Annotated in this window: 57 protein-coding genes; 25 read left to right on the top strand and 32 right to left on the bottom strand. The window is 66.6% G+C overall.

Annotation, left to right across the window (positions count from 1 at the left end; all coding sequences use genetic code 11):
- Window positions 1–630: alanine racemase (locus PO768_RS09665; RefSeq protein ID WP_272645884.1), on the bottom strand; the 630-nt coding region annotated here is incomplete at its 3' end.
- A gap of 107 nt (window positions 631–737) precedes the next feature.
- On the opposite strand from PO768_RS09665, the gene PO768_RS09660 reads away from it, so the two are divergent.
- Window positions 738–1,070 carry a DUF1428 domain-containing protein gene (locus PO768_RS09660; RefSeq protein WP_272645887.1) on the top strand — a complete coding sequence of 111 codons (333 nt, stop codon included), beginning with the start codon at window positions 738–740 and terminating at the stop codon, window positions 1,068–1,070.
- An 8-nt stretch (window positions 1,071–1,078) separates the two neighbouring features.
- Here the strand turns inward: PO768_RS09660 and PO768_RS09655 are convergent, their stop codons facing one another.
- Window positions 1,079–1,936 carry an oxidoreductase gene (locus PO768_RS09655; RefSeq protein ID WP_272645883.1) on the bottom strand — a complete coding sequence of 286 codons (858 nt, stop codon included), beginning with the start codon at window positions 1,934–1,936 and terminating at the stop codon, window positions 1,079–1,081.
- A 119-nt stretch (window positions 1,937–2,055) separates the two neighbouring features.
- Between PO768_RS09655 and PO768_RS09650 the strand changes: the two genes are divergently transcribed.
- Complete coding sequence (locus PO768_RS09650) at window positions 2,056–3,036, top strand: LysR family transcriptional regulator (protein ID WP_272645882.1); 981 nt, start codon at window positions 2,056–2,058, stop codon at window positions 3,034–3,036.
- A gap of 11 nt (window positions 3,037–3,047) precedes the next feature.
- Here the strand turns inward: PO768_RS09650 and PO768_RS09645 are convergent, their stop codons facing one another.
- From PO768_RS09645 to PO768_RS09635, 3 genes are read right to left on the bottom strand one after another with little or no spacing between them, the layout of a single operon-like run.
- Window positions 3,048–3,446, bottom strand: a complete 399-nt coding sequence (locus PO768_RS09645) for a VOC family protein (RefSeq protein WP_272645881.1) — start codon at window positions 3,444–3,446, stop codon at window positions 3,048–3,050.
- A 44-nt stretch (window positions 3,447–3,490) separates the two neighbouring features.
- Window positions 3,491–3,943, bottom strand: coding sequence for an SRPBCC family protein (locus tag PO768_RS09640; protein WP_272645880.1), 453 nt, complete (start codon window positions 3,941–3,943; stop codon window positions 3,491–3,493).
- Window positions 3,944–3,989: 46 nt separating this feature from the next.
- Window positions 3,990–4,613 (bottom strand): Crp/Fnr family transcriptional regulator, encoded by a 624-nt coding sequence (locus tag PO768_RS09635; RefSeq protein ID WP_272645879.1) that lies wholly within the window; start codon window positions 4,611–4,613, stop codon window positions 3,990–3,992.
- Window positions 4,614–4,715: 102 nt separating this feature from the next.
- On the opposite strand from PO768_RS09635, the gene PO768_RS09630 reads away from it, so the two are divergent.
- The gene (locus tag PO768_RS09630) at window positions 4,716–5,156 is read left to right on the top strand and encodes a methyltransferase family protein (protein ID WP_272645878.1); all 441 of its coding nucleotides are present in this window, start codon (window positions 4,716–4,718) and stop codon (window positions 5,154–5,156) included.
- A gap of 36 nt (window positions 5,157–5,192) precedes the next feature.
- Here the strand turns inward: PO768_RS09630 and PO768_RS09625 are convergent, their stop codons facing one another.
- Both PO768_RS09625 and PO768_RS09620 read right to left on the bottom strand, forming a co-directional pair.
- On the bottom strand, window positions 5,193–5,663 hold the full coding sequence (locus tag PO768_RS09625) for a type II toxin-antitoxin system VapC family toxin (protein WP_272645886.1): 471 nt from the start codon (window positions 5,661–5,663) through the stop codon (window positions 5,193–5,195).
- Complete coding sequence (locus PO768_RS09620) at window positions 5,660–5,932, bottom strand: type II toxin-antitoxin system Phd/YefM family antitoxin (protein WP_272645877.1); 273 nt, start codon at window positions 5,930–5,932, stop codon at window positions 5,660–5,662. The genes PO768_RS09625 and PO768_RS09620 overlap by 4 nt, the downstream gene beginning before the upstream one ends.
- A gap of 164 nt (window positions 5,933–6,096) precedes the next feature.
- On the opposite strand from PO768_RS09620, the gene PO768_RS09615 reads away from it, so the two are divergent.
- Window positions 6,097–8,298 carry a helicase-related protein gene (locus tag PO768_RS09615; protein WP_272645876.1) on the top strand — a complete coding sequence of 734 codons (2,202 nt, stop codon included), beginning with the start codon at window positions 6,097–6,099 and terminating at the stop codon, window positions 8,296–8,298.
- A 16-nt stretch (window positions 8,299–8,314) separates the two neighbouring features.
- On the top strand, window positions 8,315–8,986 hold the full coding sequence (locus PO768_RS09610) for a glutathione S-transferase (RefSeq protein ID WP_272645875.1): 672 nt from the start codon (window positions 8,315–8,317) through the stop codon (window positions 8,984–8,986).
- Window positions 8,987–9,017: 31 nt separating this feature from the next.
- Here PO768_RS09610 and PO768_RS09605 read toward each other — a convergent pair whose 3' ends face one another.
- Window positions 9,018–9,938, bottom strand: coding sequence for an amino acid ABC transporter substrate-binding protein (locus tag PO768_RS09605; protein ID WP_272645874.1), 921 nt, complete (start codon window positions 9,936–9,938; stop codon window positions 9,018–9,020).
- Between the two features lie 95 nt (window positions 9,939–10,033).
- Between PO768_RS09605 and PO768_RS09600 the strand changes: the two genes are divergently transcribed.
- The 12 genes from PO768_RS09600 to PO768_RS09545 all read left to right on the top strand — a co-directional run bounded on the left by PO768_RS09600 (window position 10,034) and on the right by PO768_RS09545 (window position 19,692).
- Window positions 10,034–10,729, top strand: a complete 696-nt coding sequence (locus PO768_RS09600) for a class I SAM-dependent methyltransferase (protein WP_272645873.1) — start codon at window positions 10,034–10,036, stop codon at window positions 10,727–10,729.
- Window positions 10,730–10,830: 101 nt separating this feature from the next.
- Entirely contained in the window at window positions 10,831–11,739 is a 909-nt protein-coding gene (locus PO768_RS09595) for a c-type cytochrome (RefSeq protein WP_272645872.1), read from the top strand.
- A 114-nt stretch (window positions 11,740–11,853) separates the two neighbouring features.
- Window positions 11,854–13,560 carry a hypothetical protein gene (locus tag PO768_RS09590; protein WP_272645871.1) on the top strand — a complete coding sequence of 569 codons (1,707 nt, stop codon included), beginning with the start codon at window positions 11,854–11,856 and terminating at the stop codon, window positions 13,558–13,560.
- Between the two features lie 95 nt (window positions 13,561–13,655).
- Window positions 13,656–14,468, top strand: a complete 813-nt coding sequence (locus tag PO768_RS09585; RefSeq protein ID WP_272645870.1) for an alpha/beta fold hydrolase — start codon at window positions 13,656–13,658, stop codon at window positions 14,466–14,468.
- Between the two features lie 349 nt (window positions 14,469–14,817).
- A complete protein-coding gene (locus tag PO768_RS09580) occupies window positions 14,818–15,951 on the top strand; it encodes a 6-carboxytetrahydropterin synthase (RefSeq protein ID WP_272645869.1) in 1,134 nt (377 codons plus the stop codon).
- A complete protein-coding gene (gene queE / locus PO768_RS09575) occupies window positions 15,948–16,583 on the top strand; it encodes a 7-carboxy-7-deazaguanine synthase (RefSeq protein WP_272645868.1) in 636 nt (211 codons plus the stop codon). Before PO768_RS09580 ends, queE begins: the two co-directional genes overlap by 4 nt.
- 232 nt (window positions 16,584–16,815) lie before the next feature.
- Window positions 16,816–17,130, top strand: a complete 315-nt coding sequence (locus tag PO768_RS09570; protein ID WP_262972223.1) for a nucleotide pyrophosphohydrolase — start codon at window positions 16,816–16,818, stop codon at window positions 17,128–17,130.
- 22 nt (window positions 17,131–17,152) lie between these two features.
- Complete coding sequence (locus PO768_RS09565; RefSeq protein ID WP_272645867.1) at window positions 17,153–17,818, top strand: 3'-5' exonuclease; 666 nt, start codon at window positions 17,153–17,155, stop codon at window positions 17,816–17,818.
- 103 nt (window positions 17,819–17,921) lie between these two features.
- Entirely contained in the window at window positions 17,922–18,440 is a 519-nt protein-coding gene (locus PO768_RS09560) for a GNAT family N-acetyltransferase (protein WP_137945355.1), read from the top strand.
- 157 nt (window positions 18,441–18,597) lie between these two features.
- On the top strand, window positions 18,598–18,972 hold the full coding sequence (locus PO768_RS09555) for an AbrB/MazE/SpoVT family DNA-binding domain-containing protein (protein WP_272645866.1): 375 nt from the start codon (window positions 18,598–18,600) through the stop codon (window positions 18,970–18,972).
- The gene (locus tag PO768_RS09550) at window positions 18,969–19,430 is read left to right on the top strand and encodes a PIN domain nuclease (RefSeq protein WP_272645865.1); all 462 of its coding nucleotides are present in this window, start codon (window positions 18,969–18,971) and stop codon (window positions 19,428–19,430) included. Before PO768_RS09555 ends, PO768_RS09550 begins: the two co-directional genes overlap by 4 nt.
- Window positions 19,431–19,473: 43 nt before the next feature.
- The gene (locus PO768_RS09545; RefSeq protein WP_137945357.1) at window positions 19,474–19,692 is read left to right on the top strand and encodes a hypothetical protein; all 219 of its coding nucleotides are present in this window, start codon (window positions 19,474–19,476) and stop codon (window positions 19,690–19,692) included.
- A gap of 7 nt (window positions 19,693–19,699) precedes the next feature.
- Here PO768_RS09545 and PO768_RS09540 read toward each other — a convergent pair whose 3' ends face one another.
- Complete coding sequence (locus tag PO768_RS09540) at window positions 19,700–20,737, bottom strand: hypothetical protein (protein ID WP_272645864.1); 1,038 nt, start codon at window positions 20,735–20,737, stop codon at window positions 19,700–19,702.
- A 116-nt stretch (window positions 20,738–20,853) separates the two neighbouring features.
- Here PO768_RS09540 and PO768_RS09535 point away from each other — a divergent pair, with 116 nt between their 5' ends.
- Window positions 20,854–21,831 carry a helix-turn-helix transcriptional regulator gene (locus PO768_RS09535; protein WP_272645863.1) on the top strand — a complete coding sequence of 326 codons (978 nt, stop codon included), beginning with the start codon at window positions 20,854–20,856 and terminating at the stop codon, window positions 21,829–21,831.
- Here the strand turns inward: PO768_RS09535 and PO768_RS09530 are convergent.
- The 3 genes from PO768_RS09530 to PO768_RS09520 form a co-directional block, all read right to left on the bottom strand.
- On the bottom strand, window positions 21,819–22,406 hold the full coding sequence (locus PO768_RS09530) for a cob(I)yrinic acid a,c-diamide adenosyltransferase (RefSeq protein WP_137945360.1): 588 nt from the start codon (window positions 22,404–22,406) through the stop codon (window positions 21,819–21,821). The genes PO768_RS09535 and PO768_RS09530 overlap by 13 nt on opposite strands.
- Before the next feature lie 60 nt (window positions 22,407–22,466).
- Window positions 22,467–22,709, bottom strand: coding sequence for a hypothetical protein (locus PO768_RS09525; RefSeq protein WP_137945361.1), 243 nt, complete (start codon window positions 22,707–22,709; stop codon window positions 22,467–22,469).
- 78 nt (window positions 22,710–22,787) lie between these two features.
- The gene (locus PO768_RS09520; protein WP_272645862.1) at window positions 22,788–24,290 is read right to left on the bottom strand and encodes an OmpP1/FadL family transporter; all 1,503 of its coding nucleotides are present in this window, start codon (window positions 24,288–24,290) and stop codon (window positions 22,788–22,790) included.
- 141 nt (window positions 24,291–24,431) lie between these two features.
- Here PO768_RS09520 and PO768_RS09515 point away from each other — a divergent pair, with 141 nt between their 5' ends.
- On the top strand, window positions 24,432–26,936 hold the full coding sequence (locus PO768_RS09515; RefSeq protein ID WP_272645861.1) for a penicillin acylase family protein: 2,505 nt from the start codon (window positions 24,432–24,434) through the stop codon (window positions 26,934–26,936).
- 82 nt (window positions 26,937–27,018) lie between these two features.
- Window positions 27,019–28,440: an FAD-binding oxidoreductase gene (locus PO768_RS09510; protein WP_272645860.1), complete on the top strand. Its 1,422-nt coding sequence runs from the start codon at window positions 27,019–27,021 to the stop codon at window positions 28,438–28,440.
- A 12-nt stretch (window positions 28,441–28,452) separates the two neighbouring features.
- Here PO768_RS09510 and PO768_RS09505 read toward each other — a convergent pair whose 3' ends face one another.
- The 6 genes from PO768_RS09505 to PO768_RS09480 form a co-directional block, all read right to left on the bottom strand.
- Window positions 28,453–29,223 (bottom strand): PEP-CTERM/exosortase system-associated acyltransferase, encoded by a 771-nt coding sequence (locus PO768_RS09505; RefSeq protein ID WP_272645859.1) that lies wholly within the window; start codon window positions 29,221–29,223, stop codon window positions 28,453–28,455.
- 104 nt (window positions 29,224–29,327) lie between these two features.
- Window positions 29,328–30,836, bottom strand: coding sequence for a SpoVR family protein (locus tag PO768_RS09500; RefSeq protein WP_272645885.1), 1,509 nt, complete (start codon window positions 30,834–30,836; stop codon window positions 29,328–29,330).
- Between the two features lie 86 nt (window positions 30,837–30,922).
- Complete coding sequence (locus tag PO768_RS09495; RefSeq protein ID WP_137945366.1) at window positions 30,923–32,203, bottom strand: YeaH/YhbH family protein; 1,281 nt, start codon at window positions 32,201–32,203, stop codon at window positions 30,923–30,925.
- Window positions 32,204–32,217: 14 nt separating this feature from the next.
- Window positions 32,218–34,140, bottom strand: coding sequence for a PrkA family serine protein kinase (locus PO768_RS09490; protein ID WP_137945367.1), 1,923 nt, complete (start codon window positions 34,138–34,140; stop codon window positions 32,218–32,220).
- A 398-nt stretch (window positions 34,141–34,538) separates the two neighbouring features.
- Window positions 34,539–35,456 (bottom strand): ParB/RepB/Spo0J family partition protein, encoded by a 918-nt coding sequence (locus tag PO768_RS09485; protein ID WP_262972213.1) that lies wholly within the window; start codon window positions 35,454–35,456, stop codon window positions 34,539–34,541.
- Window positions 35,457–35,472: 16 nt separating this feature from the next.
- Window positions 35,473–36,015, bottom strand: coding sequence for an RBBP9/YdeN family alpha/beta hydrolase (locus PO768_RS09480; protein ID WP_442953206.1), 543 nt, complete (start codon window positions 36,013–36,015; stop codon window positions 35,473–35,475).
- A gap of 45 nt (window positions 36,016–36,060) precedes the next feature.
- Here PO768_RS09480 and argC point away from each other — a divergent pair, with 45 nt between their 5' ends.
- Both argC and PO768_RS09470 read left to right on the top strand, forming a co-directional pair.
- Complete coding sequence (gene argC / locus PO768_RS09475) at window positions 36,061–37,002, top strand: N-acetyl-gamma-glutamyl-phosphate reductase (RefSeq protein ID WP_269839601.1); 942 nt, start codon at window positions 36,061–36,063, stop codon at window positions 37,000–37,002.
- A complete protein-coding gene (locus tag PO768_RS09470) occupies window positions 37,002–37,436 on the top strand; it encodes a GNAT family N-acetyltransferase (protein ID WP_272645857.1) in 435 nt (144 codons plus the stop codon). Before argC ends, PO768_RS09470 begins: the two co-directional genes overlap by 1 nt.
- Before the next feature lie 13 nt (window positions 37,437–37,449).
- Here PO768_RS09470 and PO768_RS09465 read toward each other — a convergent pair whose 3' ends face one another.
- From PO768_RS09465 to mnmG, 4 genes are read right to left on the bottom strand one after another with little or no spacing between them, the layout of a single operon-like run.
- On the bottom strand, window positions 37,450–38,211 hold the full coding sequence (locus PO768_RS09465; protein WP_272645856.1) for a GNAT family N-acetyltransferase: 762 nt from the start codon (window positions 38,209–38,211) through the stop codon (window positions 37,450–37,452).
- Window positions 38,211–38,981, bottom strand: a complete 771-nt coding sequence (locus PO768_RS09460) for a ParA family protein (RefSeq protein WP_137945373.1) — start codon at window positions 38,979–38,981, stop codon at window positions 38,211–38,213. The genes PO768_RS09465 and PO768_RS09460 overlap by 1 nt, the downstream gene beginning before the upstream one ends.
- A gap of 60 nt (window positions 38,982–39,041) precedes the next feature.
- Window positions 39,042–39,719: a 16S rRNA (guanine(527)-N(7))-methyltransferase RsmG gene (gene rsmG, locus PO768_RS09455; protein ID WP_272645855.1), complete on the bottom strand. Its 678-nt coding sequence runs from the start codon at window positions 39,717–39,719 to the stop codon at window positions 39,042–39,044.
- Entirely contained in the window at window positions 39,709–41,652 is a 1,944-nt protein-coding gene (gene mnmG, locus PO768_RS09450) for a tRNA uridine-5-carboxymethylaminomethyl(34) synthesis enzyme MnmG (RefSeq protein WP_272645854.1), read from the bottom strand. Before mnmG ends, rsmG begins: the two co-directional genes overlap by 11 nt.
- 113 nt (window positions 41,653–41,765) lie before the next feature.
- On the opposite strand from mnmG, the gene PO768_RS09445 reads away from it, so the two are divergent.
- Both PO768_RS09445 and PO768_RS09440 read left to right on the top strand, forming a co-directional pair.
- A complete protein-coding gene (locus PO768_RS09445) occupies window positions 41,766–42,020 on the top strand; it encodes a YkgJ family cysteine cluster protein (protein ID WP_137945375.1) in 255 nt (84 codons plus the stop codon).
- Between the two features lie 48 nt (window positions 42,021–42,068).
- A complete protein-coding gene (locus PO768_RS09440) occupies window positions 42,069–43,052 on the top strand; it encodes a Bug family tripartite tricarboxylate transporter substrate binding protein (protein ID WP_137945376.1) in 984 nt (327 codons plus the stop codon).
- Here the strand turns inward: PO768_RS09440 and PO768_RS09435 are convergent.
- The 5 genes from PO768_RS09435 to PO768_RS09415 form a co-directional block, all read right to left on the bottom strand.
- Entirely contained in the window at window positions 43,039–43,251 is a 213-nt protein-coding gene (locus tag PO768_RS09435; RefSeq protein ID WP_137945377.1) for a DUF2061 domain-containing protein, read from the bottom strand. The genes PO768_RS09440 and PO768_RS09435 overlap by 14 nt on opposite strands.
- A 141-nt stretch (window positions 43,252–43,392) precedes the next feature.
- Window positions 43,393–45,525: a peptidase domain-containing ABC transporter gene (locus PO768_RS09430; protein WP_272645853.1), complete on the bottom strand. Its 2,133-nt coding sequence runs from the start codon at window positions 45,523–45,525 to the stop codon at window positions 43,393–43,395.
- Between the two features lie 7 nt (window positions 45,526–45,532).
- Complete coding sequence (locus PO768_RS09425; protein WP_272645852.1) at window positions 45,533–46,771, bottom strand: HlyD family secretion protein; 1,239 nt, start codon at window positions 46,769–46,771, stop codon at window positions 45,533–45,535.
- A 58-nt stretch (window positions 46,772–46,829) separates the two neighbouring features.
- Window positions 46,830–46,997, bottom strand: coding sequence for a hypothetical protein (locus PO768_RS09420; RefSeq protein ID WP_262972203.1), 168 nt, complete (start codon window positions 46,995–46,997; stop codon window positions 46,830–46,832).
- Window positions 46,998–47,108: 111 nt separating this feature from the next.
- Window positions 47,109–47,822 (bottom strand): helix-turn-helix transcriptional regulator, encoded by a 714-nt coding sequence (locus tag PO768_RS09415; protein WP_137945380.1) that lies wholly within the window; start codon window positions 47,820–47,822, stop codon window positions 47,109–47,111.
- Between the two features lie 248 nt (window positions 47,823–48,070).
- On the opposite strand from PO768_RS09415, the gene PO768_RS09410 reads away from it, so the two are divergent.
- Window positions 48,071–48,346, top strand: a complete 276-nt coding sequence (locus PO768_RS09410) for a hypothetical protein (RefSeq protein ID WP_272645851.1) — start codon at window positions 48,071–48,073, stop codon at window positions 48,344–48,346.
- Window positions 48,347–48,363: 17 nt separating this feature from the next.
- Here PO768_RS09410 and PO768_RS09405 read toward each other — a convergent pair whose 3' ends face one another.
- The 5 genes from PO768_RS09405 to PO768_RS09385 all read right to left on the bottom strand — a co-directional run bounded on the left by PO768_RS09405 (window position 48,364) and on the right by PO768_RS09385 (window position 52,476).
- A complete protein-coding gene (locus PO768_RS09405) occupies window positions 48,364–49,542 on the bottom strand; it encodes an ABC transporter permease (RefSeq protein WP_272645850.1) in 1,179 nt (392 codons plus the stop codon).
- Window positions 49,539–50,327 (bottom strand): ABC transporter ATP-binding protein, encoded by a 789-nt coding sequence (locus PO768_RS09400; RefSeq protein WP_272645849.1) that lies wholly within the window; start codon window positions 50,325–50,327, stop codon window positions 49,539–49,541. Before PO768_RS09400 ends, PO768_RS09405 begins: the two co-directional genes overlap by 4 nt.
- A complete protein-coding gene (locus PO768_RS09395; RefSeq protein WP_272645848.1) occupies window positions 50,324–50,971 on the bottom strand; it encodes an alpha/beta hydrolase in 648 nt (215 codons plus the stop codon). The genes PO768_RS09400 and PO768_RS09395 overlap by 4 nt, the downstream gene beginning before the upstream one ends.
- Window positions 50,932–51,684 (bottom strand): alpha/beta fold hydrolase, encoded by a 753-nt coding sequence (locus tag PO768_RS09390; protein ID WP_442953207.1) that lies wholly within the window; start codon window positions 51,682–51,684, stop codon window positions 50,932–50,934. The genes PO768_RS09395 and PO768_RS09390 overlap by 40 nt, the downstream gene beginning before the upstream one ends.
- 318 nt (window positions 51,685–52,002) lie before the next feature.
- Window positions 52,003–52,476: a MaoC family dehydratase gene (locus tag PO768_RS09385; RefSeq protein ID WP_272645846.1), complete on the bottom strand. Its 474-nt coding sequence runs from the start codon at window positions 52,474–52,476 to the stop codon at window positions 52,003–52,005.
- Window positions 52,477–52,678 lie beyond the last annotated feature (202 nt).

The raw sequence follows: 52,678 nt of genomic DNA, 5'->3' as shown, positions 1-52,678 counted from the left end.
GACGACCGCGGCCGTGCGCGCCGCCGCGACGGCCACCGCCTCGCGCCGCTCGGCATGGCCGCGCAGATGCTGGAGCGCACCGTGATAAGCCTGCAGGCCCTTGAAGCGCAGCTGCGGATGGGCGGTGATCGCCTCGACCAGGCCCAGAACGACCGACGCCTCGGCAGCGACGCCGCAGCGGTTCTGGCCGATATTGATCTCGACGAAGACATCGAGCCGGCTGCCGGCCTTGGCCGTGGCTGCGGCCAGCGCCGCGACCTGCTCGGCGTGGTCGACACAGACGCTGAGTCGGCCCTGCAGCGCCAGCCGGGCCAGCAACGCGGTCTTGGCGGCGCCGACCACCTCGTTGCTGATGTGGATGTCGCTGATGCCGGCCTGCAGAAAAGGGATCGCCTCGCTGACCTTCTGGCAGCAGATGCCTACCGCGCCACGCGCGAGCTGGGCCTGGGCGATGGCCGGGCATTTGTGCGCCTTGGCATGGGGGCGCAAGGCCAGGCCGGCGGCCGCGGCAGCGGCCTGCATGCGATCGAGATTGCGCTCGAAGACGTCCAGGTCGAGGATCAGGGCCGGCGTGTCGACGGCCGACAGCAGGTCGCCGGGTCGTGCAGCGGGAGGCAGGGCAAGAGTCATGGCAGGTCTTTTTGTGGCGACCGGTCGATTTTTGTTGGCTCCCGCCGTCGTGCAGTTGCCCAGCCCTCTTTTCTAGGAGAACCGAGATGAGTTAGGTCGAGGGATTCCTGCTCGCCGTGCCCACCGCCAAGCGCGAGGCCTACCGTCAACTTGCCACCACAGCGGCCCAGGTCTTCAAGGACCATGGCGCCTTGTCGGTGGTCGAATGCTGGGGCGACGATGTGCCCGAGGGCAAGCTCACCTCCTTCACGATGGCCGTGCAGCGCAAGGAGGACGAGAGCGTGGTGTTCTCGTGGATAGTCTGGCCCTCGCGCGGCATGCGCGACGAGGGCATGAAGAACGCGATGGCCGATCCGCGCATGGATATGGATCCGGCAGCGATGCCTTTCGATGGCCAGCGCATGATTTTTGGCGGCTTCGAGGTGCTCGTCGAAGCCTGATCGGGCGCTCAGGCGCCGGCCGGGAAGTCGGTCGAGGCGGCCAGCGCTTGCCACTCGGCCGTCTCCTGCTCGACAAAGGCATTCTTGGCGCGGATCGTCTGCAGCGTATCGCTGCCCAGGGGCAAGCGCAGTGGTGGGCGCGAAGTCTCGACCAGCAGGATCAGGGCCTGGGCCAGGCGCTGCGGATCACCGGGCTGGTTCAGGCTGATGCGCTTGGCCGCCTCGCGCACCGGGCCGGCGCTGGCCGCATAGTCCTCCAGCGCCTTGGGCGACACGGCCAGCGACTGGCTCTCCAGAAAGTCGGTGCGGAAATAGCCCGGCTCGACCACCGTGGCATGGATGCCCAGCGGCGCCAGTTCGGCGTGCAGCGCCTCGGTCAGGCCTTCGACCGCAAACTTGGTCGAGCAGTAGACACCGAAGCCGGCCGCCGACTGGTAGCCGCCCAGCGAGGAGATATTGATCAGATGGCCGCTGCGGCGCGAACGCATGCTTGGCAGCACCGCCCGCGTGACGTTCAACAGACCGAACACATTGGTCTCGTAGAGACGCCGCACCTCGTCGCCGCTCGCCTCCTCCACCGCGCCGAGCAGGCCATAGCCGGCGTTGTTGACCAGCACATCGAGGCGGCCGAAATGGGCCAGCGCTGTTTCGACCGCATGGGCGGCATCGGCCTCGCGGGTCACATCCAGCGGCAGGGCCAGCAGCCCGGCCTGGGCACCGAAGCGCTGGTGCAGCGCGGCGCTGTCGCGCGCGGTCGCGACGACCGCGTCACCATGGGCCAGCACGGCCTCGACGAGGCGGGCACCGATGCCGCGCGAGGCGCCGGTGATCATCCAGACACGCTTGAAAGAAGGGGAGGAGCTCATGGTCGTTTCCTTGCAGAAAAGTGATGGGGTGAGCTCAATGTAGGTTTTCAATTGCGCGCCAACTAGCCCACAATCTCGTCATTGATCCGCAAGTTAATCATGACAATTGGAGGGCTTGCATGGCATTCAACGAACTGCGCGCCGTCGCCACCTTCATCAAGGCCGTCGAGCTGGGCAGCCTGCGACAGGCCGCCACATCGCAGGGCATCACGCCGCAAGCGGCCAGCTTGTCGCTGAGCCAGTTGGAGGCGCATCTGGGGGTGCGGCTGATCCACCGGACGACGCGCAGCCTGAGCCTGACCGAGGAGGGCCGCGCCTTTCTGGAAGCCGCTCAACCGGGTCTGGCGACGCTGCAACGCGCACTGCACGGTGCACGGCGCGGCCGCGACGAGATCGCTGGACCGCTGCGCATCGCGGCGCCGCGCTCCATCATGCTGCCGATGCTGTGGCCGGTGCTGGAGGAGTTCTGCCGGCGCTACCCCGAGGTCGAGCCCGATGTGCAACTGGATGATCGCATCGGCAACTGGGTCGAGGACCGCATCGATGTCGGTTTTCGAGCCGGCAGCCCGCCGGCCGAGGGCGTCGTGGCGCGACGGCTGCTGCCGATCCAGCTGATCGTCTGCGCCGCACCCCGATATCTGCAGCGCCATGGCGCGCCGTCCAGCATCGACGAGTTGCTGTCCTCACAGCATCGCTGCAGCGGCTTTCGCCACCCGGCCACCGGCAAGCTGATGAGCTGGGACTTCAAGGTCGGTGATGAGATTGTTTCGCGCACGATTCCGGCGCGGCTGTGCACCAACGATGTCGAGCTGGAAGAGAAAGCCGTGCTGGCCGGCGAATTCATCGGCCAGCTGGTCGGCGTCAGCGCCGCGCCGCTGATACGCGCCGGCCTGCTGGTGCCGCTGCTGATCGACCATGTAGCCGAGCATCTGGGCTTGTATGCCTATTACGGCAGCCGGCTCGCGCAGCCGGCCCGGGTGCGCGCCTTCATCGATCTCGCGGTGGAGCGGGTGGCCGGCAACCGCGAGTTCTTCCTGACGGCGCAGGAACTGCGCCAGCACGGGGCGGGGCAGAGGCGGCGGTCGAAGAAGCCCGGCTGATGCCGACCCAGCTACTGGGCCGTGTGGCAGGCCACGCCGAGCTTGTTGCCCTCGGTGTCGCGGAAATAGGCGCCGTAGTAGTGCGGGTGGTAGTCGGGCCGCAGGCCCGGCGGGCCCTCGCAGCGGCCGCCCAGGCGGAGTGCCAGCGCGTGGGCGGCATCCACAAGGGCTCGATCGGCGGCCAGAAAGGCCGGCATCTGACCATTGCCCGGCAGATGGGCCTGGCCGTCATGGGGACGGCCGATCAGGAATAGCGGGCGGCCGTTGGCGCTTCCCGGCGTCTGCCAGCCGGCCCAGGGGCGACCATGATCGCAAAAGCGCGGCGGCAGACCCAGGCAGGCCATTAGCGGCGTGTAGAAGGCCAGAGCGCGTTCGAAGTCGCTGACGCCGACAAAGACGTGGGAAAACATCGACGGGCTCCCGGTGGCCAGATGGATGGACGGACCGGTGGATGCTACTGGCGGATCTCGGGCTCGACCAGCTGGGCCAGCAGGGTCAGCGACTCCTGCCAACCCAGATAGCAGGCCTCGGCCGGAATCTGGGCCGGTATGCCCTGCTGCTCGATATGGACCTCGGTGCCGCAGAACACGGCCTTCAGCGCCACGGTGGTGCGCATCTCGCCGGGCAGGTTCAGCGCCGCATCAAAGATGGCCGTATAGCTCAGCCGCTCATGCGGAACCAACTCAAGATAGCGGCCCCCGAAGCCATGGCTTTGCTGGGTCGTCAGATTGGTGAAGGACATGCGGTAGCTGCCGCCGACCCGCGGATCCATCTCGTGGACCGTGCCGGTGAAGCCATGCGGGGGCAGCCATTTGCTGAAGGCCGCCGCATCGAGAAAAGCGCGGTAGATGCGCTCGGCCGGCGCGCGCAGCACGCGGTGCAGACGGATGATGGTGGTCGTGCTCATGGGGATGTTTCTCCTTTGCTTGAGGCGGTTTGGAGGATGTCTCCGTTCAGACGACGTCCGACCGGCCCCCGGATCGACCAGCGAGCCGCGCCCGGATGCGACTCAGCGCCACCGGGGTCACACGCACATAGCTGGCGATATCACGCTGACGCAGCTGCGCAGCCAGCTCGGGGCGCTCGCGCAGAAAACCCAGATAGCGCTGCTCGGGCGACAGGGTCAGCAGCTCCATCTCACGCCTCTCCTTGCGCTGGCCGTAAATCTTGAAGGCCTGGCTGAGCGCACGCTGCCAGCCGAGATGGCGCTCGGCCAGCCGCTGGATCTGGCGATAGTCGATCTGCTCGACCAGACAGGCCGACTCGGCATAGGCCGAGTAGCTGGTGCGCGCCTGCTCGCCCTCTTCAAGCGCGGTGAGGCTGGCAAAACAGGTGCCGGCCTCGGCAAAGCCCTTGATCCAGCCCTCACCGCCCGATGTCTCGTAAACCATCTTGATCACGCCCGACAACACGGCAAAGACCTGGGGCCGTTGCTCGCCGGCCAGAAACAGCGGCTCGCCGGGGGCCAGTCGCAAGCGCCGGGTCGCGCCCTCCAGCAGCTCCCGCTCGGGCAGCGGCGAAGCCGCCAGGCGGCAGAACAGGTCGAAGCCGGACAAGGCCGCAGCGGGGTCGTTCATGTCTCTCGATCACTTGTTGAGCAGTTAACCCAGGTTATCGCAAGCGGGGCCATGGGTCGGCAGACTGGCCGCCTCATTTCCTTACAGATCGATGCGATGCGAGTGCTGCTGCTTCCCCCTTTTGTCTTTCTGATGCTGGCCGGCCTGATGGGGGCCGCGCATGCCTGCGCCCCGTTGGGCCTGTGGTTGCCACGGCCGCTGAACTGGGCCGGACTCGGCCTGATCGCCCTGGGTCTGGGTCTGGCCCAGTGGCATGCCCGGCTGTTCCGCCGGATCGGCACCAATATCAACACCTTCGGCGAACCGGACCGGCTGACCACCGAAGGCCTGTTCCGCCGCAGCCGCAACCCCATGTATCTGGGCCTGCTGATCGCGCTGCTGGGCCTGGCCGCGACCCTGGGCTCGCTGTCGCCGCTGTTCGGGCCGCTGAGCTTTTTCGCGCTGGCGCAGTGCTGGTACATCCCGCTGGAAGAGCGCGCGATGGCAGCGAAGTTCGGGGCGGAGTACGCGCGCTATCGGCAGGCGGTGCGGCGTTGGTGCTGAGCCGTAGGGCCGGCATTGCTGTGCCGAGACTACCTTCTACTTCTTCGGCCGCCGCGCCGTGGCCAATGGTTTCACCGCAGCGACTGCCTCCCAGGGATTGAGCAGCGCCACACCCTGCAGCAACTCGAAGTCCGCGATATTGCGTGTCACGACACTCATGCCATGGACAAGGGCGGTGGCGGCAATCAAGGCGTCGCGCTCGGATCGGCGGTCGGGTACATGCAGACGGGCGCAACGCTGTGCCACCGCCAGATCCACCGCCAGCACCCGCCCGGCAAACGCGGGCAAGACCTGTCCCTCCAGCCAGGCTCGCAGCAACACCCCTTGCGCGGCATCGCGCCGCTCGATCTGCAGCACGCCTATTTCCAGCTCAAGCACCGTGATCGCCGAGATGAACAGACTGCCGGCCGGCACGCCGGCGGCCCAGCTCAGCACATGCTTGTCGGCCTTGCCTGACTTGGCCTTGCGCAGCTCGGAGACGACGTTGGTGTCGAGAACAAACATCAGGTGGACAGCTCGGCCGGGCGAAACAGCTCGCCGGCACGTGGCGGATCGAAGCTCAGATCCCCGGCACCCGCCGTCTCGGGCATCGCCAGCATGTCGACGATGCTGCTAGCGTCCGGTCCGCCGACCAGCTGCTGGTAATGCTCGATGCTCAGCAGCACATGGGCGGGTCGGCCCCGGTCGGTAATGAAAACCGGGCCCTGCTTCGCCGCCTTCTTGGCGGCGCTGGAGTCCTGGTTGAACTCGCGGCTGGAGAGGGTGGTGGCGGTCATGACATCTCCTCGGGCGACATCGCCGTATTGTAGTTACGTTTCTACATGCATGCAGCCCCTTGCGGACAGGCCGGCGGGCTGGCCTCTTGTGTTCCACTCCCGACGTGCCCGATACAAAAATTCTCCCCACCCCCGCGCCGGCCGCCCAACTCCCGCCGGCCACGATGCAACTCCCGAACCCGCGCCACGCGGCCCGCCTGCCAGCCGACATCGCTCCCGAACAATGGCAGCGCATCCGCCAGGCGGCCTATCAGCTGCCGCAGGTGCTGACTCCGGGCGATTTCGACGGCGAGACCGGCCATGAGGATCAGCTCGACAAGCTGGGCCTGATCCAGATCCAGAAGGCCACCAAGGCCAGCAGCGGCGCGCGGCCCAGCCGCTGGATCGCGCCGCGCCTGATCGCGTCGGCGCTGGCCCATCTCGATGTGGTCGGCACCGCGCCGACGGTGCGCGCGCTGATGCAGCAGCGCACCGCCCAGATGGAGACCGCGCTGGGCCTGAGCCGAGAAGGCCAGCGCTGGAGCCGGCTGTGCAAACTGGTGCTCAAGCTCTCCGAGCCGGGCTGGCAGATCCCCGTCAGCTACCGCGCCGAAGTCGCCGATGACGCGCCGATCTGGGACTTCTACCGCAGCGGCGATCTGCATGCGCTGAAGACCGCGATCGGCCAGATGCCGGCCTACGCCCACGCAGCCGAGCTGCAAGCGCATCTGGAGAATCTCTATCTGCGCAGCGAGTCGGGTCACCCTGAACACCTGGACACGCTGCTGCCGCGCCTGCAGTCGGAGTGCGCGACGCCGCAGTCCTTCGAGACACTGAAAGCCGGCTGCACGCGGGCGCAGGACCGCTGGGAGCACCGCGTCGCCGAGCTCAATGCGCTGGCCGGGCTGAACCAGGACCTGGCCTTCCAGGGCTATCCCGACACCTTCGACATCGCGCGGCGCATGCAGCGCACCGTGACGCTCTATGTCGGTGCGCCCAATAGCGGCAAGACCTATGCGGCCTTCGAGCGCCTGGCCCAGGCCCAGCAGGGTGCCTATCTGGCGCCGCTGCGCCTGCTGGCGCTGGAAGGGCGCGACCGGCTGGTGGGTCGTGGCGTGCCCTGCTCGCTGCTGACCGGCGAGGAGAACGTGCCGGCCGAGAACTCGCGCGTGGTGTCCAGCACCATCGAGATGGTCAACACCAACAAGCCCATCGACGTCGCGGTGATCGACGAGGCGCAGATGCTGTTCGATCTGTACCGCGGCTGGGCCTGGACCCAGGCCATTGTCGCGGTGCCGGCCAATGAGCTGATCATCATCTGCAGCGCCTATGCGGTGCCGGCCATCGAAAGCCTCTTGGGCCTGTGCGGCGAGCGCTGCACGGTGCGCCATTTCGAGCGCAAGCAAGAGGTGCAGCTGTTGCCGGCGCCGGTGCCGATCACGGCGCTCAAGCATGGCGACGCGGTCGTGGCCTTCAGCCGCCGCGAGGTGCTGATGCTGCGCGACCAGATCGGCGCGGCCGGCCATCCGGTCTCGGTGATCTACGGCGCGCTGCCGCCCGAGGTGCGACGCCGCGAAGCCGAGCGCTTTGCCAATGGCGCGACCCATATCCTGGTGGCCACCGATGCGATCGGCATGGGGCTGAACCTGCCGATCCGCCGCGTGCTGTTCAGCACGATGACGAAGTTCGATGGCCAGGGCGACCGCACGCTGGAGGTCACCGAGGTGCACCAGATCGCCGGCCGGGCCGGGCGTTACGGCATGCATGACGAGGGCTTTGTCGGCGTGCTGCGCGAGGCCGAGCCGACGGCGGCGCGCACGCTGAAGGAGCTGCTGCCCAAGAGCCCGCGCGCGCCGCGCGACTTCAAGGCCGCAGTGGCGCCGAACTGGTGGCATATCGACACCATCGCGCAGCGCCTGGGACTGAAGAAGCTGCATGCGGTGCTGATGGTCTTCATGGACCAGCTGCTGCTGGACAACGCCCATTTCGAGGTGGCCGAGCTGGAGCAGATGCTGGCGCTTGCCGAGCAGCTGGACCGCGCGGCCGGTGGCCTGCCGCTGAAGGCCCGCTTCATCTATGCGCAGGCTCCGGTGGACAGTCGCACCGACAGCCAGGTGCAAGAGTATCTGGACTGGGCCAGCCGCCACGCGCTGACCGGCACGGTCGGCGCGCCCTGGTTCCTCGACGATGTCGACGAGCACAGCCGGCTCGACCGCATGGAACAGGCGCTGCGCTCCTGCACGCTGTGGCTGTGGCTGGACCTGCGCTTCCCGGGCGTCTACGGCCATGTGGTGGCCGTCGGGGATCTGCGCAGCCGGCTCAACGACGGCATCGAGCGCCATCTGAAGGGCAAGAAGCCGCTGTGGCAGACCCGCGGCCGGCGCTGACAAACAGGAGCATGGATTGATCACCGTTCACCACCTCAACAACTCGCGCTCGCAGCGCGTGCTGTGGCTGCTCGAAGAGCTGGGCCTGCCCTACGAGATCAAGCACTACCAGCGCGACAGGGCGACGATGCTGGCGCCGCCCGAGCTGCGCGCGGTGCACCCGCTGGGCAAGTCGCCGGTGATCAGCGATGGCGAGCTGGTGGTGGCCGAGTCCGGCGCCATCCTCGAATACCTGGTCGATCGCTACGGTCAGGGCCGGTTCAAGCCCGCGGCCGACAGCGCCGAGGCGCTGCGCTACCGCTACTGGATGCATTACGCCGAGGGCTCGGCGATGCCGCCGCTGCTGATGAAGCTGATCTTCGACCGCATCGAGCGCTCGCCCATGCCCTTCTTCGCCAAGCCGATTGCCAAGGGCATTGCGGCCAAGGTCAAGGCCGGCTTCATCCAGCCCGCGATCAAGAGTCATCTGGACTTTATGGAGGCCGAGCTGGCCAAGAGCCCCTGGTTCGCCGGCGCCGAGTTCACGGCCGCCGATGTGCAGCTCAGTTTTCCGCTGGAGGCGGCCGCCTCGCGCGGCGGGCTGGCGGCGGACCGGCCCCGGCTGACGGACTTCCTGAAACGCATCCATGCGCGCCCCGCCTACCAGCGCGCGCTGGAGCGCGGCGGTCCCTACACGCTGTTGAGCTGAGGCCATGGGCCGCCAGGTGCACGGCCCTCGTTCAGTTCGGCACCTGGTCGCTCGGATACTTCCAGAAGTCGCGCAGCAGATAGCTGATCGGCAGATTCAGCGCCGTCTGCTTCGGCGGCATCGGCTGCTGGAACCAGCGCTCATAGAGGGCATGGGCCTCGCGGCTGGCAATCAGGCGCTTCATCTCGGCGTCGACGACGCGCTTGAGCTCGGCGTCCTCGCGCGACATCATCACCGCCAGCGGTTCGATGGTCAGGAACTTGCCCACCACTTCCAGGCCCTTGGGATTCTTGCTGCCAGCGATCAGGCCGTAGAGCAGCACATCGTCCATCACGAAACCGTCGGCCTCGCCCTTTTCGACCATCTCGAAGGCGCGCCCATGGTCAGGCGCCTCCAGAACCTGGATGCCCAGCAGACGGTCGCGATTGACGGCCTGGATCGCCTTCAGGCTGGTGGTCCCCTTGGTGGACACCAACCGGCGCTTGGCAAAATCGCCGAGTTCCTTGATGCCCGAATCGGCGCGCACCAGGTAGCGCGAGCCGGTGATGTAGTGCGGCACGGTGAACGCCACCTTCTCGCGCCGCTCGGCGTTGTTGGTGGTCGAGCCGCATTCCAGGTCGGCACGGCCCTCGGCGATCACCGCGATGCGGTCGCTGGAGCTGACCTGCACATAGTCGGTGGCCAGACTCTTGAGCTGCAGATGCTTGCGCAAGGCCTCGCCAAGCCGGTGGCAGAGGTCCAGCGCATAGCCGACCGGCCGACGCTGCGCATCCAGATAGGAAAATGGCACCGACGACTCGCGGTGCGCCAGCACGATGCGGCCGCTGGATTGGATGCGCTCCAGCGTCGGACCGGCGTGTGCCGAGCCGGGCTGCAGCGCGGGCTGAAGCAGCAGCAAGGTCAGCAGCAGCGCGAGGGCAGGCCGCCCGTGACGGATTGCATGGCTTTTCATCGTGTTCACCGCTCGGTTCTATCGGATGGGCGGAAATATAGGCCCGGCCGGCCCTGCGGCCTGCCAACTCTTGCCGGTTTTTCGGGGCCATCGTCATGAGCAGCCCCTATGTGATCAAGCAGGAGTGCATTGCCATCACTGGTGTGGCGGATCTGCAGATCCGCTCGCTGCTGGACCGGCAGCAGTTCGACGACCCGCTGGGCGAGGCGCTGGCACGTGGCATCTCGTCGGCGGCCTGGCCGCTGTTCGGCCTGCTGTGGCCCTCGGGCCTGCACCTGGCGGCGGCCATGGCGCGGCGGCCGCTGCTGGCTGATGAGAGCATCCTCGAAATCGGCTGCGGCCTGGCGCTGGCCAGCCTGGTCAGCCACCGGCGTGGCGCGCTGGTGACGGCCAGCGACTGCCACCCGATGGCCGCTGGCTTCCTGCTGGAGAACCTGCGGCTCAATGCACTGGCACCGATGCGCTACTGCCACGGCGACTGGGGCCCGGCCACCACCGGCCGTGGCCAGAGCGCGCCGCGCGTGCAGGGCCGCTTCGATCTGATCATCGGCAGCGATGTGCTGTACGAGCGCGACGAGGCCGGCAGCCTGGCCGCCTTCATCGCGCTGCATGCGTGGCCGGCCAGCGAGGTCATCATCGTCGACCCGAACCGCGGCAATCGCCCGGCCTTCAGCCGCCATATGGCGACGCTGGGCTACCGGCTGCAGGAGACCGTCATCAAGCAGCCCGGCTATAGCGGACGGCTGCTGCAGTACCGGCGCGACAGCCTGGCGACGCCCGGCCCCGCTTAGATTGTTGCAGCCCGGCTTCGTTTGTTTCAGCCCTGGTTTTTCGCTTCGGCCAGCGATTAAGGTGCGGCCCGGCTTGATGCCACCGAAGCAAGGAAACGCCCATGACCCAGCGAACCTGGCTGCGCCGCAGCCTCTTGATACTGCTTGGCCTCACGGCCGCCCTGGCCGCCACCGTCGGCCTGGCCCTAGCCCGCGCCGACTACAAGCTGCAGCGCCAGGTCGATCTGCGCGTGGCGGCCGTGCCGTTGCCGGCCGATGCGGCCGCGCTGGAGCGGGGCCGCTATCTCTATCTGTCGCGCGGCTGCGTCGATTGCCATGACCGCGCCGGCGGCGGCAAGGTGCTGATCGACGATGGCAAGGGCTTGCTCCTGCGCGGCCCGAATATCGCGCAGGGCTCACCCACTGTGGCCAACTACCGGGTCGAGGACTGGGTGCGCGCGATACGCCATGGCGTCAAGCCCGATGGCCGGCCCGCCATCGTGATGCCCAGCGAGGACTACAACCGGCTCAGCGACGAGGACATGGGCGCGCTGATTGCGCATCTGCAGCGCATGCCTGCGGTCGAGGGCGGGCCGGCCATCGTCCAGCTGTCGCTGCCCTTCAAGGCCATGTACGGCCTGGGCCTGATCCAGGATGCGGCCGAGAAGATAGACCACAGCCTGCCGCCCTCGCCAGCGATGGCCTCGACCGTCAGCGTCGCCAACGGCGCCTATGTGGCCAGCATGTGCATAGGCTGCCACGGCCCCGGTTTCTCGGGCGGCAAGATCCCGGGCACACCGCCCGACTGGCCGCCGGCCTCGAACCTGACGCCGGGCGAGGGCAGTGCGATGCCGGCCTACAGGAACGCCGAGCAGTTCACCGCGATGATGCGCAGCGGCCGGCGTCCCGATGGCAGCCCGGTCAGCCCGGTGATGCCCTTCAACGCGCTGAAGGAATTGAACGACGCCGACCTGCACGCGATGTACGCCTATCTGCAGACCCTGCCTGCCAAGCCAGCGGGCCGGCGCTAAGAGGCCCGGAACCAGGCACGGCATCCCTATCTTGCAGGAGCAAAGCCGCCGCCGACGGCTAGGCGCCGGCCCTGCGATCCCCTAATGTCGGGCGCACACTCCCTGGAGACCGCCATGCCCGACAGCGCCGACATCCTGTGGTTCAAGAAGCAGTTCCAGGCCCGCATCACGCCGGCGCTGGCCGGCACGCCACTGACGGTGGACATGGTCACCGCGATCGCCTGCCAGGAGACCGGTGCCATCTGGTCGCTGCTGCGGCGCAAGAACCTGGGCACGAACAAGATCCTGGCCCTGTGCGTCGGCGACACGCTCGATGCCGACAAGGGCCGCCGCGCCTTCCCGCAGACCAAGGCCGATCTGCTGGCCGCGCCCGATGGCGCGGCGATGTTCGAGATCGCCCACCAGGCCCTGGTCGATATGGCCCAGCACATCCCCGGCTTCGCCGGCGTGGCGGCCCGGCCGCACAAGTTCTGCCACGGCTTCGGCCTGTTCCAGCGCGATCTGCAGTTCTTCCTCAGCGACCCCGACTACTTTCTAGAGAAGCGCTATGAGCGCTTCGAGGACACCCTGGCCCTGTGCGTCGACGAGCTGAAGAAGGGCTTGCGCAAGCTGGGTCTGCAGGACCGCAGCGAGCTCAGCGACCAGGAGCTGGCCGCCGTCGGCATCGCCTACAACACCGGCGGCTTCAAGCCGGCCAAGGGGCTCAAGCAGGGGCATTTCAACGGCACACAGTTCTATGGCGAGGCGCTGTTCGACTTCATCCGTCTGGCCCATACGGTGGCGCTGAGCGGCGAGCAGGCCGAGCTCGAGGCGCCACCACCCGGCCAGGCGATCCTGCCGCCGCCCAGCGCCGTGACGGCCAGCGGCCCGCAGTTCCGGGTCAAGACCCAGCTGTCGATGCTGCGGGTGCGCAGCGAGCCGCTGATCAGCCAGCCCGAGACCGCCAATGTGATCAGCCACCTGCCGGACGGCCATCCGGTGCGTGCCGTCAGCGGCAAGCCGGTCAAGGGCTTTCTCGAGATCGAGACCAGCCTGGCCGGCGCGCTGATCCATGGTTTTGTCTCGGCCAAGCTGCTGGTGGCCGATGCCGCGCCGGAGCCGATTGCCGTCATTGAGCCGGCGCCAGCCCTGCCCAGCAGCGGCATCGTCGCGGTATGGATGCCACGCAAGAGCGGCTCGGTGACGCGCCGCATCGACCTGGCCAATGCCCATTCGCTCAACGAAGCCGGTCAGCCGCAACGCAAGGGCACGGATGCCGAAACGCTGCGCCAGGAGCTGGCCGCCATCATCGACTGGCTGGCGGTGGACAAGCCGGCCCATGGGCGCTACCAGCCGCGCAGCGGTCTGACCTTCTGCAATATCTACGCGCATGACTACTGCCATCTGGCCGGTGTCTACCTGCCGCGGGTCTGGTGGTCGGCCCATGCCTTGCTGAAATTGGCCCAGGGCGAGACCGTGGCGCCGCTGATCGGCAACACCATTGTCGAGCTGCGTGCCAACGATCTGTTCCGCTGGCTGCGCGACCATGGCCCCGCCTTTGGCTGGCGCCAGACCGGCTCTTTGAGCAAGCTGCAGCAGGCCGCCAACCAGGGCGCGATCGGTCTGATCATCGCGCGGCGCAAGGAGGACGGGCGCTCCGGCCATATCGTGCCGGTGGTGCCCGAGCTCGGCGAGCTGCGGGCCAGGCGCGACAGCGCCGGAGAGGTCACGGCGCCGCTGCAAAGCCAGGCCGGGGCCAGCAACTTCCGCTTCGGCACCGGCAAGGCCGGCTGGTGGCTGGGCCAGGAGTTCGCCGAAAGCGCCTTCTGGATACACGCCTGAACAAACGAAACCGCCAGGCCCGGCCGCAGAAGCCGGGCTGAAACCGCAGCGGCCGAGACTGCCAGCCTGTTGTTGAACAAGACAAGGCTCGCACGATGAACGCCACCCTCTCCCTGAACATGAAGCGCCTGGGCCGGGGCCGTCCGCTGCTGTGCCTGCATTCCAGCAGTGCCAGCGCCGGCCAATGGCGCGGGCTGGCCGAGCAGCTGCAAGAGCAGCGCGAGCTGCTGATCCCCGATCTGCCCGGCCACGGCCGCAGCCCGGACTGGCCCGCCGATGCGCCGGTCGGGCTGGGGCTGGAGAGCGACACGGTCTGGGCCGCGCTGGGCGATATCGAGGAGCCGCTGGACATCGTCGGCCATTCCTATGGCGGCGCGCTGGCGCTGCAGATGGCGGTGGAGCGCCCGTCTTGTGTGCGCTCACTCACCTTGTATGAGCCGGTATTGTTTGGCCTGCTGCGCCGGCACGAGCCCTGGGGCGAGGCCTGGGGCGAGATCTCCCAGATCGCCCGCATCGTCAGCGAGCTGGTCGGCGCCGGCCGCTTCGAGGCGGCGGGCCAGATGTTCTGCAACTACTGGGCGGCCGGTCCGGCCTGGCAGGGCATGAACGACAACCAGCAGCAGCGCATCGCGCGCTGCATGCCCAGCGTCGATCGGCATTTCGCCGCGCTGTTCGCCGCCACCTGGGGGCCGCGCGAGCTGGCCCGGCTGCGGGCGCTGCCGCTGCGCCTGGTCTGTGGTTCGCTGACCCGGGCACCGGCACGCCGGGTCAGCGAACTGCTGTCCCTGGCGCTGGAACAGTCCGAGCTGTGCATGCTGCCCGGCGCCGGCCATCTAGGGCCGATCAGTCATGCGGCGGCCTTCAATGCGATGGTCGGGTCCTTGCTGGAAGCGGTGCCGGCACTGTGATGGACAAAGCTGTGCACAATAGTTGAACAAGCCCCAAGTTATCCACAGCTGTTGGCATTGAGCCGGAGTTGTTATCTGTTGGTGTGCCGCGCCGACCCCAAGCGACTCACATGCTTTGACCGCTTGCAAGTGATTGAATCAAAACGGAAAAAGCAGCTTGTCCACAGCCGCAGCGCTGCTCTACTAAGACTACTAATTTGAAAGATAGAAATACCAGTAAGAAGAGCGGAGCGCTTCTCCGCTGTATTTCAAAGCCTGAGCGGCCCGGGCGGGCTTGGCCGCGCGGTGAGCGCACAAAGCCTGGCTCATGTCACACTGCCGCCCCGTGTGCATCGCGCCACGGAGCGCCATGCAAACGACCACCACATCCTCCGCCCCACTCCCTTCCACGCTGTACTCGGCTTCCTGCGGTTTCGAAGCAGCCTGCCAAATCCCGGCCCTGCCCGAAGGCCATCGCAGCCGCGGTCTACACGGCCACAGCTATCTCGCCACCGTCAGGGCCGCGCTGCCGCCCGACTGGGCACCGTTTCCTGGCGCCGAGGTCGAGGAATTGCGCCGGCGGCTGGAGGCCTGTCTGGCGCCGCTGGACCACGGGCTGCTGAACACGACGCTGGAACAGCCGACCGACGAGAACATCGCGCGCTGGATCAAAAGCCGTCTGGAGCAGGCCTTCGATGTGCCGGGCATCCAGCAGATTGGCATTCAGAGCACCGCGCACAGCGGGGTCGATCTGGATGTCAGCGGGCGCGCCCATGTCTGGCGACGCTACCGTTTTCAGGCCGCGCACCAATTGCCGAATGTGCCGCCCGGCCACAAATGCGGTCGCATGCACGGCCATGGTTTCGAGGTCATCGTTCATGCCAACCAGGATCTGGGCGAGCGTGATCTGAGCATCGACTACGACCATCTGGACGAGGTCTGGGCCCCCTTCCATATGCAGCTGAACTACCAGTGCCTCAACGAGATCGAGGGTCTGGACAACCCGACCAGCGAGGTGATCTCGGCCTGGCTGTGGCAGCGGCTGAAGCCGCAACTGCCCGAGCTGTCCTGGGTCACGGTCTATGAGACCGGCTCCTGCGGCGCCAATTTCGATGGCCAGCAATACCGGATCTGGAAGGAGCTGACTTTGGACAGCGCGATCCAGCTCAAGCGGGCACCGGCCGGCAACCCGCTGCGAGCAATTCATGGGCACACCTACACCTTGCGTCTGCATCTGAGCGCGGAGCTCGATGCGCTGAAGGGCTGGACGGTGGACTTCGGCGATGTGAAGACGCGCTTCGATCCGATCTTCAAGGCCATCGACCACCGCCCGCTCTACGAGATCGCCGACCTGCCTGATGGCGATAGCGCCAGCCTGGCGGCCTGGGTGCTGACCAAGGGCCGGGCCGTGCTGCCGCAGCTGGACCGGGTCGATATGTATGAAACCCGCGGCTCGGGCGCCATCGTCAGCGCCTCGGGCATTGATGATCTGATCCCCGTATGACTTACGCCGTCAAGGAAATCTTCTACACGCTGCAGGGCGAGGGCGCGCAGGCGGGCCGGGCTTCGGTGTTCTGCCGTTTTGCCGGCTGCAATCTGTGGAGCGGGCGCGAGCAGGACCGGGCCAGCGCCGTCTGCAACTTTTGCGATACCGATTTCGTCGGCACCGATGGCCAGGGCGGCGGCAAGTTCGCCACGGCCGAGGACCTCGCCGCCGCGATTGCCTCGCGCTGGCCCGCAGACCGGCCTGGCAGGCCTTATGTGGTCTGCACCGGGGGGGAGCCCCTGCTGCAGCTCGACGCGGCGCTGATAGAGGCGCTGCACGCCCGGGGCTTCGAGATCGCGGTCGAGACCAATGGCACGCAGCCGGCACCCGAGGGTTTGGACTGGATCTGCGTCAGCCCCAAGGCCGACAGCGAGATCGTGCTGACCCGCGGCCATGAGCTGAAGCTGGTCTATCCGCAGCCGGCCGCGCTGCCCGAGCGCTTTGCCGGCCTGGACTTCGAGCACTTCTTTTTGCAGCCTATGGATTCGCTGTTGAAGGCCCAGCACACCCGTGCGGCTGTGGCCTATTGCATGGAACACCCGCAATGGCGGCTGAGCGTGCAGATGCACAAGGTCATCGGCATCGAGTGAATGATTGAACAAGTCTGTGGATAAGTCTTGAGCAAGTGAGCGCTTGTCCACAGCAATGTCTTGCAGAACCAAGTTGTTGTCGGCTGAGTCAAGCGCTGTCCCGGCTTCGGCGCACAGCCTTTTGGTGCTGCTAAGTCTTTGAATTCAAAGCGACTTTGCCAGCTGTCCACAGCAGGCTGCCGGCTCTACTACGACTACCAAGTTAAAAGATCTACATACAGGGATTGAAGACATGGACATCCGGAACCTGCAGCAGCGGCTGCGCCAGTTCGCCGCCGAGAGGCAGTGGCAGCCCTACCAGACGCCCAAGAACCTGGCGATGGCCATGGTGGTGGAAGCGGCTGAGCTGGTCGAGATCTTTCAGTGGATGACGCCGGAAGAGTCGCAGGCGATTGCGCAGGACCCGGCCAAGCTCGAGCATCTGGGCGATGAAGTTGCCGATGTGATGCTCTACTTGCTGCAGATTGCCGATCACAGCGGCGTCGATATGGCGGCGGCGGTCGAACGCAAGCTGGCCAAGAATGCCCTTAAGTACCCGCCACCCTGAAGCCATTTTTCTCTGTCACCCCATGCAGACCATCGCCGTCATCGACTTTGAAACCACCGGCCTCGGACCCGGCGCGGGCGGCCGCGCCACCGAGATCGCGGCGGTGCTGGTGCGCGGCGGCGAGATCGTCGGCAGCTACCAGAGCCTGATGAACAGCGGCGTCTGGGTGCCGCCCTTCATCGAGCAACTGACCGGCATCAGCAATGCGATGCTGGCCCAGGCGCCCGATTCGGCGCGGGTGATGCGCGAGGTGGCCGAGTTCACGCGCGGCTGCCCGCTGGTGGCGCACAACGCCTCCTTCGATCGCGGCTTCTGGTTCCATGAGCTGGAGCGGGCCGGCTGCGAGCGCGACAGCGCCCATGAGTTCGCCTGCACCGTGCTGCTGGCGCGCCGGCTCTATCCCGAGGCGCCGAACTGCAAGCTCGGCACGCTGGCCCAGTTCCATGCGCTGCCCGATATGGGCCGGGCCCACCGCGCGCTGGCCGATGCACAGACCACCGCCCATCTGCTGCTGCGCATGCAGGCCGATCTGGCGCAACGCTTTGCGCGCGAGCTCGGACCCTTGCGGGTCGAGCACGCGCTGCTGGCGAGGCTGCAGCGCGCGGCCAAGACGGCTTTGCAACGCTGTGTATCCGACTACGCCCGGCCGCAGTTGGCGGCGCGCAGTTCGGCACTGGCCGCGAACTGACGGCAGAAAAAAACCCGCTGTCAAGCGCTCATCGCGGCGCTTTAGGGGCGCAAAATTCTGCCCTTCCGTTTTTGTTTGAGTTCCCAGAGTTCTATTCATTCGTATGTCGAGTATTCAGGTCCGTCCGGCCACCCTGCGTGACGCCAAAGCCATTGCCGAAATCCATGTTGCAGCCTGGCAGGACGCGTACAAGGGGCTGCTGCCCGATGCCGCACTGGACGCGCTGTCGGTGCAGAAGCGCCAGGCCTTCTGGCGTGAGGCCATCGATCTTTGCGAGCCCCAGGTGCTGGTGGCCCATATCGACAACGAGGTGATGGGCTTTGTCGGCTTCGACCGCTCGCGCGACAAGGGCACGCCGTCGACCACCGGCGAGATCTGGGCCATCTATGCCTCGCCGGTGCATTGGGAGAAGGGCGTCGGCCTGGCCCTGTGGGACGCGGCCCGCGACGGCCTGCAGGAAGAAGGTTGCACCAAGGTGACCTTGTGGACCTGGCTGCGCAATGAGCGCGCACTGCGTTTCTTCGAGCTGGCCGGCTTCAAGCGCGAGCTCGGCAGCACCAAGACCACCGAGGTCAGCGGCGTGCGTCTGGAAGAGCTGCGCCTGCAACGATCGCTGGTCTGAGACCCTACTCTCCGGTGATGAAGCGCCCTTCAAAGGGCGCTTTTTTTCGTCCCTCCGATCACCCTTTTAAGTCACAAGGGCCAGGTCTTGCCTACGCACTTTCCGCTGGTCGGAAAACGTTAAAGTAATGGCCCCTTACTTTCCACAAGTCCTCCAAGTGCTGGCCAAGATCACCTCCAAGAACCAATTGACGCTGCCCAAGAGCGTGACCCAGGCCCTCGGGCCGGTGCAGTATTTCGAGGTGCAGGAGAAGGCCGGGCAAATCATCCTGACTCCGGTACGCATCCAGCGTGGTGACGCGCTGCGGGCCAAGCTGGCCGAACTTGCCATCGATGAGAAAACGCTGGATACGGCGCTGGACTGGGCCCAGAAGGCGGCGGCAAAACCATTGAGTGCCAAAAAGACCGCAGCGGCCAAGAAACCAGCCGTCAAGAAGCTGGTGACGGCGCGCAAAACGACGGCGGCAAAAAAGCCATCGAGTGCTGCCAGGCCGGCCGTCAAAACAGTCAGCAAGCGCAAGACCGCGCGATGAGCACCGCTCGTCGATTGACCAAACCGGTCGCCGTGCCGGCCGTGGTGTTCGATACCCGGCTGCTGCTGGGCGCCCTGGTGTCGGGCGATGCCCGCGCGCAGCGGCTGCGCCAGAGCTGGCAGCTCGGACGCTGCCAGGCCCTGGTCGATCCGGCCAGCGCACGGGCGCTAATGCTGGCGCTGGCCTGCCCGGTGCTGGGGCTGTCTGCGACGCAGCAGCATGAGTTGCTGGCCGACTATCTGCCCTATGCCCAGGTGCTGCCGGCCGAGGCGCCGGCAGCTGTCAGGGCCGCGCGGCTGCCGGCCTTCGAGCAGCTCGCACTGAGCCTGGCGCAGGGCGCGCGCGGCCGTGTTCTGGTCAGCGACAGCAGGGCTTTGCGGGCGCGTGTCGCACGTTCCACCAAGCCCGGTTTCAAGCTGCTGGGCAGCGAGGAATTTTTGGCGGCGCTGAGGGTTTGACGGGGCGGCAGCGTCACACAAGCTCTGCTAGATTCGCCCACCGATGAGCAACTTCGACCGATCAATTTCCAGTGGCATGTGGCGTGTGGTGTTCTATGAGCGCCGCGGCAACCGCGTACAGATGGACCGCACCGGTCCCTGGCTGCCCAACAAGAAGCTGGCCGAGCAATGGGCGCACTGGTTCGGCGAGCGCGGTCACCATGTGGCCCTGCAGGACCAGAGCGGCGGCATGGAGAAGGTCAGCCAGGGTTTGCCGGGCTGAATTTTCCTCAGGCGGCCGCCCGGTAGCCGCCGCGCTCCAGCGCCCAGCCCTCGGTGGCGGTCAGGCGCGGATGGCGCTGCACATGGACCGTGCTGAGCCGCTTGGCGGCGGCGCGCTGCACCAGCTTCTCGGCCTGGGTGGCGTTCAGCTGCAGCGCGAAACGGACCCAGCGCTTTTGCACCAACGCATTGCTCCAGGCGTCTTCGAGCGCCCAACGGATGTCCTGAGCCTCGGTCAGCGCACCGACCCGCAGCACCCGGGGGGCCAGCGCCATCAGGAAGCGGTTGAAGTCGGCGCGCAGCGCATCGCCCGGCAGCAAGGCCTCGATGCGCGCGAGGCGGGCGCTCCAGCCCGGTGTCGCGAGCTGGCGGGTCACCAGGGCCTGCAGCGCCTGGATCGGATTGAACAGGCGCAGCCGGTTCGGCGGCAGCAGATGCAGCGGGATCGTCGCCGCTTCCTCATGGGACAGCTCGGTGACAAAGCTGCACAGCACCGCGACCCGCTGCCATTCGGCCGGGCCCAGGCCGGCGATGCGCTGGAAAGGGCCGTCATTGACACTGCCGGCAATCTCGTTTGCCTCGGCCCAGCCATGGGCGGCCTTGGCCGCATTGGCACCGGCACTCATCATCGCCAGATTGCCGGCCGCGTAGCCGGCATCGTTGCGGACGCGGTCGATGGAGGCCTGGCCCAGCAGCGGCTGGCGCAGGATGGGGCAGTAGTCGACCGTGATCTGCTGCAGATAGTTGGGCGTGACTTGCACATCCTCGAAGCTGCGCCCGCGTGCCCAGGCATGGGTGCGCAGCTGCAGCCACAGCTGGGTGTGGCGGGAGGGCTTCAGCGTGCGGCGGCCGAAAGTGGCCGAGCCGGCCTGCCAGCCTTGCAGCAGCGGTGACTGTGCATACAGATGGGCGACCGGCGGCGCCACCCCATGGTGGGCGAAATCCCAGCCGAGCTCGAAACCGAGGCTGGCATTGGCCGGCGCGGCCTGTTCGACGGGAAGGATGCCCAATTCCATCTGGGCGGATGCTGCTGCGATCTGTGCCATGAGGTGCTCCGGTTGCGGCTGCCATCGATTTGTCAGCAACCATGTGGCACAGTGTCTGACCTCACTGGCTCATGGGATGAGCCAGCAAAAAGAATCAGGGAAGGGATGGCGATCGCATGGACAGGACCGAGCGCTTCTACAAGATCGAGCTGCTGATACGCGGCCGTGAATGTGTCAGTTTTGCGACTTTGCTGGAGGCGCTGGAGGTGTCGCCGGCGACCTTGAAACGCGATCTGCAGTATCTGCGTGAGCGCATGGATGCGCCGATCGAGTACGACGCGCTGGCCAATGGCTACCGTTTCGGCCAGCAATGGCGCGGCCAGCAGCATGAGCTGCCGGGGGTCTGGTTCAACGAGAAGGAGCTGCATGCGCTGCTGACCATGCACCAGCTGCTGTCCGGGCTGGACGAGAACGGCATCCTGAGCCGGCATCTGCAGCCCATGTTCGACAAGCTGACCGGCATGCTGGGCACCGATGCGGCCGAGGCCAAGGAGATGACACGGCGCGTCAAGCTGATCAGCACCGCACGCCGGCGCGTGGCCAGCGAGTATTTCGAGACGGTGGGCAGCGCCGTGGTGCAGCGCCAGAAGCTGCGCATCAGCTATCGCAAGCGCGGCAAGGGCGGCGGCACGGTGGGCTCGCGGGTGGTATCGCCGCAGCGCCTGGTGCATTACCGCAACACCTGGTATCTGGATGCCTGGTGTCATCAGAGCGAGGGCCTGCGCCGCTTTGCGCTGGACGCGATGGAGGCTGCCGAGCTGCTGGACGAGAAGGCCAAGCCGGTGGCGCTGAAGGCGCTGGAGAGCGAGCTGGACCAGGGCTACGGCATTTTTGCCGGCGGCCAGACTCAGCAGGCGAAGCTGGTGTTCAGCGCCGAGGCCGCAGCCTGGGTCTCACGCGAGGAATGGCACGCCAGCCAGCAAAGCGAGTGGCTGGCGGACGGGCGCTGGCAGCTGGAGGTGCCGTATGTGGACGCCACCGAGCTGCTGATGGATCTGCTGCGCCACGCCGGCCAGGTCGAGGTGCTGGCGCCGCCGGCGCTGCGCCAGGCCTATGCGAAGCGGCTCAGGGAGGCGGCGGCTCAGCTGGATTGATCGGCGTCCTGGCGCTTCAGGCGCTCGCTGTGCCAGTAGACATCGTCGCCGCCCAGCCCGTCGAGGTTGGCACGGTTCAGCACGCGGGCCAGCACGAAGAGCAGATCGGACAGGCGATTCAGGTACTGGCGCGGCGCGGCGTTGATGCTCTCCTGCGCGGCCAGCGTGACGACGGCACGCTCGGCGCGGCGGGCCACGGTGCGGCAGACATGGGCGATCGCGGCGCTGCGCGTACCCGCCGGCAGGATGAACTCCTTCAGCCGGGGCAGGGCGGCGTTGTAGTGGGCCAGCGCCTCGTCCAGGCGCAGCACGGCATCCATCTTCAAGAGCTCGTAGCCGGGCATGCAGAGCTCGCCGCCGAGATTGAAGAGCTCATGCTGAATCGTGATCAGCAATTCGCGAACATCGCCGGGCAGCGGCTCGGCCAGCAGCACGCCGATCTGCGAATTCAGCTCGTCGACATCGCCCATGGCCTGCACACGCAGATGGTCCTTGGGCACGCGGCTGCCATCACCCAGGCCGGTGGTGCCGTCGTCGCCGGTGCGGGTTGCGATTTGAGAGAGTCGGTTGGCCATAGGGCTTGATGTCTGCGGGTCTTGGGAAGACCCGCATCTTGCCCGAGTTCGGCCTTGGGGTCAGCCGCGCCGGCCGCTGCGGTGGAAGTCAGGTTTGTGGGCGGCGGCCGGGCTGCGATGCGGCAGGTGGCCGGACCGGCCCTGATAGGGGCCGTGGGCGGAGTCGGCCGGCGGCAGGGCGCTGCCCTTGTTGCCGAGCTTGAGCCACTCGCGCCAGATCAGGCCCATCAGATCGAAGCGCAGCGCGCCGATCACGGCCAGCAGCAGGACGAGCAACAAGAGCAGGCTGGCGGGATCCGACATGGCCGATCTCCTTCATCAGGAACAGGCCTCTATGGTGGCACCGGCCGGCCTTGGGGGCAAGCCGGCGCCGACCCGGGTTCAGAACTGATGGTTGTACTGCAGGCCGAACAGGACCGAGCTCAGCTGATAGCGGCCGCGCAGCGTGGCGCAGCTGGAGGTATTGCCGGCCGTGTTGCAGACGGCCGAGCCGACCGCATTGCGCTGGCCGCCGTTGTCGAACATATCGATCTGGCTGTCGGCCACATGGATATAGCTCATCGCGAAGTCCACCGAGCGCTTGTTGTCGAGCTTCCAGTTGAAGCCCCCGGACAGCCAGGTGCGATCGTTGTCTGGGATCGACGGGGTGCGGCGCGCGGCGGTCACCGGCGACTGGTCGAAGGCCACGCCAGCGCGCAGGGCCAGCGCATCGCTCCATTTGTAGTTGACGCCCAGCGAGGCACGCACCGTGTCTTCCCAGCGCTGCGGCGTGGTCGAGTCGGGCAGGTTGTTGGCGAAGTCGATGCGCAGCTCCTGGAAGCGCGAATGCTTGGTCAGCGTCACATCACCCATCACCGCGAACTTCTTGTCCTGCTCCTTGTAGAAGGAGAAGGACAGCGATTCCGGCGTGTTCACCTTCAGGCGCGCATCGCTGTCGGTATAGAGGCCGACCAGGCGCTGCTGCACCTGGGTGCCGGCGCCGGGCAGGGCAGCGTTCAGCAGCGCACCGAGAGTGCCGGCGGGGGTCTGCACCTGCCATTGCGATTCGCCCTTGAGCTGGTGCTTGATGCGCGAGCGATAGGCGATGCCGAAACGCGTGCTCTCGTCATAGTGATACATCAGGCCCAGATTGAAGCCGAAGCCCCAGTCCTTGCCCTCGACATCGACCCGGCCTGAATAGGTTGGATTGCCGGAGACCTGCTTGATCAGCCCGCCCAGCTGGTTGATCACCGCGGCGCGCACCACGTCCAGCGGCACGCCCGGCGCCGCATTCGCGGCCACCTGCTGCTCGATCACCAGATTCATCGCGCCCGAGCCGAAGTCGGCGGCCTTGGACAGCTTGCCCTCGATGTGCTGGGCTGTCAGGCCGGCACCCAGGCTCAGCTTCTCATTGAGCTTGAAAGCGATCGAGGGGTTGAAGGCCAGGGTCTTCAGCTCGGTGCCTATGCTGTTGTAGCGGCCGGTCCAGTCGGTCGAATACTCGCTCTTGGAGCCGAAGGGCACGAAGATGCCCAGGCCCAGGCTGAGACGGTCCGAATACTTGTGGGTGAAGTAGCCATGGGGCACGGCCGTGGCCTCGACGAACTTGCCGCCGTTGCTGCCGCTGATGGGCAGGCCCAGCGAGGTGACGCTGCCCTGGTCCTTGAACTTGCCTTCTGGCACGACGACATTGAGCACGCCGCTGGCGCGGGTGCCGTCCAGGCGGGTCATGCCGGCCGGGTTGTAGAACACAACCGTGGCGTCGCCGGCTTCGGCGGCGTTGGCATTGGCCGTGCCCTGAGCCGAGGCCGACTGAGAGCCGAAGTGATAGCCCGAGGCCATCACGGAGGAGGCGCTCAGTGCGGACAGCAGACCGAGCAACAGAGGTGTGGGGGCGAATCGCATGCGGTCTCCGTATGTTTTGAGGGTAGGCCGGGTAGCTGGCCTTTTGCATTTGATGATAGCCTGCCTGACGTATACGGAAGCCCGCTCCGCGTTACGGCTCGCACAGGCCGTTGTCGCGATAAAACACTAAGGAGACACCCGATGACAAGACAGACAAAAACGCCGACTGCCGCGCGCAGGCAAGGCCTGACCCCGGTCGCCGGCGCCTGCAGCCTGCTGGCCCTGGCCGCGCTGCTGAGCGCCTGTGGCGGCTCCGGCGATGCCGATCCGACCGCGCCGCCACCGCCGGCCGCGCCCGGCTTCGCCGCCGAGATCCGCTACACCAGCTACGGCGTGCCCCATATCAAGGCCGACAACTTCAAGGGCGCCGGCTATGGCTACGGCTACGCTTTTGCCGAGGACCATGTCTGCCTGTTCGCCCAGGAGCTGGTGACGATGCGCGGCGAGCGTTCGCGCTACTTCGGTGACTTCGATGCCAAGGGCGTGCCGATCAACTATCTGGGCCAGTTCGGTACCGCCACGCCCAATCTGGCCTCCGACTTCTTCTACAAGCTGCACCTGACCCCGGCCCTGGCGCAGGCGATGCGGTCCGCCGCTGGCGCCGACACGCGCGATCTGGTCAGCGGCTTTGTGGCCGGCTACAACCGCTATCTGCGCGACAAGGGCGTCAACGGCCTGCCGGTCGAGTGCAAGGGCGCGGCCTGGGTCAAGCCGATGACCGAGGACGAGGCCTACTGGCGCTTCAGCCAGGCGGCGATGGCCGGCAGCTCGATCCAGTTCATCGAGGCCATCGGCAGTGCCCAGCCGCCGGTCGTCAAGGTGGCGGCCGCCCCGGCCTTGAGCGCCAAGGCGCTGAAGATGCAGCGCAGCCAGCTGGCGGTGCTGAACAGCCCACTGGTGCAGGCGACCAACCCGCTGTTCGAGCACGCGGTCGGCTCGAATGGCTATGGCCTGGGCAAAGAGGTGACGCAGAGCGGCGCCGGCATGGTGCTGGGCAACCCGCACTTCCCCTGGTGGGGCGCGCTGCGCCTGCACAAGCTGCACCTGACCATTCCCGGCAAGCTCGATGTCTTCGGCTCCACCCTGCTGGGGGCGCCGGTGCCGCTGATCGGCTTCAACAAGGACGTGGCCTGGACCCACACTTTCTCCACCGACAACCGCTTCACGCTGTTCCAGCTGAAGCTGGACCCGGCCGACCCGACCCGCTACCAGGTCGACGGTAGCTACAAGGCAATGAGCAAGACCGCGCTGACGGTCGAGGCCCTGCAGCCCGATGGCAGCCTGAAGACGCATCAGCGCACGCTGTACGGCACCGACTTCGGCCCGCTGCTCAGCGACGGTGCTACCTTCAGCTGGAGTGGTGCGGCGGCCTTTGTGATCCGCGATGCCAATTACACGAACTACAAGCTGATCGACCAGGCCCTGCTGAACAGCACGTCCACCAGCGCCGAGAGCCTGCGCCAGAACCTGGCCACGCACAACGCGATGCCCTGGGTCAACACGATGGCGGCCGACAAGAACGGCAAGGCCCTCTACGCCAACTATTCGGTGGCGGCCAATGTCAGCGATGCCCAGCTGGGTGCCTGCGTCAACAGCCCCACGGGTCAGTTCCTGCTGGCCACGCGCGGCCTGGTGCTGATGGACGGCAGCAAGAGCAGCTGCCAGTGGACCGGCGCGATCCCGGCCACCCAGCGGCCCTATGTGCTGCGCGACGACTACATCGTCAATGCCAATGACAGCCACTGGCTGCCCAATGAACAGGTGCGGCTGACGGCCTTCCCGAAGATCATCGCCACCGGGCCTGATGCCGAAGGCATGCCCCAGGGCGAGCGCACCCGCATGGGCATCGTCCAGGTCAAGGACCGGCTCAGCAATGCCGATGGCCTGGGCGGCAACCGCTTCACCCTCGCCAATCTGCAGCAGGTCTATGCCAAGAGCCGCTTCTTCCGCGCCGAGATGTGGCTGGACGAGTTCCTGGCCGCCACCTGCGCCGGCAAGCCGCAGCCCATCGTCGTCAAGGGCACGAACGGCGTCGACACCGACATCACCAAGGCCTGCGGCGTGCTGGCCATCTGGAAGAAGACCGAGGGCCTGACCGATCCGGGCGCCTTGCTGTTCCGCAAGCTCTATGAGCTGGCCGGCGAGCTGGAGGAGGCCAGCTACTGGCGCGTGCCCTTCAGCGCGGCCGACCCGGTGATGACGCCGCGCGGCTTCAACACCGCCAACACCAAGGCCGTGACCTTGCTGGCCGATACGGTGCAATGGTTCGCGACCAACAAGTTCGCGCTGGAGGAGGTCAATGCGCGCAAGCAGGTGATCATCCGTGACAGTGCGCCGATCCCGTTCCCCGGAGGCCGCTACACCTTCAACAATGTGCGCGGCAATCTGGGCGCCTCGGGCCTCTATGGTGATCCGGTCTATGGCAACAGCTATATGCAGTTCGTCACCTTCGATGCCAACGGCCCGGTGGCCGAGGGGGTGCTGACCTACTCGCAGTCCAGCCATCTGCTGTCGCCGCACTTCTCGGACCAGACCAAGCTCTACTCGGACATCTTCCTGAAGGTGGCCAAGTGGTCCAAGCTGCCCTTGAGCGAGGCCGAGATCAAGGCCGACCCGGCCTACAAGAGCATGAGCATCAGCGAGTGAGCGCCAAGGTCTGGGCGCATCGCGCTCAGACGGCCGTCGCAAACGCGCAGAATGGGCGCTTCGGACACCCGGAGCGCCCGCGATGAATGCTTCTTCCCCACCCGCCCATCTTCTCGCCGCCGAGCGCCGGCCCCTGCCGGCCGCGATGCTGGAGGCGCTGAAGGCCCGCTTTGCCGAGCGCTGCGCCACCGCGCTGGCGGTGCGCGAGCAGCACGGCCGCGATGAGTCGCCCTTCGATGTGGCGCCGCCCGACTGCGTGGTGTTTGCGCAGAGCACCGAGGAGGTGGCCTGGGTGCTGGCGCTGGCCCATGAACACCATGTGCCAGTGATCCCCTATGGCGCCGGCTCCTCGCTGGAGGGCCATCTGCTGGCGGTGCAGGGCGGCGTCAGCCTGGATGTCTCGCGGATGAACGAGATCCTGCGAGTCAACGCCGAGGACCTGACCGTGACGGTGCAGGCCGGCGTCAGCCGCAATCAGCTGAACAACGAGATCCGCCACAGCGGCCTGTTCTTCCCGATCGACCCCGGCGCCGATGCCTCGCTGGGTGGCATGGCGGCGACGCGGGCCAGCGGCACGAACGCGGTGCGCTACGGCACGATGCGCGAAAACGTCCTGGGGCTGACGGTGGTGACGCCGCAGGGCGAGATCATCCGCACCGGCTCGCGCGCCCGCAAGAGCAGCGCCGGCTATGACCTGACGCGCCTGTTCGTCGGCAGCGAGGGCACGCTGGGCGTGATCACCGAAGTCAGCCTGCGCATCTACCCGCTGCCCGAGGCGCTGTCGGCGGCGATCTGCTTCTTCCCCAGCATTGATGCGGCGGTGCAGACCACGATACAGATCATCCAGATGGGTGTGCCGATCGCGCGCTGCGAGCTGCTGGACGCGCATTCGGTGCGGGCCGTCAATCTGCACGACAAGCTGGGCCTGCGCGAGGCGCCGATGCTGCTGATGGAGTTCCACGGCTCGCAGGCCGGCGTGGCCGAGCAGGCCGAGACCGTGCAGGAGATCGCCCGCGAGTTTGGCGGCGAGGACTTTGAATGGGCGACCACACCCGAGGCCCGTACCAAGCTCTGGACCGCGCGCCACCACGCCTATCTATCGGCGCTGCAGACCAAGCCCGGCTGCCGCTGTGTCACGACCGACACCTGCGTGCCGATCTCGCGCCTGGCCGAGAGCATCAACGAATCGGTGCGCGAGGTTGAGGAGGCCGGTCTGCCTTACTTCATCGTCGGCCATGTCGGCGACGGCAACTTCCATCTCGGCTACCTGATCGACCCCGCGATCCCGTCCGAGCGCGAGACCGCCGAGCGTCTCAGCGCCCAGATGGTGCAGCGCGCGCTGCGCCTGGAGGGCACCTGCACCGGCGAGCACGGCATCGGCCTGCACAAGCAGGGCTTTCTGGTCGAGGAGGCGGGCGAGGGCGCGGTCGCCGTGATGCGCCAACTGAAGTTGGCGCTGGATCCGCGCAACATCATGAATCCCGGCAAGATCTTCGCGCTGTGACAGCGCCGCGCGTCAGCGAAGCGTTTTCGAGTATGGGTGTGCTTTGAACGCGGCCTCGACCGAGGCCTCGATCACCTCGTAAAGTGGTTTGATCAGCGGACGCAAGCCGGCGACCACCTTGCTGGAACTCAGCACCGAGGGTACCCGTGTGCCTCGGTGTTCGATAGCGCCACCAATATGGCGGATATCGAAACCTATGCGTGTGAAGTGGCTGGCCAAGCGCGGCTCGGTCAGCACGAAGACATGCTCGATACCGAGGTGACGCGCGATCGCTGCTGCGCCGAGATAGAGGCTCACCGGGATGAAGGGGAAGCGAGGGACGCCCCCCCGCGATTCAAAGTCTTCCTCGCTGACCGTTACGGGGTTGCCGGCCTCGCCTTTGCGCTGTCTGAAGGTGTTCACCACCGCCAACCGTGACACCTCGCCAATGGTGTGGCGTGGCAATAGCGCGGGATCGACCAGGCTGCGGTCGATCACGTCCTTGCAGCTCTTTTCAAACGGTAGCGGATCCTCGGGCGCCTCGGGCTGTGTCAATATCAGTCGGGTGCAACCGACAGCTTCGCCACTATCTCGGCGGCGCAGCAGGCAGTGCACGGAGTGCGCATCAAAGGCGTCGGTCTCCATACCGTCCTCGCGCACCGGCTCCCAGCCAAGATCCCGGCAATACACATCGTGCCGGACGCGATAGACCTGCTCGATGCTGGCTGGGTCCAGGGCGGGCGTCAGCACAAACATCTCGCTGAAGGTTCCGCCAAGATTTCTGCGATCAGATGACGGGTTCATGGCTGCGCCTCCCGGGCTGTTTTGGCAGGAGTTTAGGGCGAACGGGCGTAGGCAGGGCAGAAATCCCGGCAAACAAGAAAGCAGGGACAGGACCTTGTCTCGAATCAATGCTCGGGGGCGGGCACGCTCCAGCGCTTGGTGATATCGCCCTTGTCGTTGGCGCTCTCCATATGGACGCCGAAACCCCACAGCCGCGCCACATGCTTGAGCACCTCCTGCGCACTCTCATGCAGGGGCCGGTTCTGATGCTGGGTGTGGCGCAGGGTCAGTGAGCGGTCGCCGCGCAGATTGACGTTCCAGACCTGGATATTGGGCTCGCGGGTGCTGAGGTCGTACTGGCGCGACAAGGCCTCGCGCACATGCTGGTAGCCGGCCTCGTCGTGGATGGCCGAGATCTCGTACTCGCGCTGCGCGGCATCATCGACGATGGAGAACAGCCGGAACTCGCGCATCAGATGCGGGCTCAGGTACTGGCCGATGAAGCTCTCATCCTTGAAGTTGCGCATCGCATGGTCCAGCGTCGGCAACCAGTCGGCACCGGCCAGGTCTGGGAACCAGCGGCGGTCCTCGTCGGTGGGCTTCTCGCAGATGCGCTTGATGTCGGTGTACATCGCGAAGCCCAGCGCATAGGGGTTCAGATTGGCCATGGGTTGCTGGGCCACGACATTGGTGTGGGACTTGAGCCACTCGATCATCATGCCGTCGCTGAGATAGCCATCGTCATACATCTGGTTCAGCAACCGGTGGTGCCAGAAGGTGGCCCAGCCCTCGTTCATCACCTGGGTCTGGCGCTGCGGGTAGAAGTACTGCGCGATCTTGCGCACGATGCGCACGATTTCCCGCTGCCAGGGTTCCAGCAGCGGCGCATTCTTCTCGATGAAGTACAGCAGGTTCTCCTGCGGCTCCTCGGGAAAGCGGCGCGCCTCCTTCTCCTCCTCGGCCTTGTCGGCCCGGCGCGGCAAGGTGCGCCAGAGGTCGTTGATCTGCTGCTGGGCATAGGCTTCGCGGTCGTGCAGACGGGCGCGCTCCTGGGCCAGCGAGAGTTTGGCCGGGCGGCGGTAGCGGTCGACGCCGTGGTTCATCAGCGCATGGCAGGAGTCCAGCGTCTGTTCGACCGCGTCCAGGCCATGGCGCTCCTCGCATTCGGCAACGAAGTTCTTCGCATAGACCAGGTAGTCGATGATGGACGAGGCATCGGTCCACATGCGAAACAGGTAGTTGCCCTTGAAGAAGCTGTTGTGGCCGTAGCAGGCGTGGGCGATCACCAGGGCCTGCATGGCCAGGGTGTTCTCCTCCATCAGATAGGCGATGCAGGGGTCGGAGTTGATGACGATCTCGTAGGCCAGGCCCATCTGGCCGCGCGAGTAGTTGCGTTCGGTCGCGATGAACTCCTTGCCATAGCTCCAGTGCCGGTAGTTGACCGGCATGCCGACCGAGGCATAGGCGTCCATCATCTGCTCGGAGCTGATGACCTCCAGCTGATTGGGATAGGTGTCCAGGCCGTAGCGCTCGGCCGTGGCCCGTATCACGTCGTGATAGTCCTCGATCAGGCCGAAGGTCCAGTCGCTGGGCGAGGGCAGGGGCGCGCCGGGACGCTGCTTCAGCGGCAGCATCTGCCGCAGCGGCTCGCGGTGGCGGCGCCCGCCGTACTCGTGCTTGTCGGGGGCGATGCCGATATGGCGGCGGTTCTCGATCACGCTCATTTGCTGGCCCCTTCCTTCTTGAACAGCTCGCGGAAGACCGGGTAGATCTGCGAGGCCTCGACGGCCTTGCGCATCGCGAAGTGACCGACCTCGTCGCTGAGCTTGGCGTACTCCTCCCAGAGGTTCTGCTCGGCCTCGGCCACCTGCACATAGGCGAAGTAGCGGCACAGCGGCAGGATCTTGTCGGCCAGCAGCTCGCGGCAACGCCCGCTGTCATGGTGCCAGTTGTCGCCGTCGCTGGCCTGGGCGCCGTAGATATTCCATTCGCTGCGCGGATAACGCTCGCGGATGATCTCTTCCATCAGCACCAGAGCGCTGGAGACCACGGTGCCGCCGGTCTCGGTGGCGTGGAAGAAGTTCTGCTCGTCGACCTCCTGGGCCTGGGTGTGGTGGCGGATGAAGACCACCTCGATCTTCTCGTAGTGCCGGGTCAGGAACAGATAGAGCAGGATGAAGAAGCGCTTGGCCAGGTCCTTGCGGCTCTCGTCCATCGAGCCGCTGACATCCATCAGGCAGAACATCACGGCCCGGCTGGTCGGCACCGGCACCCGCACGCGGTTGCGAAAGCGCAGATCGATCGGGTCGAGAAAGGGAATGGCCTTGATGCGCTGGCGCAGGAACAGGATGCGGGCCTCGGTCTCCTGCAGCGCGGCCTGGACGTCGGGCTTGCGCGCATCCTCGCGGTGCAGCAGGTCCAGGCGTTCCTCCAGCTCGTGCAGCTCGCGGCGCTTGCTGGTGCCCAGCGCGATGCGCCGGCCCAAGGCGCCGCGCATTGAGCGCACCACATGCAGATTGGTCGGCGTGCCGTCCGAGACATAGCCGGCACGGTGGCTTTTGTATTCCGGCGTGTCGGCCAGCTGGGTGCGTTCCAGATTGGGCAGGGCCAGGTCGTCGAAGAAGACCTGCATGAACTCCTCGCGGCTGAGGTGGAAGACGAAGTCGTCCTCGCCTTCGCCCGAGTCGCTGGCCTTGCCGCCGCCCTGGCCACCGCCGCCACCGGGCGGTTTGGCGATGCGGTCACCACGCACATGCTCGGTATTGCCGGGCCGCACCACCTCGCGCACGCCGCCCTCGCCATGGCCGAACACCGGCTCGCTGAGGTCCTTCTTCGGGATGCGCACCTCTTCGCCGCGCTCCATATCGCGGATGCCGCGGCCGTCGACGGCCCGCTTCACCGCCTCGCGGATCTGCTCCTTGTGGCGGCGCAAAAAGCGCTCGCGGTTGCCTATCGACTTGTTTTTCCCTGACAGCCTGCGATCGATGATTTGTTGAAGCATCGGGGCTCCTCAGATCATGAGCTCTTGCGGACTCTGAGATACCACTCGCACAGCAAACGCACCTGCTTGGCCGTGTAGCCCTTGTCCACCATGCGCTGGACGAAGTTCTCATGCTTCTTGGCCTCGTCAGCGCTGGCCTTGGCATTGAAGCTGATCACCGGCAGCAGCTCCTCGGTGTTCGAGAACATCTTCTTCTCGATCACGGTGCGCAGCTTCTCGTAGCTGGTCCAGGCCGGGTTCTTGCCGGCATTGTTGGCGCGCGCGCGCAGCACGAAGTTGACGATCTCGTTTCGGAAGTCCTTGGGGTTGCTGATACCGGCCGGCTTCTCGATCTTCTCCAGCTCGCCGTTCAGCGCCGAGCGATCAAACACCTCGCCGGTGTCGGTATCGCGGTACTCCTGGTCCTGGATCCAGTAGTCGGCGTAGGTGACGTAGCGGTCGAAGATGTTCTGGCCGTACTCGCTATAGCTTTCCAGATAGGCGGTCTGGATTTCCTTGCCGATGAACTCGGCATAACGCGGCGCCAGCAGCTCCTTGATGAAGCCGACGTACTTCTGCTCGGTCTCGGCCGGGAACTGCTCGCGCTCGATCTGCTGCTCCAGCACATACATCAGGTGCACCGGATTGGCCGCCACCTCGGCGCTGTCGAAGTTGAAGACCTTGGAGATGATCTTGTAGGCGAAGCGGGTCGAGACGCCACTCATGCCTTCGTCGACGCCGGCGTAGTCGCGATACTCCTGATAGCTCTTGGCGCGCGGGTCGGTGTCCTTCAGGTTGTCACCGTCGTAGACCTGCATCTTCGAATACAGCGAGGAGTTTTCCGGCTCCTTCAGCCGCGTCAGGATCGCGAACTGGCTCATCATCTTCAAGGTGCCGGGCGCGCACTTGGCCTCGGCCAGCGAGGAGCCGCGGATCAGCTTCTCGTAGATCTTGACCTCTTCGCTGACGCGCAGGCAGTAGGGCACCTTGACGATGTAGATGCGGTCGAGGAAGGCCTCGTTGTTCTTGTTGTTGCGGAAGGTCTTCCACTCGCTCTCATTGCTGTGGGCCAGCACGATGCCGTCGAAGGGAATCGCGCCAAAGCCCTCGGTGCCCTTGAAGTTGCCCTCCTGGGTGGCGGTCAGCAGCGGGTGCAGCACCTTGATCGGCGCCTTGAACATCTCGACGAACTCCAGCAGGCCCTGGTTGGCCAGGCACAGGCCGCCGGAATAGCTGTAGGCATCGGGATCATCCTGCGCATAGGTCTCGAGCTTGCGGATGTCGACCTTGCCGACCAGCGAGCTGATGTCCTGGTTGTTCTCATCGCCCGGCTCGGTCTTGGCCACGCCGACCTGCTTGAGCACGCTGGGATAGCGCTTGACCACCTTGAAGCGGCGGATGTCGCCGCCAAACTCCTCAAGCCGCTTGACGGCCCAGGGGCTCATCACGCGGTTCAGGTAGCGCAGCGGGATGCCGTATTCCTTCTCCAGCAGCGGGCCGTCCTCGGCCGCATTGAACAGGCCCAGCGGCGACTCGTTGACCGGTGAGCCGGCCAGCGCGTAGAAGGGCACCTGTTCCATCAGGTACTTGAGGCGTTCGGCGATCGAGCTCTTGCCGCCGCCGACCGGGCCCAGCAGATAGAGGATCTGCTTCTTTTCTTCGAGCCCCTGCGCGGCGTGGCGGAAGTAGCTGACCACCTGCTCGATCGCGTCCTCCATGCCGTAGAACTCGGCGAAGGCGGGATAGATCTTGATGGTCTTGTTCGCAAAGATGCGTGACAGCCGCGTGTCGTTGCGGGTGTCCACCATCTGCGGCTCGCCGATGGCCTGCAGCATGCGTTCGGCTGCGGTGGCGTAGGCGAGGGGATTGCGTTTGCACTCGGCCAGATACTCTTCGAGAGAGATCTCTTCAACCCTTGTGCGTTCGTAGCGAGCGGCGAAGCTGCTGATCACGTCCATGCTGACCTCCTGTGTCGGGGTGAGACGGCGCGGGTCATGGGCTACCCGGCGTCGTCTGGGAAGTTCTGATGGCGCCCCTAAATCTGGGCCGAGGCGTCATCAGAGCTTTCCGAGGTTCAGCGTGATCTCTTCAACTCTAGCTTCGTTCAAGGCCGAGGCCTTGAATGCAGGATAAGCCCTGTCTTAGTCCTTCAACACGTCGAATGCTCCCTGCGTTGACACCATGCTACGCCCTTCTGTGATTTTTCGTGCAAGGCAAGACCTGACCCCCTGTGCCGACCCCCCGAAAGCGGTGGAAGGGCTGCGAATATCAATATGCATAGGGCGTGCCAGCTTTGTCCGCGACCATCAAAAAAGCCGTGAACGAGTCACGGCTTTGCGCGGCTTTACCTGCCAACTTACTGCGGGCCGCGCAGCCGGTCGATCAGCCCGTTGAGTTCGTCCAGCGAGCCGAACTGGATCGACACCTCGCCCTGCTCGCCGCGCTTGGTGCGCTTCTTGACGCGCACCTCGACCTGGGCCGTCAACAAATCCGACAGCTCTTCCTCCAGGCGCAGCAGGTCGCGGCTCTTGTCGTTCTTGACGCGCAGCAAGGGCGACTGGCGGCCCGCGCCCTGATGGCGCGCGACCAGCTTCTCGGCTTCGCGCACGCTGAGCTTCTTGGCGGCGATCTCGGTGGCCGTGGTGATCTGGTGGGCGCCATCCAGCGGCAGCAGCGCACGGGCATGGCCCATGTCCAGATCACCGGCCATCAGCATGTTCTGCACCGGCTCGGCCAGCTGCAGCAGGCGCAGCAGATTGCTGGCGGCGCTGCGCGAGCGGCCCACCGCTTGGGCGGCCTGCTCGTGGGTCAGGCCGAACTCCTCGGTCAGGCGCTTCAGGCCTTGCGCTTCTTCCAGCGGGTTCAGGTCCTCGCGCTGGATGTTCTCGATCAGGGCCATCGCGGCCGCGGCCTCGTCGGGCACGGTCTTGACCAGCACCGGCACCTCGCGCAGCCCCGCCAGCTTGGCGGCGCGGAAGCGCCGTTCGCCGGCGATGATCTCGTAGCGGGCCTCGCCGTCCTTGGAGGCCTCGGCGCTGATGGGGCGCACGAGGATGGGCTGCATGATGCCCTGGCCCTTGATGCTCTCGGCCAGCTCGTACAGCGAGCCCTCGTCCATGCGGGTGCGCGGCTGGTATTTGCCGGCCTGCATCAGCTCCAGGCGCAGGCTGCTGGGTTCGCCGTCGCGGGCGGCGGCGCCAGCGTTCTCGCTGACTTTGGGGCCCAGCAGGGCCTCCAGGCCCATGCCGAGGCCTTTGGGTTTTTTCGTGACCATAGGGGCGGATTGTCGCTTATGACCTCAGAGAGGCCAGCAAGGCCTGACCCTCGGGCCAGTCGCCCAGGGCGGATTCGCTGTTCAGATGGCCGCGCGGGCCGGCGATCACCAGCTCGGCCCCCCAGTCGGCCGCCATCTGGCTGGCGCGTGCCGGATCGCAGTAGGGGTCGTCGCTGCTGACCACGGCGATGGCCTTGAAGGGCAGGCGCGGGCGGCGGATGGGCCGCCAGTTGTGCAGCTGCGGCGGCATGTGCTCGGCCTCGGTATCGGGTGGCGCCACCAGCAGAGCGCCGGTGACCCGAGCCGTGTGCTGCGAGTGTTCGGCCCAGGCCGCAACGAGCTGGCAGCCCAGCGAGTGTGCGATCAGCAGGGCGGGGCGCGGATCGGCCAGCAGCACCTCGTCCAGTCGGGCCATCCAGTCGCCACGCCGCGGCCATTGCCAGTCGGCCTGCTCGACTCGCTGGTAGCCGAACTGCCGCTCCCAGCGGCTTTGCCAGTGATCAGGGTCGGAGTTCAGCCAACCGGGCAACAACAACACGCGTTCGTCAGACATCGTCATGCTTTATGCTTCGCTTCCTTTGTTGCTCATTGTGCTGGAGATGTCATGACGTACGCGGTGTTTGTCGATGGTCAAGAGGGCACGACCGGCCTGCGCATTCATGAGTATCTGGCCGCACGTCGAGACATCGAGGTGCTGCGCATCGATGCCGACAAGCGCAAGGACCCGGCCGAGCGCGCCCGCCTGCTGAACGCGGCCGACGTCGCCTTCCTGTGCCTGCCCGATGTGGCTTCGCGCGAGGCGGCCGCGATGATCAGCAACCCCAACACCTGCCTGATCGACGCCAGCACCGCGCACCGCACCGTGCCCGGCTGGGCCTTCGGTCTGCCCGAGCTGGCCCGCGAGCAGCGCGCCAAGATCCGCGCCGCCAAGCGCATCGCCAATCCCGGCTGCCATGCCAGCGCCTTCATCCTGGCGCTGCGTCCGCTGGTCGATGCCGGCCTGCTGCCGGCCGACGCCCTGGTGTCGGCGACCTCGATCACCGGCTATTCGGGTGGCGGCAAATCGATGATTGCGCAGTACGAGGCCGGCGGCGACGCCAAGCTGGATTCGCCGCGCCCCTATGCGCTGGGCCTGGCCCACAAGCATCTGCCCGAGATGATGGCGCATACGGGGTTGAAGACCGCACCGGTCTTCATGCCCATTGTCGGCAAGTTCTACAAGGGCCTGGCCGTGACCGTGCCCCTGCATCTGAGCCAGCTGCGCGCCGGTGCGAAGGCAGAGGACATCCAGCAGGCGCTGGCGGCCCATTACGAAGGCGAGCGCTTCATCCGCGTGATGCCGCTGCGCGATGCGGCGACCTTGGAAGCAGGCTTCTTCGATGTGCAGGCCTGCAATGACACGAACCGGGTCGACCTGTTCGTGTTCGGCTCCGACACGCAGGTGCTGGTGATGGCCCGCCTGGACAACCTGGGCAAGGGCGCCAGCGGCGCCGCCGTGCAGGCGATGAATGTGCATCTGGGCCTGGACGAAGGCCTGGGCCTCTGATGAGCGCAACGCGGCAGTGGCGTCGCGATGACGCCGTGCCGCAATCGGCGCTGGAGGCGATCCGTGACGGCGTGATCAGCCATGGCCGCCAGCAGGCCCAGGGCAGCGATGCGGCCGATATTGCCTGTGCGCTGTACGAAGGCGAGGAGCTGATCGCTGGTGCCTGGGGCCGTACCGAGTTCCAGCGCCTCTATGTCAGCTATCTGTGGGTCCGCGATGCTGATCGCGGCCAGGGCTTGGGTGGCGACTGCCTGCGCCAGCTGGAGGCTCAGGCCTTGCGTCGCGGCTGCGTGGATGCCTTGATCGAGACCCTGCTGGACGAGGTGGCCGAGATCTACGAACGCCTCGGCTATGCCTGCATCGCCCATGTCCACGACTTTGTGCCCGGTTTCACGCGCCACACCTTGCTGAAGGTCTGGAAGCCGCGCGACTGAGCCGCGCTCGTACTCAGTCCACGGCGGCCAGGTTGTCGCTGCGGTAGTGGTAGCGGTAGGCGAAGCGAAATCCCAGGCGCGCGTACAGGCGCTTGGCGACCTCGTTGTCGCTGCCGACCTGCAGATAGGCCTGCGTTGCGCCCTGGGCCTTGGCGGCCTGCAGCAAGGCGCTGCACAGCTGCTGGGCATGCCCCTGGCCGCGCTGCTCGGGCGGCGTGAAGATGTCGTAGAGGCCGACGATATCGCCCTCGCGGACGAATTGCCCGCAGGCCAGCAACTGCCCCGCGCCGCTCTGCAGCACAAAGCCCTGATAAGGCACAGCAGCGGCCTGCATGCGCTCGGCATGGGCAGCGATCGCGCCGGCACTGGAGCCGCGCAGCTCGCCAACAATCTGCGCGTAGCGCGGTGCATCGACGGCTTGCAGCCGCTGATGGACGGCCGGCAGCTCATCGAGCTGAGGGCGCACCATCACATCGGCCGGATCAAAGTCGAACCAGCCCTTGGCTGCCAGCTGGGCGTCCAGATCGGCCGGCTGACTGAAGGGGGTGATGCGCACGATCAGCGGCAGCTGGGCCGCATCGAAGGCCTGCCGGCACCGGTCCAGCAGGTGCTCCAGCGCGGTGCTGCCGGCGCTCAAGGCATTGACGCAGCGCGAGCGCTTGGCCTTGCCCGGCGACAGGCGGATCAGCCAACCGTCGACCTGGGCTTGCTGGGGCGGGGCGCTGGCATTGAGGCCGGCCTCTTCGGCGCGACGCGCCAGTGCTTCGAGCCCCATCACATCGCCCCCACGCGGCGCACCATCTCCCGGGCGAACTCGACAAAGGCCTGCGCGCCCTTGGAGGCCGGGTCGAACACCACGCCCGGCAGACCGTAGCTGGGCGCTTCGGCCAGGCGCACATTGCGGGGGATCACGCTGTCAAAGACCTTGTCGCCGAAGTGGCTCTTCAGCTGCTCGCTGACCTGCTGCTGCAAGGTGATGCGCGGGTCGAACATCACCCGCAGCAGGCCGATGATCTGCAGGTCCGGGTTCAGATTGGCATGGACCTGCTTGATCGTGTTGACCAGGTCGGACAAGCCCTCCAGTGCGAAGTACTCGCACTGCATCGGCACGACCACGCCATGGGCCGAGCACAGACCATTCAGCGTCAGCATCGACAGCGAGGGCGGGCAGTCGATCAGCACGAAGTCGTAGTCGTCCTTGGCGGCGGCCAGCGCACCCTTGAGGCGGCGCTCGCGGCGTTCCAGCTCGACCAGTTCGACCTCGGCGCCGGCCAGCTCGCGATTGGCACCCAGCACGTCATAGCCGACCTTGTCATTGCGCTGCTTGGCCTCGGCGATGCTGGCCGACTCCAGCAAGACGTCATAGACGCTCAGCTCCAGTGCGCGCTTGTCGATGCCCGAGCCCATCGTGGCATTGCCCTGCGGGTCCAGGTCGACGACCAGCACCCGCTGGCCGACCTGGGCAAGACCGGCCGCGAGGTTGACCGTCGTGGTGGTCTTGCCGACCCCCCCTTTTTGATTGGCAATGCAGAAGATTTTGGCCATGGTCTAGTTTTTCTCAGCAGGCAGCGATGGTAGCCCGGATGGGCGGGGCAAAAGCCCGGATCAGGCCCTGGGCTTGATCCAGATGAGACAGCGCTGGGCATCGAGCCCGGGAACCTGCAGTTGTTCCACGTGAAACACATCCAGATCGGAGGGCAGGGCGGCCAGCTCCTCGGCAGGATGCTGCCCCTTCATCGCCAACCATATCGCCCCGGATTCGGCGCCCGGCTTGGCGAAACCTTCGGTTTTCAGGTGCTGACGGGTCAAGGTCGTGAAGTCCAGCAGTGAGGCAAAGGCGCGCGAGGTGATCAGGTCGAAGGGCGCGGTGTCCAACGCCTCGACACGCGAATGCTCGCCATGCAGATTCGGCAGGCTGATCTCAGCCGCGACCTGCTTGATGAAAGTGGCCTTCTTGGCGACGGCATCGACGCAGGTGACGTCGATGGAAGGGTCGCAGATCGCCACCACCACACCAGGCAGGCCGCCGCCGCTGCCCACATCCATCATGCGTAGCGGTTGGCCTTTGGCATGGCGTCGCAGCGCTGGGATGAGGCTGAGGCTGTCCACCAGATGCTGGGTCAGCATGGCCTGGGGTTCGCGCACCGCAGTCAGGTTGTAGACCTTGTTCCACTTCTGTATCAGCGCCAGATAGTCCAGCAGCTGATCGAGTTGCGTCTCGGTGAGCGCCAGGCCCAGTTCGGCGGCGGCACCGGCCAGCGCCGGCTTCATGTCATGCGGCATCAACGAATCCCTTGAATCGACCTTTTTTCAGATGGACCAGCAGCAGCGAGATCGCCGCTGGCGTCACGCCCGAGATGCGCGAGGCCTGGCCCAGGGTCTCGGGCTGGTGCTTGCTGAGCTTCTGGCGCACCTCGAAGGAGAGGGCCTGGACCTGGCCATAGTCCAGTTCCGCCGGCAGCCTCAGGTTCTCGAAGTGGGCCGCGCGGGCAACGTCCTCGACCTGCTTGTTGATGTAGCCCGCGTACTTGACGCTTGTCTCGATCTGCTCGATCACGGCATCGGCCATCGTCGTACCCAGCTCACTGCTCAGTGTTTCACGTGAAACACCCGCTTCAGGCCGTGCGATCGACGCGACTTCGACCAGTGTGTCGAACACCACGCCGGGTCGGCGCAACAGGTCGATGAAGTTGTACTCGCGCTCCAGAGTCTTGCCAACCAGGCGCTCGGCATCGGCTGCCGGCAGGATGCTGGGGTGGACCCAGGTCGACTTCAGCCTCTCTGTTTCACGTGAAACAGCATCGCGCTTGCGGTTGAAGGCTTCCCAGCGTGCATCGTCGACCAGGCCCAGCTCACGGCCGGCCTCGGTCAGTCGCATATCGGCGTTGTCCTCGCGCAGCTGCAGCCGGAACTCGGCGCGGCTGGTGAACATACGATAGGGCTCGGTCACGCCCTTGGTGATCAGGTCGTCGACCAGTACCCCCAGGTAGGCCTGCTCGCGGCCAGGCAACCAGGGGCCGCTGTCCTTGACCTGCAGCGCGGCGTTCAGCCCGGCGAACAGGCCTTGGGCCGCCGCTTCCTCATAGCCGGTCGTGCCATTGATCTGGCCGGCGAAGAACAGGCCCTGGATCGCGCGGGTCTCGAAGCTGCTCTTCAGCTCGCGCGGGTCAAAGTAGTCGTACTCGATCGCATAGCCGGGGCGCAGGATGTGCGCGTTCTCCAGGCCGGGAATCGATTGCACGGCGGCCAGCTGGATGTCGAAGGGCAGGGAGGTCGAGATGCCATTCGGGTAGAACTCGTGTGTCGTCAGGCCCTCGGGTTCCAGGAAGATCTGGTGGCTGTCCTTGTCGGCGAAGCGGTTGACCTTGTCCTCGATCGAGGGGCAGTAGCGCGGGCCGACACCTTCGATGACGCCGGTGAACATCGGACTGCGCTCAAAGCCGGAGCGGATGATCTCGTGGGTGCGTGCCGAGGTGTGGGTGATCCAGCAGGGCACCTGCTGCGGGTGCTGGTCCGCCGAGCCCATAAAGCTGAACACCGGCACCGGATCCAGATCGCCGGGCTGTTCCTCGCATTTGGAGAAATCGATCGAACGACCGTCGATGCGCGGCGGAGTGCCGGTCTTCAGCCGGCCCTGCGGCAGCTTCAGCTCCTTGAGTCGGCCCGATAGCGAGACTGCCGGTGGATCGCCGGCACGTCCGGCGCTGTAGTTCTGCAGACCCACATGGATGCGGCCGTCCAGGAAGGTGCCGGCCGTCAGCACGACGGCGCGGGCGCGGAACTGCAGGCCGATCTGGGTGACGGCGCCGACGACGCGATCACCCTCGACCATCAAGTCGTCGACCGCTTGCTGGAACAGCCACAGATTCGGCTGGTTCTCGAGCCGGCGCCGGATTGCGGCCTTGTAGAGCACGCGGTCGGCCTGGGCGCGGGTGGCGCGCACGGCCGGGCCCTTGGAGCCGTTGAGGATGCGGAACTGGATGCCGCCCTCATCGGTGGCCGCCGCCATCGCACCGCCCAGCGCGTCGACCTCCTTGACCAGATGGCCTTTGCCGATGCCGCCGATCGAGGGGTTGCAGCTCATCTGGCCCAGGGTCTCGATATTGTGGGTCAGCAGCAGGGTCTTGACGCCCATGCGGGCGGCGGCCAGCGCTGCCTCGGTGCCGGCATGGCCGCCGCCGACCACGATGACGTCGAATTCCTTGGGGTAGAGCATGGGAAGTGCCTCGATCAGGCGCCGAAAATGCCGGCGCGGGCAAACCCTGAATTTTACCGGGGGGCTGTGGATAAGTCACGGCTGGGGGCTGCAAGGGCCGCGACAATATCGCGATGAAGTGCCGAGACCATTGCGCCGCCTGCTGTATCGCGCCGTCGATCAGCTCGCCCATACCCGGGATGCCGCAGGGCAAGCCGGCCGGTGTGCGCTGCATCCAGCTCGACGAGCAGGACGCTTGCAAGATCTTTGGCCGGCCCGAGCGCCCGGCCGTCTGTGGCTCGCTGCAGCCCAGCGAGATGATGTGTGGCGAAACGCGCGAACAGGCCATGCGCTGGCTCGGTTGGATGGAGCGCGAGACAGCGCCTTGACAGGCGGCAGGCCTAGACTGGCTCCACAACAACGATGGAGACAAGCCCATGCCCGTAGATCGCCGCCTTATTCTTCAATCCGGCCTGGCCGGTGCCGCCGGCCTGGTGGGCCTGCCGGCTGCCGCACAGGCCGGCCCCTGGCCGAGCCGCTCGGTGCGTCTGGTCGTGCCCTTCGCACCGGGGGGCAGCAGCGAGATCGTCGCCCGCGCCACCGCCTTCGAGCTCAGCAAGACCCTGGGCCAGACCGTCTATGTCGAGAACAAGCCCGGCGGCGGCGGCAATATCGCAATGGGCGAGGTGGCCCGCGCCGATGACCAGCACACGCTGATACTGGGTCATATCGGCACCTTGGCGGTGAACCCTTTCATCTACGACAAGCTGCCCTTCGACACCAACAAGGACTTCAAGCCGGTGACCCTGTTGGCCAAGGTGCCCAGCCTCTATGTGGTCCATCCGGATGTGCCGGCCAAGGACCTGAAAGAGTTCGTTGCGCTGGCCCGCAGCAAACCTGGCAAGCTCAACTACGGCTCGGCCGGCAATGGCAGCGCCGGCCACCTGGCCTTCGAATACCTGAAGATGACCGGCAATCTCTTCATCCTGCACGTGCCTTACCGCGGCACCGGCCCGCAGCTGACCGATCTGCTGGCCGGCCGGCTGGATGCGGCGGCCGTCGGTGCGCCGGCCATCCTGCAATTCATCAAGACCGGCAAGCTGCGCTGCATCGCCACCGGTTCCAAGGAGCGCCTGCCCCAGCTGCCCGATGTGCCGACCGTGGCGGAACAGGGCTTCCCGGGCTTCGAGATGACGCAGTGGTACGGGCTGAACGCACCGGCTGCTATGGCGCAGGCCCATATCGACAAGCTGGCGGTCGAGGCCGTCAAGGCGATCCGCTCGGTCAGCGCCAGGGAGCGCCTGGCCACCGATGCCGCCGAGCCGGTGGGCAACACCCCTGCTCAGTTCGGCAGTTTTATCGCCCAGGAGCAGCAGCGCTGGAAGGCCGTGATCGCCCGCGCCAAGATCAAGCCCGATTGAGGCCGGAGAACCGAGTCAGACGCGGCAGGTGCTGGGCGATGCGGTCCCAGTGCTTGTCGTGGAAGTAGTGCATCACGGTGTTGACCATCGGTTCGACAAAGGTCACGGCACCGGCGATCGCGACATCGCCGGTCAGCGCATAGGTGACGCCGAAGGCGGTGCCCAGGTGCAGGATGCCGAAGCTGGCGGTTTTGGCCATGGTGTCACTCCTATCGATATCGAAAATCAGATAGGAGAATGCTAATGATTCCCATCTGGGCCGGCCAGTTGAATCTGGCCATCGTGGCGATAGCCCCCCCCTCGGGGGACCTCGCGCGAAGCGACAGGTCTAGGGGCGCGATCAGGCCTGGGCGCCTGGTGGCGGCACGCTGCGCAAATCCTGCGCGACCCGGCCCTGCTGCAAGGTGATGACGCGCTGCGCCGCCGCAATCGTCTCCGGCCGGTGTGCGATCACGATGCGGGTCAGCGGCAGCTGGCGCAGCGAGGCATTGACCTGGCGCTCGCGCTCCACGTCCAGTGCGCTGGTGGCCTCGTCGAGGACGAGGAAGGCCGGTTTCTTGTACAGCGCGCGCGCCAGCAACACGCGCTGGCGCTGGCCGCCGGACAGGCTGGAGCCCATATCGCCGATCAGGCTTTCATAGGCCATCGGCATCGCGACGATGTCCTCGTGCACGCAGGCCAGCACCGCGCAGCGCTCGATCCAGGCGGCATCGGCCTCGGGGTCGAAGAAGGAGATGTTGTCGGCAATGCTGCCGGCAAACAGCTGGTCGTCCTGCATCACCGTGCCGATGCGCGCGCGCCAGTCTTGCAGGCCGATCTGCGACAGCGCCTGCTGGCCGAGCCGGATCTCGCCCGATTGCGGCGCATGGATGCCCAGCATCAGCTTCAGCAAGGTGGTCTTGCCGCAGCCCGAGGGGCCGACGATGGCCACCGACTCGCCGGCCTCGATGCGCAGGCTGCAGCCGGAGATCACCTCGGGCTCGCCGTCGGCATAGCGGAACGACACCTCGCGCAGCTCCAGCGCTGCCGCCTGCTCGACCGGGCGGGGCAGGGCGGGGGCCTCGTTCGGCTCGGGCGCCGTCAGCACGATATCGGCCAGGCGCTCGCCCTGCAGGCCCAGCATCTTCAGGCTCACCGCCTTGTCGATCAGCGCGCTGATGCGCAGGCTGAACTGTTCCTTGTAGGCCATGAATGCGAACAGCATGCCCACCGACAGCTGCCGGTCCAGCACCAGCAGGGCGCCCAGCCAGATGATGATGACGCGCTCGAGCCCGAACAGCAGCTTGTTGGCCACGCCCATGCCAAGCTCCAGCCGGTGCGTGCCGAGCTGGGCGTTCATGGTCTCGACCACCAGATTGGCAAAGCGCGCGCTGCGGTCGGCCTGGGCATTGAAGAGCTTGACGGCCTGGGCCCCGCGCAGTGATTCCAGGAAGTGGCTGGTCTGCCGCGCCTCGTGCACCAGGGCCTCCTCCGAGGCCAGCCGCAGCGGCCGGAAATAGACCCAGCGCAGCAGGCCGTAGGCCAGCACGGCGGCCAGCGCCACCAGGGCCAGGCGCGGGCTGTAGATCCACATCATCACCAGCGTGATCAGCACCATCAGCCCGTCCAGCAGGGCCTCGATGAAGTGGGTGGTCAGCGTCTGCTGCATCTGCTGCACGCTGCCGAAGCGCGACAGGATGTCGCCCAGATGGCGCTTCTCGAACCAGGCCAGCGGCAGGCGCAGCAGATGGGTGAACACATTGCTGAGCCACTGCAGGTTCAGGCTGGCCGAGAGCTGCAGCACGGCCCAGGAGCGCAGCGCACCGATGCCCACCTGCAGCAGCACCAAGAGACCGAAGCCCAGGCCCAGGGTCACCAGCAGGTCGTGGTCGGCGCTGACCAGCACCCCGTCCACCACCCATTGCATGAAGAAGGGCGACAGCAGCACCAGCAGCTCCAGCGCCAGCGCCAAAGCCAGGATTTGGGCCAGCGAGCGCTTCAGCCCGGTGATGCGGCCCAGCAGCTGCTGCCAGCGGATCTTGGGCGGTGCCGGCTTGGGCGCGAAATCGGCGCCGGGCCGCAGTTCCAGCACCACGCCGGTGAAGTGGCGCGACAGCTCGGCCAGCGTGATCCAGCGCTGGCCGGCCACCGGGTCGTGCAGCAGCGCCCGGTCGCCGCGCACCTCGGCCAGCACGACGAAATGCTTGAAGTCCCAGTGCAGGATGCAGGGCAGCTGCAGCTGGGCCAGATGCTCGGGTTCGGCGCGCAAGGCACGGCTGGCCAGGCCCAACTGGTCGGCCATCCGGACCAGGTCGGCCATCGTTGCGCCCTTCAACGACAGCGAGAAGCGCCCGCGCAGCTCGGCCAGATCGCAGCGCTGGCCATGGAAGCTGGCCACCATCGCCAGGCAGGCCAGTGCGCATTCGGCGCCCTCGGTCTGCAGGATCAGCGGCAGCCTGGAGCGCCGGCCCAAGCCCAGGTGCAAGCGGTTCAACAAGGACTCAGACACGTCGGGCCAGACTCAGCAAAGGTTCGAAAATCCACTCGATCAGGCGGCGCTTCTCCAGCAGCACATCGGCGTCCAGCTGCATGCCGACCGCCAGCGGCTGTTCCTGCCCGTAGGCGGCCACCGACTGATGTTCCAGGGCAACGGTAATGCGGTACAGCGGCTCGTTGCCGTTGTTCTCGCCCAGCGGCAGGGCGGCCAGATCCTGGCTCGCCAGCGGCGTGCGGGAGACCTGCAGCACCCGGCCGTGCTGATGGCCGAAGCGCTGATAGGGGAAGGCCTGGTAGCGCAGGCGCACGGCCTGCTCGGGGCGCACAAAGCCGACCGCGCTGGACGGCGCATACAGATGGGCCAGCATCTGGGTCTGCGCCGGCAGCACCTGGGCCAGTGCCATCGAGGGGTTGACCGGCTGACCCGGCTCGGCCTGCACCGTGCTGACGACGCCATCGGCCGGCGCGCGCAGTATCAGCCGGCGCCGCGCCTCGGTCTCCAGGCCCAAAGCCTTCAGGCTGGCCAGGTCGCGGGCGATCTGGCCCTGCTGCACCTGGCTGCGCAAAGGCAGCTCGCGCGCCTCGGCCTGCAGGGCCAGCAGATCTCGCTGCGAGGCCTCGCGCTCGCGTGCCAGGTTCTGGGCCTGGGCCTGGGCCAGCAGCAGCTCCTGGCGCTTGTTCTGCAGCAGGGTGTCGGAGTAGAAGCCCTGCTGGCGCAGCGCCTCATGCTTGCTCAGATCTTCGCGCAGCAGGCGCAGCCGTTCGGCATAGGCCTGCGCCTCGACGGCGGCGGCCGCCAGCTCCCGCTGCAAGGTGGCGATGCGGGCCCGCAGGCTCTCGTCCTGCTGGCTGGCCAGGCGGCGCTGCTGCTCGGCTGCCTCATTCAGAGAAAGTTGGCGCTCGCTCAGGCTTTGTGCCACACCCTCGCCGGCACCACTGGCGGCATCCAGACTCAGCACGAACAGCACGTCGCCGGCCTTGACGGCCTGGCCCTCGCTGACCTGGCGGGCCAACACCGTGGCCGCCTGCGGCGAGCTGATGCGCAGCACGCCGCGGTCCGGCACCAGATAGCCGGCGACACGGGCCTTGCGGCTGTACTCGGCCGTGCACAGAAACGTGACGACCAAAAAAACACTGCCCACGGCAACAGCCGTGAGCAGCTTCAGCGAGAGGGGTCTGAGAAGTTGAATGCTGCCAAGCCAGACTTGCTGCTGGCCGGCCAGCGCCTCTTTACGAAACAGCATTCAGACTCGGCAAAAAGATGCCCGCTCGCGCGAGCCGATGACAGCGAAAACTTGTGATTTACCAGGTGCTCTTGGGGGCCTGGGTGGACAGGGTCTGTGCGCCCCAGGTGCTCTTCGGTGCGCCGCCGCTGACCAGATGCAGCAGGCTGGCGTCGATTTCGCGAGGTGCTGCCAGCTTGTCGTTCGACAGGGTTTGCGACGGGGAAACTTGCTTTTGGTTTTGCATGACCGGCTCCAAATTCGTTGAAGTGCGAGGAAGTGCACAGAACGAATTTGAGCAGCAAGAACATTCATGAGTAACTGTCAACTCTTACAGTGGGGGATGTACGGCAGCGTGCTAGCGTATTAGGCCTAAGCGCAACGCTTTGAGAACGGCTTGATGCTTGTTATGGCTGCCCAGCTTGTGCATCGCGTTATTGATATGCAGCACCGCCGTCCGCTCGGTGATGCTCAATATCGTGCCGACCTCCCAGGCCGTCTTGCCCTCCATGGTCCAGCGCAGGCATTCGAGCTCGCGCGGCGTCAGCTTGGGCGCGTCCAGCTGCTGCTCCGGCGGCAGCAGCACGCGCATCGCCGCATCCAGCGCATGGACCGCAAACAGCTGCAGATCGGCCACCAGCCGGGTCAGCTCGGTGGCGTCCTTGGGCAAGGCCTTGTCGCGGTCCACCCCCAGCACGAAGTGCCGCCCCTCGGGCAGATGCAGGGCCAGGCAGATGCCGGTTCGATAGCCAAAGCGCGCCTGGGTTTCCCATAGGTCGCCCGCACCCTCTCTCGCATAGGTTTTTTGATCCCAGACGATTGGAACGCTATGACGCTTGCAATGCTGCATCACCGGGTCTTGCCGACCGAGCTGGGGGCTGTCCATCGCCTCCCTAAATCCCGGAGGGCAGTTGTCGATAACGATGAACTCCGACTTGCTGATCGCATGGTCGACCACGGTGATCGCCGAGAAGGTCTCGAATTCCAAGGCTTCCGTGAAGCGGCTGATCTCCCCGCGAAATTCATCACGGGTTCTGGCTTCGAGCACCGACTGGTAACCGCCCTGCAGCATCTAACTTGTTTCCAAGGGCTTGACCGGGCCGCAGCTGCGGCGCCGGACGTCATATCCCTGACAAGGTTTACAGCTAGCGATTTACGTTGCCCGTCAGCAAACTGGCAAGACCCAGAACGCTTGGTTCCACAACCGCACCCGAAAATCTATAGACAATGACTCCAGCTTGGATTGTGTACGCATGGCCACGGATTTTGTGTGAGGCGGAACGCGCACCGCGTCTGCATTTCGCGCATTTAAGCACCCGGGTGTTGGTGTCGGGAGACGCCGAGCATCCGGCCCTGGGGCAAACCCTGTGGACCGGTGAATCCGACAGCGGCGCCGCCGGGGTCGCCTGGGACTGGATCCGTCTGCCCGAGGGCGTGGTCGCGATGGTCGATCCGATGTCGCTGGTGACCAATCTGCAGTTCCTGAGCCCGGCCGGCGAGGTGCTGGCGCCCATGCAATCGGTGCTGCAGCTCAACGAGATTGTCCATGCGCTGCCCTGGCAGAACGAGGTGCAGCGCGTGCTCGGTCTGCACTGACGCGATCCAGCACTTCCTCACCGGGCTACCGCGCTGCGCATCGAGCGGGCCACGAAGGCCAGGCAGACCCAGGTCAGCGCCACGCCCACGGCCATCGAGGGCAGCAGCTTGGGCCAGGGCAGGGCCTCGCCCTTGAGCACCAGCATCATCAGGCTGTTCTGCGCCAGGCCCGGCACCCAGTAGTACCAGGCCGCCTCGCCACCCGGGTTCAAGAGGCTCACCATCGGCGCCAAGGCCACCAGGGTGATGACGATGGTGGTGCTGGCCTGGGCCTCCTTGAAGGTCTTGGTGCGGATCGCGATGGCCATCAGCAGCGCGCCCAGCCCGGCCGCCAGCGGCAGCTGCAGCAGCACGAACACCGCCACCTCGTAGCCGCCGAACTGGAACATCGCCTGCAGGCTGTCGCTCTGGATCAGGCGCTGGGCCGGGATGAAGCTCAGATTGGCCAGCACGGCCACCACCATGCCCAGCAGGGCCACCGCGCCCCATTTGCCCAGCACCAGGACCATATGCGGGGCCGGGTTCATCAGGAGCGGCTCCAGCGAGCCGCGCTCGCGCTCGCCCGAGGTGCTGTCCAGCGCGGCGGTCAGCGCGCCATAGAGCACGGCCATGATGATGAACATCGGCACGATGGCCGTCAGCCGCGCCGCGCGCGCCTGGGTGCTGGCCAGATCGCGCTCCTCCACCAGCACCGGCTGCAGCAGGCTGGCCGAGACGCCGCGCAGCGCCAGCAGCACGCCGGCGCGCTCGCGGTTGAAGCCCTGCAGCAGCCGGCCCAGCGTGCCGACGCTGGCGCTGGCGCGCTGGTTGGCACTGTCGCTGACCAGCTCCACGGCCGGCTGCTCGCCGCGCGCCAGCGCGGCCTCGAAGTCCGGGCCTATCACCAGCACCGGATCGAGCAGGGTGGTGGCGCGCAGCCCGGCCTCGTAGTCGGCCGGCGCGGTCCTAATCGTGTAGGTCTGGCGCTCCAGGAAGTTGCGCAGGGTCGGCGCGTGTTCGATGCCGACGACCAGGATCTCGCGCTTCTCGGCCCGCTCCTCCAGCGAGGCGATCAGGCCGGACAAGGCCAGCAGCAGCAGCGGCCCCATCAGCACCGCCGGAATCAGCAGCCTCAGCAGCGTGCGGCGGTCGCGCAGCGCGTCGACCACCTCCTTGGCAAACACCACCCGCAGCGCGCGCGTGAAATTCTTGCTCATGGCCGTGCCTCCAGCGTGTCGGCAAACGCCAGCGCTACGAAGGCGTCCTCGAAGCGCTGCTGTCCGGTGCGCTCCAGCAGCGCCGCCACCGAGCCCTCGGCCACAGACCGCCCCTGAGCCATCACGACGACATGGTCACACAGCAGCTCGACCTCCTGCATGATGTGGCTGGAGAAGACGATGCATTTGCTGCCCCCGGCCGGCGAGCGCAGATGGCGCAGCGCCTCGCGCAGCGCGCGGGTGGCCAGCACCTCGAGCCCGTTGGTCGGCTCGTCCAGCACGATATTGGCGGGGTCATGCACCAGGGCGCGGGCCAGCGCGGTCTTCATCCGTTCGCCCTGGCTGAAGCCCTCGCTGCGCCGGTCCAGGATGGCGCGCATGTCCAGCAGCTCGGCCAGCGCCTCGGCGCGCGCATGGGCCGCCTCCGCCTCCATGCCCTGCAGCCGCCCGAAATAGACGATGTTCTCGCGCGCCGACAGGCGCGGATAGAGGCCATGGGCATCGCCCAGCACCCCCATGCGCGCCAGCGCCTGCTGCGGTGCCTGCCGCACATCGATGCCGTCGACGCTGATCGCGCCGCTGTCCGGCGCGAACAGGCCGGCCAGCATGCGCAGGCTGGTGGTCTTGCCGGCGCCGTTCGGTCCCAGCAGTCCGGTGATGCGGCCGTTCGGTGCCTCCAGATCGAGATGCTGCACCGCCCGCACGATCTGCTTCGGGGCGCGCTTGAATACCGAGCCGCCGGGCCGGGACGTGAACTGCTTGCTGAGCTGGCTGATGCTGATCATCGCGTCGCGGTCTGGATGGGGAATACCGCCGTTGGGCGTGGCATCTTGGCGGCGCAAGCGGCCTCGACGGCCAGCGCCTCGGCCTCGGTCTTGCTGTTGATGAAGCGGTGCAGCAGCTCGCCCATGCAGGCGATGGACAGCACGCCGTGCCCGGCCGCCGGCACCTGCAGATGGCGGGCCTTGGGGCCCAGCGCGCCGGCGATGCGCTCGCCATGGCGCGGCGGTGTCACCGGGTCGGCCCCGCCACTGAGCAGCAGCACTGGCGCGGGCGCGGTGCTCACCCGGTAGAAGGCCTCGGCCACCGTGCCGCGCGGCCACTGCGCGCAGGCCTGTCGGTAGAACTCGGCATCGATGCGGCCGAAGTCGGCGCCCGGCGCATCGGCCGTGCGCTCCAAGCGCGGCAGGTCCTCGCTGCAGATCACCGACAAGTGCATGCCCATCGATAGCTTGCCGCTGCGGCCGCTCCCCAGCGCGCCGCTCAGCCCCGAGATCGCCTCGAAGCGGCCACCGGCCGCCGCGGTGATCGCGGCCGGCAGCCCGGCTGCGTAGGCTGGCACATACATGGGCGCGCGCACCGCCCGCATCAGCAGCTCGCGCGTGATCGTCAGCCGCTCAGGCGCGCCGCTGAGCGGATGCGCCAGCACCACCTGCCGAGGCAGGCCTTGCAGNTGGGCGCGCGCACCGCCCGCATCAGCAGCTCGCGCGTGATCGTCAGCCGCTCAGGCGCGCCGCTGAGCGGATGCGCCAGCACCACCTGCCGAGGCAGGCCTTGCAGCAGGGTCGCCCAGTCCTGGCGCAGCCGGGGAAAGGCGGTCTTGCAGGCGGCTTCGTCCTCGCAGGCCTTGAAGACCGCGTCCAGCGCCGCCTGCCCGTCGGTCGAGAAACTGGCCGGCAAGGCCATATCGGGCGGCGCCATGCCGTCCAGCACCGTGCGGCGCACCCGCTGCGGAAACAGGCGTTGATATTCCAGCGCGGCGCGTGTGCCGTAGGAGGCGCCGACCAGATTCCACTGCGCGGCGCCGAGCTGCTCGCGCACTGCGTCGAAGTCCTGCATCGCGATCGTGGTGGTGTAGAAGCGCAGATCGCCATGGGGCAGCTTCTGCAGCTCGATCAGGCATTGCGCCAGGCGGCGCTGCTGGGCCTGCTGGTCCAGTGCCTCGGCCATCGCCAGGCGGCTGTCATCGGCGCATTGCAGCGGCGCCGAGCGGCCGGTGCCGCGCTGGTCAATGAAGACCAGGTCGCGCCGGTTGTTCAGCCGCGCAAGCCGAGGCAGGACCCGGCCGGCGATCTCGATCGCGCTCTGCCCGGGCCCGCCGGCCAGCAGCAGCACCGGGTCGGGCTGCTTGTTGCGCGCCATCGCCGGCACCACCAGATAGTGGACGCTGATCTGCCGGCCCTGCGGCTGGCCGGGGTCGAGCGGCCGCTGCAGCCGGCCACAGCGCAGCTCGGTGGCCACGCCCTCGATGCGGCAGGGCTCGGTGGGGCCAGGTGTTGCCGCAGCCCTGGCCGGCTGGCTCAGCGCCGCGGCCAGCAGGGCCAGCGCCAGGATTCTTCTGCACATCGCCATCTGCCCATGCTCCTTGCTTGATGCGAGCGGATTATGAGCAGGCTTGCGACAAGTGCCGCGCGGCGATGTCCCGAACGGCGGCCGGGGGCGGCGAACGGCAAGTTTTCGTCAGCTGGTGGTTGTGGCCTCGCGTCGGCCGAACATGCCCCAGCCCTCCATCGTCATCACCGCCTCGTCGCGCTGGTTGAAGACCTCCCAGGCCGAGCGCACCAGGCCGATCTGCGGGCGGCTCTTGCTGGCTTTCGTCTCCTGCACCGTCATGCGTACCCGCAAGGTGTCACCGGGGCGCACCGGCTTGAGCCAGCGCAGATTGTCAATGCCCGGCGAGCCCTGGCTGGTCGAGTCCAGCAGGTAGGCATCGCACATCATGCGCATCACCATCGCGCAGGTGTGCCAGCCGCTGACCGACAGCCCGCCCAGCACCGAGGCGTTGGCGGCCTCCTCGTCCAGGTGCAGGGGCTGCGGGTCGTAGGCGGCGGCGAAGCTCAGGCCTTCGGCCTTGTCGACGACCCGGCCGCCGAACTCGCGCACCTGGCCGACCTGGAAGTCTTCGAAAGCATGGTTTTTTGTCGTGGCGTCCATGCGCCGACTATAGGCAGGGCCGAGCCGGCCGGGCATCGCCTCGGCGACAGCGGGCTGCTACAGCTCGCCGATCGCGATCTGCGACAGCACATCGAGCTGCATCAGCTCGTCCAGCGCCGGGTCGGGCCGGCTGCACCAGGCCAGCGCCAGCAGCAGGGTCGCGGCCAGCGCGGCGGCGCCCAGCCAGCGCCGCGGGCGCGAG

This window comes from Paucibacter sp. XJ19-41 (assembly GCF_028462495.1).
Classification (GTDB): domain Bacteria; phylum Pseudomonadota; class Gammaproteobacteria; order Burkholderiales; family Burkholderiaceae_C; genus Roseateles_E.
This window is presented reverse-complemented; position numbering and strand designations above follow the sequence as displayed.

Bases quoted from the DNA above. Each gene is read 5' to 3' on its own strand.
- PO768_RS09425 (WP_272645852.1), bottom strand. From the start codon at position 46,771: ATGCTGTTTCGTAAAGAGGCGCTGGCCGGCCAGCAGCAAGTCTGGCTT.
- PO768_RS09645 (WP_272645881.1), bottom strand. From the start codon at position 3,446: ATGTTTTCCCACGTCTTTGTCGGCGTCAGCGACTTCGAACGCGCTCTG.
- PO768_RS09585 (WP_272645870.1), top strand. From the start codon at position 13,656: ATGAACGCCACCCTCTCCCTGAACATGAAGCGCCTGGGCCGGGGCCGT.
- PO768_RS09445 (WP_137945375.1), top strand. From the start codon at position 41,766: ATGAAGTGCCGAGACCATTGCGCCGCCTGCTGTATCGCGCCGTCGATC.
- PO768_RS09400 (WP_272645849.1), bottom strand. From the start codon at position 50,327: ATGATCAGCATCAGCCAGCTCAGCAAGCAGTTCACGTCCCGGCCCGGC.
- rsmG (WP_272645855.1), bottom strand. From the start codon at position 39,719: ATGCCGCATGACATGAAGCCGGCGCTGGCCGGTGCCGCCGCCGAACTG.
- PO768_RS09605 (WP_272645874.1), bottom strand. From the start codon at position 9,938: ATGAAAAGCCATGCAATCCGTCACGGGCGGCCTGCCCTCGCGCTGCTG.
- queE (WP_272645868.1), top strand. From the start codon at position 15,948: ATGACTTACGCCGTCAAGGAAATCTTCTACACGCTGCAGGGCGAGGGC.
- PO768_RS09490 (WP_137945367.1), bottom strand. From the start codon at position 34,140: ATGGACGTGATCAGCAGCTTCGCCGCTCGCTACGAACGCACAAGGGTT.
- PO768_RS09420 (WP_262972203.1), bottom strand. From the start codon at position 46,997: ATGCAAAACCAAAAGCAAGTTTCCCCGTCGCAAACCCTGTCGAACGAC.
- PO768_RS09615 (WP_272645876.1), top strand. From the start codon at position 6,097: ATGCAACTCCCGAACCCGCGCCACGCGGCCCGCCTGCCAGCCGACATC.
- PO768_RS09440 (WP_137945376.1), top strand. From the start codon at position 42,069: ATGCCCGTAGATCGCCGCCTTATTCTTCAATCCGGCCTGGCCGGTGCC.
- PO768_RS09620 (WP_272645877.1), bottom strand. From the start codon at position 5,932: ATGACCGCCACCACCCTCTCCAGCCGCGAGTTCAACCAGGACTCCAGC.
- PO768_RS09460 (WP_137945373.1), bottom strand. From the start codon at position 38,981: ATGGCCAAAATCTTCTGCATTGCCAATCAAAAAGGGGGGGTCGGCAAG.
- PO768_RS09545 (WP_137945357.1), top strand. From the start codon at position 19,474: ATGAGCAACTTCGACCGATCAATTTCCAGTGGCATGTGGCGTGTGGTG.
- PO768_RS09520 (WP_272645862.1), bottom strand. From the start codon at position 24,290: ATGCGATTCGCCCCCACACCTCTGTTGCTCGGTCTGCTGTCCGCACTG.
- PO768_RS09470 (WP_272645857.1), top strand. From the start codon at position 37,002: ATGAGCGCAACGCGGCAGTGGCGTCGCGATGACGCCGTGCCGCAATCG.
- PO768_RS09385 (WP_272645846.1), bottom strand. From the start codon at position 52,476: ATGGACGCCACGACAAAAAACCATGCTTTCGAAGACTTCCAGGTCGGC.
- PO768_RS09500 (WP_272645885.1), bottom strand. From the start codon at position 30,836: ATGCTGCCGCTGAAGCAGCGTCCCGGCGCGCCCCTGCCCTCGCCCAGC.
- PO768_RS09465 (WP_272645856.1), bottom strand. From the start codon at position 38,211: ATGGGGCTCGAAGCACTGGCGCGTCGCGCCGAAGAGGCCGGCCTCAAT.
- PO768_RS09565 (WP_272645867.1), top strand. From the start codon at position 17,153: ATGCAGACCATCGCCGTCATCGACTTTGAAACCACCGGCCTCGGACCC.
- PO768_RS09485 (WP_262972213.1), bottom strand. From the start codon at position 35,456: ATGGTCACGAAAAAACCCAAAGGCCTCGGCATGGGCCTGGAGGCCCTG.
- PO768_RS09510 (WP_272645860.1), top strand. From the start codon at position 27,019: ATGAATGCTTCTTCCCCACCCGCCCATCTTCTCGCCGCCGAGCGCCGG.
- PO768_RS09480 (WP_442953206.1), bottom strand. From the start codon at position 36,015: ATGACGATGTCTGACGAACGCGTGTTGTTGTTGCCCGGTTGGCTGAAC.
- PO768_RS09525 (WP_137945361.1), bottom strand. From the start codon at position 22,709: ATGTCGGATCCCGCCAGCCTGCTCTTGTTGCTCGTCCTGCTGCTGGCC.
- PO768_RS09550 (WP_272645865.1), top strand. From the start codon at position 18,969: ATGAGCACCGCTCGTCGATTGACCAAACCGGTCGCCGTGCCGGCCGTG.
- mnmG (WP_272645854.1), bottom strand. From the start codon at position 41,652: ATGCTCTACCCCAAGGAATTCGACGTCATCGTGGTCGGCGGCGGCCAT.
- PO768_RS09570 (WP_262972223.1), top strand. From the start codon at position 16,816: ATGGACATCCGGAACCTGCAGCAGCGGCTGCGCCAGTTCGCCGCCGAG.
- PO768_RS09540 (WP_272645864.1), bottom strand. From the start codon at position 20,737: ATGGCACAGATCGCAGCAGCATCCGCCCAGATGGAATTGGGCATCCTT.
- PO768_RS09595 (WP_272645872.1), top strand. From the start codon at position 10,831: ATGACCCAGCGAACCTGGCTGCGCCGCAGCCTCTTGATACTGCTTGGC.
- PO768_RS09495 (WP_137945366.1), bottom strand. From the start codon at position 32,203: ATGCTTCAACAAATCATCGATCGCAGGCTGTCAGGGAAAAACAAGTCG.
- PO768_RS09580 (WP_272645869.1), top strand. From the start codon at position 14,818: ATGCAAACGACCACCACATCCTCCGCCCCACTCCCTTCCACGCTGTAC.
- PO768_RS09600 (WP_272645873.1), top strand. From the start codon at position 10,034: ATGAGCAGCCCCTATGTGATCAAGCAGGAGTGCATTGCCATCACTGGT.
- PO768_RS09640 (WP_272645880.1), bottom strand. From the start codon at position 3,943: ATGAGCACGACCACCATCATCCGTCTGCACCGCGTGCTGCGCGCGCCG.
- argC (WP_269839601.1), top strand. From the start codon at position 36,061: ATGACGTACGCGGTGTTTGTCGATGGTCAAGAGGGCACGACCGGCCTG.
- PO768_RS09415 (WP_137945380.1), bottom strand. From the start codon at position 47,822: ATGCTGCAGGGCGGTTACCAGTCGGTGCTCGAAGCCAGAACCCGTGAT.
- PO768_RS09590 (WP_272645871.1), top strand. From the start codon at position 11,854: ATGCCCGACAGCGCCGACATCCTGTGGTTCAAGAAGCAGTTCCAGGCC.
- PO768_RS09505 (WP_272645859.1), bottom strand. From the start codon at position 29,223: ATGAACCCGTCATCTGATCGCAGAAATCTTGGCGGAACCTTCAGCGAG.
- PO768_RS09635 (WP_272645879.1), bottom strand. From the start codon at position 4,613: ATGAACGACCCCGCTGCGGCCTTGTCCGGCTTCGACCTGTTCTGCCGC.
- PO768_RS09655 (WP_272645883.1), bottom strand. From the start codon at position 1,936: ATGAGCTCCTCCCCTTCTTTCAAGCGTGTCTGGATGATCACCGGCGCC.
- PO768_RS09560 (WP_137945355.1), top strand. From the start codon at position 17,922: ATGTCGAGTATTCAGGTCCGTCCGGCCACCCTGCGTGACGCCAAAGCC.
- PO768_RS09435 (WP_137945377.1), bottom strand. From the start codon at position 43,251: ATGGCCAAAACCGCCAGCTTCGGCATCCTGCACCTGGGCACCGCCTTC.
- PO768_RS09530 (WP_137945360.1), bottom strand. From the start codon at position 22,406: ATGGCCAACCGACTCTCTCAAATCGCAACCCGCACCGGCGACGACGGC.
- PO768_RS09535 (WP_272645863.1), top strand. From the start codon at position 20,854: ATGGACAGGACCGAGCGCTTCTACAAGATCGAGCTGCTGATACGCGGC.
- PO768_RS09650 (WP_272645882.1), top strand. From the start codon at position 2,056: ATGGCATTCAACGAACTGCGCGCCGTCGCCACCTTCATCAAGGCCGTC.
- PO768_RS09515 (WP_272645861.1), top strand. From the start codon at position 24,432: ATGACAAGACAGACAAAAACGCCGACTGCCGCGCGCAGGCAAGGCCTG.
- PO768_RS09405 (WP_272645850.1), bottom strand. From the start codon at position 49,542: ATGAGCAAGAATTTCACGCGCGCGCTGCGGGTGGTGTTTGCCAAGGAG.